General features: G+C 69.8%; 33 protein-coding genes. 18 read left to right on the top strand and 15 right to left on the bottom strand.

Translation table 11 applies throughout. The features are described 5' to 3' along the window. From MHY30_RS11535 to MHY30_RS11515, 5 genes are all read left to right on the top strand, one after another. A partial coding sequence (locus MHY30_RS11535; RefSeq protein ID WP_275438359.1) for a sugar nucleotidyltransferase occupies positions 1 to 434 on the top strand: 434 nt, incomplete at its 5' end. Between the two features lie 19 nt (positions 435 to 453). Further along, positions 454 to 2349, top strand: a complete 1896-nt coding sequence (locus MHY30_RS11530; protein ID WP_239277065.1) for a rhamnan synthesis F family protein — start codon at positions 454 to 456, stop codon at positions 2347 to 2349. Next, entirely contained in the window at positions 2346 to 4277 is a 1932-nt protein-coding gene (locus tag MHY30_RS11525; RefSeq protein WP_239277064.1) for a rhamnan synthesis F family protein, read from the top strand. The genes MHY30_RS11530 and MHY30_RS11525 overlap by 4 nt, the downstream gene beginning before the upstream one ends. Before the next feature lie 42 nt (positions 4278 to 4319). After that, entirely contained in the window at positions 4320 to 5240 is a 921-nt protein-coding gene (locus MHY30_RS11520; RefSeq protein ID WP_239277063.1) for an ABC transporter permease, read from the top strand. Positions 5241 to 5245: 5 nt separating this feature from the next. Beyond that, the gene (locus tag MHY30_RS11515) at positions 5246 to 6454 is read left to right on the top strand and encodes an ABC transporter ATP-binding protein (RefSeq protein WP_239277062.1); all 1209 of its coding nucleotides are present in this window, start codon (positions 5246 to 5248) and stop codon (positions 6452 to 6454) included. A gap of 15 nt (positions 6455 to 6469) precedes the next feature. Here MHY30_RS11515 and MHY30_RS11510 read toward each other — a convergent pair whose 3' ends face one another. From MHY30_RS11510 to MHY30_RS11470, 9 genes are read right to left on the bottom strand one after another with little or no spacing between them, the layout of a single operon-like run. Continuing rightward, entirely contained in the window at positions 6470 to 8683 is a 2214-nt protein-coding gene (locus MHY30_RS11510; protein ID WP_239277061.1) for a glycosyltransferase, read from the bottom strand. 37 nt (positions 8684 to 8720) lie between these two features. Continuing rightward, complete coding sequence (locus MHY30_RS11505; RefSeq protein ID WP_239277060.1) at positions 8721 to 9665, bottom strand: UDP-glucuronic acid decarboxylase family protein; 945 nt, start codon at positions 9663 to 9665, stop codon at positions 8721 to 8723. A gap of 41 nt (positions 9666 to 9706) precedes the next feature. Then, positions 9707 to 10588 (bottom strand): glycosyltransferase family 2 protein, encoded by an 882-nt coding sequence (locus MHY30_RS11500; protein WP_239277059.1) that lies wholly within the window; start codon positions 10586 to 10588, stop codon positions 9707 to 9709. Between the two features lie 37 nt (positions 10589 to 10625). Further along, positions 10626 to 11705: a glycosyltransferase family 1 protein gene (locus tag MHY30_RS11495; protein ID WP_239277058.1), complete on the bottom strand. Its 1080-nt coding sequence runs from the start codon at positions 11703 to 11705 to the stop codon at positions 10626 to 10628. Positions 11706 to 11749: 44 nt separating this feature from the next. After that, positions 11750 to 12997 carry a lipopolysaccharide biosynthesis protein gene (locus tag MHY30_RS11490; protein ID WP_239277057.1) on the bottom strand — a complete coding sequence of 416 codons (1248 nt, stop codon included), beginning with the start codon at positions 12995 to 12997 and terminating at the stop codon, positions 11750 to 11752. Then, the gene (locus MHY30_RS11485) at positions 12994 to 14124 is read right to left on the bottom strand and encodes a glycosyltransferase family 1 protein (protein WP_239277056.1); all 1131 of its coding nucleotides are present in this window, start codon (positions 14122 to 14124) and stop codon (positions 12994 to 12996) included. The genes MHY30_RS11490 and MHY30_RS11485 overlap by 4 nt, the downstream gene beginning before the upstream one ends. After that, positions 14124 to 15323 (bottom strand): glycosyltransferase family 2 protein, encoded by a 1200-nt coding sequence (locus MHY30_RS11480; RefSeq protein ID WP_239277055.1) that lies wholly within the window; start codon positions 15321 to 15323, stop codon positions 14124 to 14126. Before MHY30_RS11480 ends, MHY30_RS11485 begins: the two co-directional genes overlap by 1 nt. After that, a complete protein-coding gene (locus tag MHY30_RS11475; protein ID WP_239277054.1) occupies positions 15320 to 16519 on the bottom strand; it encodes a glycosyltransferase family 4 protein in 1200 nt (399 codons plus the stop codon). The genes MHY30_RS11480 and MHY30_RS11475 overlap by 4 nt, the downstream gene beginning before the upstream one ends. A gap of 2 nt (positions 16520 to 16521) precedes the next feature. Continuing rightward, entirely contained in the window at positions 16522 to 18438 is a 1917-nt protein-coding gene (locus MHY30_RS11470) for a DUF6541 family protein (RefSeq protein WP_239277053.1), read from the bottom strand. 153 nt (positions 18439 to 18591) lie between these two features. Here MHY30_RS11470 and glf point away from each other — a divergent pair, with 153 nt between their 5' ends. Genes glf through MHY30_RS11445 form a run of 5 tightly spaced genes read left to right on the top strand, consistent with a single transcriptional unit; the run spans position 18592 to position 24408 of the window. Further along, complete coding sequence (gene glf, locus MHY30_RS11465; RefSeq protein ID WP_239277052.1) at positions 18592 to 19728, top strand: UDP-galactopyranose mutase; 1137 nt, start codon at positions 18592 to 18594, stop codon at positions 19726 to 19728. Beyond that, a complete protein-coding gene (locus tag MHY30_RS11460; protein WP_239277051.1) occupies positions 19725 to 21776 on the top strand; it encodes an acyltransferase family protein in 2052 nt (683 codons plus the stop codon). Before glf ends, MHY30_RS11460 begins: the two co-directional genes overlap by 4 nt. A 16-nt stretch (positions 21777 to 21792) precedes the next feature. Continuing rightward, entirely contained in the window at positions 21793 to 22584 is a 792-nt protein-coding gene (locus tag MHY30_RS11455) for an ABC transporter permease (protein WP_239277050.1), read from the top strand. Next, a complete protein-coding gene (locus MHY30_RS11450; RefSeq protein ID WP_239277049.1) occupies positions 22584 to 23324 on the top strand; it encodes an ABC transporter ATP-binding protein in 741 nt (246 codons plus the stop codon). The genes MHY30_RS11455 and MHY30_RS11450 overlap by 1 nt, the downstream gene beginning before the upstream one ends. A 58-nt stretch (positions 23325 to 23382) precedes the next feature. Beyond that, positions 23383 to 24408, top strand: a complete 1026-nt coding sequence (locus tag MHY30_RS11445; RefSeq protein WP_239277048.1) for a glycosyltransferase domain-containing protein — start codon at positions 23383 to 23385, stop codon at positions 24406 to 24408. A 14-nt stretch (positions 24409 to 24422) separates the two neighbouring features. Here the strand turns inward: MHY30_RS11445 and MHY30_RS11440 are convergent, their stop codons facing one another. From MHY30_RS11440 to MHY30_RS11425, 4 genes are read right to left on the bottom strand one after another with little or no spacing between them, the layout of a single operon-like run. Beyond that, positions 24423 to 25388 (bottom strand): glycosyltransferase family 2 protein, encoded by a 966-nt coding sequence (locus MHY30_RS11440; RefSeq protein WP_239277066.1) that lies wholly within the window; start codon positions 25386 to 25388, stop codon positions 24423 to 24425. A gap of 2 nt (positions 25389 to 25390) precedes the next feature. After that, entirely contained in the window at positions 25391 to 27301 is a 1911-nt protein-coding gene (locus MHY30_RS11435; protein ID WP_239277047.1) for a glycosyltransferase, read from the bottom strand. A 49-nt stretch (positions 27302 to 27350) separates the two neighbouring features. Further along, positions 27351 to 28694: an O-antigen ligase family protein gene (locus tag MHY30_RS11430; protein ID WP_239277046.1), complete on the bottom strand. Its 1344-nt coding sequence runs from the start codon at positions 28692 to 28694 to the stop codon at positions 27351 to 27353. After that, on the bottom strand, positions 28691 to 30091 hold the full coding sequence (locus tag MHY30_RS11425) for an O-antigen ligase (RefSeq protein ID WP_239277045.1): 1401 nt from the start codon (positions 30089 to 30091) through the stop codon (positions 28691 to 28693). The genes MHY30_RS11430 and MHY30_RS11425 overlap by 4 nt, the downstream gene beginning before the upstream one ends. A gap of 59 nt (positions 30092 to 30150) precedes the next feature. Between MHY30_RS11425 and manA the strand changes: the two genes are divergently transcribed. From manA to MHY30_RS11405, 4 genes are all read left to right on the top strand, one after another. After that, positions 30151 to 31341, top strand: coding sequence for a mannose-6-phosphate isomerase, class I (gene manA, locus MHY30_RS11420; RefSeq protein ID WP_239277044.1), 1191 nt, complete (start codon positions 30151 to 30153; stop codon positions 31339 to 31341). Positions 31342 to 31454: 113 nt separating this feature from the next. Beyond that, positions 31455 to 31778, top strand: coding sequence for a WhiB family transcriptional regulator (locus MHY30_RS11415; protein ID WP_239277043.1), 324 nt, complete (start codon positions 31455 to 31457; stop codon positions 31776 to 31778). 92 nt (positions 31779 to 31870) lie between these two features. Next, positions 31871 to 34708, top strand: a complete 2838-nt coding sequence (locus tag MHY30_RS11410) for a glycosyltransferase (RefSeq protein WP_239277042.1) — start codon at positions 31871 to 31873, stop codon at positions 34706 to 34708. Beyond that, the gene (locus MHY30_RS11405; RefSeq protein WP_239277041.1) at positions 34705 to 36102 is read left to right on the top strand and encodes a DUF5719 family protein; all 1398 of its coding nucleotides are present in this window, start codon (positions 34705 to 34707) and stop codon (positions 36100 to 36102) included. The genes MHY30_RS11410 and MHY30_RS11405 overlap by 4 nt, the downstream gene beginning before the upstream one ends. Before the next feature lie 18 nt (positions 36103 to 36120). Here MHY30_RS11405 and MHY30_RS11400 read toward each other — a convergent pair whose 3' ends face one another. Then, complete coding sequence (locus MHY30_RS11400; RefSeq protein WP_239277040.1) at positions 36121 to 36552, bottom strand: hypothetical protein; 432 nt, start codon at positions 36550 to 36552, stop codon at positions 36121 to 36123. A 171-nt stretch (positions 36553 to 36723) separates the two neighbouring features. Here MHY30_RS11400 and MHY30_RS11395 point away from each other — a divergent pair, with 171 nt between their 5' ends. After that, complete coding sequence (locus MHY30_RS11395) at positions 36724 to 36930, top strand: DUF3499 family protein (RefSeq protein ID WP_022878762.1); 207 nt, start codon at positions 36724 to 36726, stop codon at positions 36928 to 36930. Positions 36931 to 36994: 64 nt separating this feature from the next. On the opposite strand, the gene MHY30_RS11390 is transcribed toward MHY30_RS11395, so the two are convergent. After that, positions 36995 to 37837 (bottom strand): RDD family protein, encoded by an 843-nt coding sequence (locus tag MHY30_RS11390; RefSeq protein ID WP_239277039.1) that lies wholly within the window; start codon positions 37835 to 37837, stop codon positions 36995 to 36997. Between the two features lie 16 nt (positions 37838 to 37853). Here MHY30_RS11390 and MHY30_RS11385 point away from each other — a divergent pair, with 16 nt between their 5' ends. The 3 genes from MHY30_RS11385 (at position 37854) to katG (ending at position 41636) form a co-directional block, all read left to right on the top strand. After that, on the top strand, positions 37854 to 38849 hold the full coding sequence (locus MHY30_RS11385) for a stage II sporulation protein M (protein ID WP_239277038.1): 996 nt from the start codon (positions 37854 to 37856) through the stop codon (positions 38847 to 38849). Between the two features lie 70 nt (positions 38850 to 38919). After that, the gene (locus tag MHY30_RS11380; protein WP_239277037.1) at positions 38920 to 39381 is read left to right on the top strand and encodes a Fur family transcriptional regulator; all 462 of its coding nucleotides are present in this window, start codon (positions 38920 to 38922) and stop codon (positions 39379 to 39381) included. Continuing rightward, entirely contained in the window at positions 39378 to 41636 is a 2259-nt protein-coding gene (katG, locus tag MHY30_RS11375; protein WP_239277036.1) for a catalase/peroxidase HPI, read from the top strand. The genes MHY30_RS11380 and katG overlap by 4 nt, the downstream gene beginning before the upstream one ends. The last annotated feature ends 202 nt before the right edge of the window (positions 41637 to 41838 follow it).

Raw genomic sequence — 41838 nt, 5'->3', positions numbered from 1 at the left:
ACGCCGACGGTCGCGTCATCTCCCTCGAAGAGAAGCCCGAACACCCCAAGAGCTCTTTCGCCGTCCCGGGCCTGTACTTCTACGACAACGACGTGATCGACATCGCCCGCTCCCTGAAACCCTCCCCGCGCGGCGAACTGGAGATCACCGACGTCAACCGCACCTACCTCGAACAAGGTCGCCTCCGCGTCGAAATCCTCCCGCGTGGCACCGCGTGGCTGGACACCGGAACCTTCGACTCCCTCAGCGAAGCCACCGAATTCATCCGCACCGTCGAAAAACGGCAGGGCCTGTCCATCGGCTGCCCCGAAGAAGTCGCCTGGCGCATGGGCTTCCTCACCGACGACGAACTCCGCCAACGCGCCGAGCCTCTCGTCAAGAGCGGCTACGGAAGCTACCTCCTGAGCGCCCTCGAGCATGCCGCCGCACGCTGACGGACGGGAGGCGCCTCGCATGGACGTCGAGCAGCGGGCGGTCGTCTTCGGTGCTCGCGCCACAGGCCGTGTCGAGGAGACCACCGTGCTGGCGCTTCAGGCATTGCGCGGAATCGCAGCCGTGACGGTGGTCGTACACCCCGGCCCCGTCCCCGCTCCCGTTCGCGCAGCCCTCGAGGGGCTCGTCGACCACATCGTCGAGGCGCCCGGTGAGGAGTTCTCCTCGGAGTCGTACCTCCGCGGCTGGGAGAGCGTGCAACGGTCTGCCCCCGACGTGGCCGAGGTCGTGTTCACGGGGGACTCCTGGTTCGGTCCCGTGGCCGACCTCGAACCCCTGCTCGCACGAATGGCCTCTCCTGATGTCGACGTATGGGACATCGTCCCACCGCCCCCGGAGCGCGAGTCATTCCCGGATGAGGGCTTCCCGGTCCCTCTCGATCGCCCGTGGTTGTTCACTGCGGTGAGACGAACGCTGCTCGACAGTGTCTTCTGGGAGCGCTGGTGGCAGTCGGGTACCTCGCACGACCGCGAGCGCACCCTGGTAGAGATGGCGGTGGGTGCGGGCTTCCGGCACCGACGGGCATTCGATACGACAGGTCTCCATCCGCACGATCCCGCCCTCTTCGTTCCCGAGGACCTCCTCGAATTGGGCGTCCCTTTCGTTGATCGGGCCGTGTTCACCAGCTACCCGCCGTTCCTCGATCGGTACGCCATTCTCGGCAGCGAGATCGCCGACATGATGGCCGAGCGCGGCTACCCGCTGGACGCGCTGCGAGGAAGTCTTGCCACGTGCATGCCGCCCAAGGCGCTCAACACCAATCTCGGGCTGCTCTCGGTCCTGCCGGAAGAGGCGATCGACGGGGACGGCGGCTCGAGCCTCTCGCTGGCGGCCGTTGTTCACATCAGCGACCCCGACGAAGTGGACGAGATACTGCGGCGTCTGCAGTTCCTGCCGCGAGGAGCCTCGGTCTTCGTCACGACGACGGAGGGTGTCACCGCGGCCCGCCTGGAACGGGTGCTCGAGGCCTGGGCCGCGTCCACCGGCCACACCTACGAGCTGCGGGTGACTCCTCAGAGTCCGGGACGCGACATGGCGGATTTCTTCGTCGGATGCCGTGATGTCATCCAGTCCGACCGTTATGACCTGGTCTTCAAGCTTCACCTGCGGCGAGCTCCCTGGAAGACGATGAACCGTCTGCGCTACTTCCGGCGGTACCAGTTCGACAACCTGCTGAGCAGCCCAGGCTACGTGCGGAACATCCTCGGGTTGTTCGAGCATGAACCGAGGCTCGGGGTCGTCTTCCCGCCCATGATCCACATCGGCTACTCCACTATGGGTCGGGGGTGGGCGATGCTGCAGCGGCAGGCCGAGCGCTTGTGTGCGCAGCTCGGCATCCGAGTGCCCCTGGACATGATCTCCCCTCTGGGGCCCTATGGCGGGATGTGGGTCGGTCGCCCGGCAGCGTTCCGCTCCCTGACGGCGCATCGATGGACGTTCGCCGATTACGGTTGGCGGTCCGAGCGCCGGTTCGGGCACCTCGCCCACCTGCAGGAGCGCGTGATCAGCGCCGCCGCGGGGCAGATGGGCTACTACTGCCGGACCGTGCTGAACTTCGCCCACGCCGAGATCAGCTACACCGCGCTGGAGTTCAAGGTCGACCAACTGTTCTCGACCACCCGCGGGTGGCCGGTGGAACAGATCCGGTTTCTGCATCGTGCGGGCTACACGGGTTACGGCGGAACGGTCGCGCTCGTGCGGATGTACGTGCGAACGAACCATCCCGGGCTGGCGAACGCCATCCGCCCGGCATACCGCGCGGCCCTCCGTGCCCACCGCATCCTGTCGGCAGGGCGACGAGTCGCCCGGCGTTTCAGTCCGAAGCGAGACGAGAACGAGCGGGAGGCCGCCACGTGAAGACAGCAGAGCTGATCGGTGACTGGACGCGACCGGCGAACGTTTTCCCCGCTGACGGTCGACGTCTTCTCATCTACGTCGTCTTCGATCGGCGGGGGGAGGTCGGAGATTTCGTGGTCTACGCGTTGGAGCGCCTCCGCGAGTTCTGCGACGAGATCGTCGTCGTATCCAATGGACCTCTGGCGGAAACCGGCCGCGCCCGATTGGTCGATGTGGCCGACCAGGTGCTCGAGCGCCCCAACGAGGGGTACGACATTTGGGGCTACAAGCACGGACTCGACGCCGTTGGCGACCGCGTTTCGGAGTTCGATGAGCTGCTCCTGGTCAATGACACGTGGTTCGGGCCGATCCGGCCCTTCCGCCCCATCTTCGAGCGGATGGACGGACATGCACTCCACTTCTGGGGCATGACCGATCACCTCCGCGTGGAGCCTCACCCGTTCACACAGGAGCAGGAGTATCTGCCCTACCATCTCCAGTCGTACTGGGTGGCTGTCCGCCGTGAGATGTTCGAGTCTCCAGAATGGGCGGAATACTGGCGTGACCTCCCGCACATGAGCACGTACTCGGACGCGGTCACCAAGCACGAGGGCATTTTCACGCAGCATTTCACTACTCAGGGGTTCTCAGGCGAGGTCGCGTTCCCGACGCTCACCGACAAGATCGAGAATCACGCCGTCCTCTATGCCGAGCAGCTCATCGAGGCGGGGTGTCCGACGCTCAAACGCCGGCCGTTCTTCCAGTGGCCGCCATTCCTCGACCGGGTCGCGGTCGTCGGAAAGTGGACCCTCGAAGCGGTGGAACGGAGCGGCTATCCCGTCGAGATGATCTTCGAGGACCTCGCCCGCAACGTCGAGCCGCGCGTGCTCAACGCGGATGCTGCTTTGATGCGGGTTCTCTCGCCGACCGACGATGCGTACGACCCGTCCGCGCCGCTCCGTACGGCGGTGTTCGCGCATGTCTTCTACGTCGAGATGACTGACGAGATCCTCGACCGCGCCGGGTATCTGCCAGGAGATATCGACGTGTTCATCACGACGCCGGATGGCGACCGCGCCGGGCAGATCGAGCGGATCATCGCTGAGCGGGCGCACCGCGGCCGAACCGAAGTGCGTGTGGTCGCCTCGAACAACGGGCGCGACCAGGCCGCTTTCCTCATCGGATGCCGGGATGTCTTGCTGTCGGACGATTACGACCTCATCGTGAAGATCCACTCCAAGAAGACCCCCCAGGGGGGCGCGAACGTCGGCCGCCACTTCCGTCGCCACCAATTCGGAAATCTGCTCGCCGGTCCGCACGAGGCTGCAAACGTCGTGGCGCTGTTCCAGAAGCGCCCTGGGCTCGGCCTGGCGTTCCCTCCGACCGTGCATCTCGGGCATCCGACGATGGGACATGGATGGTGGGCCAACCGCCCCGGTGTCGAGAAGTTGTGTGCGGAGCTCGGCATCCGTGTTCCCCTCGACGAAGTCTCGCCCCTCGCTCCCTTCGGCTCGATGTTCTTCGCGCGACCGGAGGCGTTGCGGCTGCTGGTGGAACGGGAGTGGACCTACGAAGAGTTCGGCGGCGCTGAGGCGTACGTCGACGGTGGGCTCGCCCACGTCCTCGAGAGGATGCCGGTGTACGCCGCCGCGGAGCTGGGGTATCACTCCATCACCATTGCAACGCCCGACTACCTCTCGAAGAGCTACACGGCCTGGGACTACAACCTCGACCAGATGTCGGCCACGATGCCCGAAGACACTCAGCATCAGATCGATTTCCTGCGCCGGGCCGGATACATCGGGTGGGGGCGGTTCCGCGACTTCGTGGACGTGTGGGTGCGTCTTCATCGTCCGGAGATCGCCGACAGCGTCGAACGCCTGTTCGCGCGAACCGAAAGGGCAAGAGGTGCCGCCTGGCGTGTTCGACGGCGCCTGCGTCGCCGCTGAATGCAGGTGTCCCGCAGGAACCCGACAGTAGAATCAGTGCTCATGCCCAATCCATCATTTTCCGCGGAGAACGCGCGTTTCGCGCGGCTCGCGGCGATGCCGATGCGGTCCGTCGGCGTCACCCCCGGTTTGGGGTTCGCGTCGCTCTGGACGACGTTGCGCGACATCTTCGCCCGCCGAGAAATGCTCGACCTTCTGGTCAAGCGTGACATCAAGGCCCGCTACAAGGACTCGGCCCTCGGGTTCGTCTGGGCGCTGATTCGACCGCTCATCCTGCTCGCGATCTATTTCGTGGTTCTGGGTCAGTTCCTGGGGGCCGCGCGAGGCATCCCCGACTTCGCGATCTTCATCTTCACGGGGTTGACCGCGATGAGCCTGTTTCAGGAGATCGCCGTCGGAGGCACCGGATCGATCATCGCCAACGGCGGCGTCGTGAAGAAGGTTTACATGCCGCGCGAGATCTTCCCGCTCGCTGCCGCCGGCTCCGCGGTCTTCAACTTCGGCATCCAGCTAGCCGTTCTGCTCGTCGCGACCCTGATCGCCGGGAAGCCGCCGTTGCACTGGGAGATCGTGTATGCGCTGCCGTCTCTCGCCATCATCCTCGTCTACGGTGTCGCGTTCGCCCTGTTCTTCTCTGCTGTCAACGTCTACCTCCGTGACGTGCAGTACTTGGTCGAGGTGGTGACGATGCTGCTGCTGTGGCTCTCGCCCGTGCTGTACGCCTGGCAGATGGCAAGTCAGATCATCGCCAACCCGGTTCTGCTCGAGGTGTACACGAACAATCCGTTGACGCTGGCGGTGCTCGGATTCCAGCGCGCGTTCTGGGTCGCGGGGGACACGCTTGCTCAGCCGGCGCATCTCGTGCTCCGGATGGCGATCGCGCTGCTTATCGGGGTCGTGCTGCTCGTGCTCAGCCATCGAGTCTTCGTGCGTCTGCAGGGCAACTTCGCCCAGGAACTGTGAGCGTCATGTCCTTCGACACCACACCTGTAACCGCACGGCCCGAGGTCGTGATCCTCGAGGACGTCTCGAAGCGTTTCGTCGTGCGCAAGGACACGTCCATCAAGGAGCGCATCGTCACCCTCGGTCGCGCCGGGCGTCGACACCGTCAGAACTTCTGGGCGCTCAGCGACGTCAGCCTCGACATCCGAGCGGGAAACACGATCGGCCTCATCGGACACAACGGCTCCGGCAAGAGCACGTTGTTGAAGGTGATCGGCGGCATCATCCAACCGACGTCGGGCACGGTGCTCCAGCGCGGGCGGGTGGCGGCTCTCATCGAGCTCGGCGCCGGGTTCCACCCGGACCTCACGGGCCGTGAGAATGTCTACCTGAACGCGTCGGTGCTGGGTCTGAGCAGGGAGGAGACGCGAGCGAGCTTCGACGCGATCTTGGACTTCTCCGGGGTCGGCGACTTCATCGACACGCAAGTGAAGTTCTATTCGTCGGGGATGTTCGTGCGTCTGGCGTTCGCCATCGCTGTGCACACCGATCCCGACATCCTGCTCGTCGATGAGGTTCTGGCCGTCGGAGACGAGCAGTTCCAGCGCAAGTGCCTGGACAAGATCAAGGAGTTCCAGCGCCAGGGACGGACCATCATCATCGTCTCGCACGCACTCGATCAGATCGAAGAGCTCTGCGATCGCGTCATCCTCATGGACAAGGGTCGTGTCGCTTTCGACGGCCTTGCCGAGGCCGCCGTAGAACGGTTCCGGGAACTTCTCGAAGCGAGCTCGGGTGCGGTCTCCGCCCGCCCCGAGCAGGTTTCTCGGGCAGCCGAGATCGCGTCCGTCGACGTGCGTGCCGCCGACGGAAGCCGGTCCAACGACTTCCAGACCGGCGAGTCCTTCCGCGTCGCTGTCACCGTGCGCGCCGCGCGGGCGTTGGATACGTGGGCTCTCGGGTTCAGTATCGACACGGCGTCCGGCGCCCTTGCATTGGCCTCGAACACGAGCATGCTCGGCTCGTCCTTGCCGTCCTTGCGCGCCGGCCAGGAGCTGACGGTCGAGATCGACGTGGACGGCGCTCGGTTCAACCCCGGCAGCTACTGGGTGAACGCCAACCTGCACGGGATCAGTGAGTCGACGTCGCATGCGCTCATGCAGGGTGCCGAGTTCACGGTTCACGGACGCTCGGATTCGCTCGGATCGGTTCCCGCCGAAGTTCGTTTCCGCTGATCCTCTGTGAGCGGCTCAGCGTGACCGCAGTGCCGTGTCGAGCAACGTCCGGGCGCGCGCGTCGAATGAATGCTGATCGCGGACACGAGCGCCCGCGGCGGCCATCTCGCCCGTTCCCGGAAAGACGGCGTCCAGGTCCCCGGACAGCAGCTCGGTGAGTTCGGCGATCGTGCCGTAGGTGCGCACTGCGCCGCCGAAGAGCTCGTCGATCCCTTCGACACGGTCGCTGATGGCCCGGCCACCCGCGGCCACGACGTCGAAGAGACGGTTGCCGATGAAGCCACGTTCCTGCATCGCCGGCCAGTGGTCGTTCAGGACGACGGCGGCGCGCTCGTACAGCCCGGGCAGCTCGGCGTTGTCGACACCGGTGGCCGCGATGCGCTCGGCGGGGATCCACCCGCGCCAATCCGGTCCGATCACGGTGACCGGGATGCCGGCGCGGATGGGCTCCACGACAGACGGACGCAGGATGCCTCGTGCGGTGCCGACGAAGAGGATGTCGCTGCCGCGCGCGGCTCCGGATGGGTGGAACCGCGTGATGTCGGTGCACTGGAGCAGAGGAGCGATGGGAACTCCGAGCTCGAGTTCGGCCCTCCGCGCCCACGGAGCGGAGGCGGCGAAGACGGCGTCGAAACCGTCGACATCGTCGCGTCCGATCTGGTCGGGGTGGCTGATGATCCACAGCAGGGACACGCCGAACGGAGATGCAGCCAACGGCTCCGGACCCCGCAATGCCACAGTGACGTCATCGAGGTGACGGGTGCCGCGCTCGCGGGCGGCGTAGGCATCGATCACGACTTCCTGTCCCAGGCGGCGCAGGGCGTCGGCGAGGGCTCGCGCGAAGTGGGTGTCGCCCCACCCCTCGGCACGAGGACCCACGGGAATGGCCGTGCGCAGTGCCCAGCGGAGGATCGGGACACGCGAACCGTCGGGCAGAATCGTCTCGCGCGATGGACGACGCACGCGTGGCGCGGGACCTTCGTCCGCGCGCTCCCAGCCGGCGCGGCGCAGCAGGGCGTCTGAGTCGGTCGCGATCGTCGGCAGCTCCGCGGGTGGCGCGGCCGAACGGGTGCGGCTGAAAAGGTCGAGCGCGACTTCGGCCGTCGTCTGCGCCGACACCGCCGCTGCGGCATCCGGCCCCCTCAGCTCTCGGACGATGTCGTCTCTGCGCGCGGCGAAAGTGGACCCACCGAGCGCCGGGACCGACAGCGCTCCTCCGTGTTCGCGGAGCGGAGCGAGGTCCTCGACGGGGTGGCCGGCAAGGAAGCGTCCTTCCGAGGTGGCTCCGGCCGCGGCGATCGTGCCGTCGCCGTCGATCCACACGGGGGCGAGCATCATCCCTCGCTCCCCGCGCTCGACCCGTTCGGCGAGCAGCGCCGCATCGACGGCTGTGAGCGTCTGATTCGGCCCCCGCACGACCAGGATCTCCGCCCTCGACGTCCGGCGGAGTTCGTCGAGCGCCTTCGGCGCGTCGTCGTCACGGCGACGACTGACACGGATGCGATCCGTCGACGCCGCAGCGATCCGGGCCAGCGTCCAATCCTCGGCACGATCGTCGAGAACGGCGATCGCCGCCCCTTGGCCGGGCTCAGCCGCGAACGCGACGGCCTCGGCGATCGACTCGTCGAAGTCCCACTCGCCCGGGCCCAGGGCCACGAGCATTTCGCGCCGGAGCTCGACGCGACCGGCGGCGGCCGCCACCTCGCCGCCGACGCGCGCCCGGTGCGCGGCCTCGGCGATCACGCGGGACAACTCGTCCCACGGCGCGGCGCAGGGGGCGGCGTCGGGCCCGAATGGCAGCGATCTCTCCTCGCGTCGATGCCACGCGTGGGCGACGGGCCCACCGGGAACGTCCCAGGCATCCGGATGCCGCTCGCCGTAGGCCACGGCATCCCAGAGCGGGCTCACCTGAAGGCCCCGCGGGTCGGCGACGACGTACGCGTAGAGCGCCGGCACTCGCCAGGCTTCGGGCAGATGATCGCCCACGGCTGTATCGACGAACAGCGGATTCAGGCGGAATCCGCGCCGGTAGCCGCCGGACACGTACCGCCAGATCGCCACGTTCGCGGTGAGGCGGCGTCCGGTCTGAGCGCGCACGTAGTCGAGATCGACGATGTCGGCGCGAGCGATCGCGCGGGCCCACCAGAGCCTGTCCAGCCGCGCGACCAGAGGACGGACGGCCGGCTGATCGCGGGCCGATCGCCACAGGGAACGCGCGGTCTGAAGCATGGTGTCTCCGGCGGGTCGCCAGGTGTCCGGTGCCGTCTCAGGCGGTGGCGAGGACTCCGCGGAAGTACTCGATCGTGCGCTCCAGGCCCGGGCGCAGCGCGACCGTCGGCTCCCAGCCGAGCTCGCGGCGGGCGAGGTCGATGTTGGGCTGACGCTGCTTGGGGTCGTCCTGGGGCAGGGGGCGGTGCTCGATCTCGGAGGAGCTGCCCGTGATCTCCAGCACCGCGTTCGCCAGCTCGAGCATGGTGAACTCACCGGGGTTGCCGACGTTGACGGGACCGGTGACTTCGTGGTCCGTGTTCATCAAGCGCACCATGCCATCGACGAGGTCGTCGACGAAGCAGAACGAGCGGGTCTGCGAGCCGTCGCCGTAGATCGTGATGGGCTCGCCGCGCAGCGCCTGCACGATGAAGTTCGACACGACCCGGCCGTCGTTGGGGTGCATGCGCGGACCGTAGGTGTTGAAGATCCGGATGACCTTGATCGACAGGTCGTGTTGGCGGCGGTAGTCGAAGAACAGCGTCTCGGCGGCGCGCTTGCCCTCGTCGTAGCAGGAACGCGTGCCGATCGGGTTGACGTTGCCCCAGTAGTCCTCGGTCTGGGGGTGCACGGCGGGGTCGCCGTAGACCTCGGAGGTCGACGCCTGCAGGATGGGCACGCGCAGACGCTTGGCGAGGCCCAGCATGTTGATGGCACCCATGACGCTGGTCTTCGTGGTCTGCACCGGGTCGTGCTGGTAGTGCACGGGCGAGGCGGGGCAGGCGAGGTTGTAGATCTGGTCGACCTCGACGTAGAGGGGGAACGTCACGTCGTGGCGCAGAAGCTCGAAACGCGGGTTGCCGAACAGGTGCTCGACGTTGCGACGCGAACCGGTGAAGAAGTTGTCGACGCAGATGACCTCATGGCCCTCGTCGAGCAGACGCTCGGAAAGGTGGGACCCGATGAAGCCGGCACCGCCGGTGATCAGAACTCTCGAAGACACTTCCGTAGCCTACCAGCGGCACCTCCGCGGCCCTGCGGTGGTCAGCGCGTCGTCGACACCATGCGTGCCTGGCCGAAAGTGCGTCCGAGCGCGCCCTCGAGGCGACCGAGGAACATGGGCCAGCCGTCGGCGAGCGTGATCGGCTTGGGGTTGCGCACACCGTAGAGCAGGCCGGCCCCGGTGAAGGCGACGCGCCACCACAGCGGGTAGCCGTGGACCGCGAACGCGCGACCCGTGCCGCGCCCGTAGGCGCGGAGCTTCCGGCGACGCTCGGTGTCGGAGAGCCCGAATCCCGTGGAGATTCCGTCGACGTGAACGTCGGCGGGGAGCCACCGGAACTCGGTGAGCAAGCGCGGCTCGTGCGCCATCGCCCGCAGCAGCAGGTCGGTGCCTTCGGCCACCTGCCACGGTGTCGCCGATCCGGGACCGAGATTCTCGTCGAAACCGCCGACCGCGTCGAAGAGCGAACGCCGCATCAGGATGCCCATCTCGATGACCGCCCACACGTTGTACTTGTCGAGCGGGGTGCCCGGGGCGGGCAGCGTGGTCTTCGGGCCGCGCTCGTCCCATGACGTGAAGCCGCCCGCGAGGAACGCCGGGTCGTCCACCGCGGCGTGCAGGGCCTGGACCGTCCCGGCCGGATAGGTGGTGTTGTCGTTCGGGAACGTCACCACCGCCTCGCCCGGCGGCAGAGCGGCCACACCGGTGTTGCGTCCGAGGGAGGCTCCGCGACCCGAGGTGGTCGCGGTCACGGGGACACCGCGGCCGGAGAACTCGGCCGCGAGGGCGGCGACATCGTCCTGCGCCCCTTGTGCGACGAGGACGACGTGATCGCCGTCCCGCAGCTGGCCCTCGAGCGAGGCCAGGAGAGCGCGGAGGGGGTCGAGGCGCCCCAGGGTCGTCACGACGAAGCCGATGTTCACCCCTCGATTGTGCCCCGGCGGCGCCCCCGCGGCGGAATCAGCTCGCCGGATGGGCCGTTCCGCCCAGACGGGCGTCGATGAGGGCGTTCCACCGCTCGGCCGTCCGAGCCCACGTGAACTCCTCCGCGTTCGCGATGCTGCGGCGGGAGAGGTCCGCCCGAAGCTCGGAGTCGCGAGCGAGCTCGGTCATCAGCGTCGCCAGGGCCGTGGCATCCGTCGCCGGAAAGTACCGCGCCGAGTCGCCGAGGATCTCGCGGTTGATCGGGATGTCGGATGCCAGGACCGGTGTGCCCAGCCGCTGCGCCTCCAGCGGAGGGAGGCCGAAGCCCTCGTGCAGCGACGGCCAGACGAACGCCGACGCGGTCACGAAAGCCTCGGCGAGCTCCTCGTCGCTGACCCGGCCGCGCCAACGCAGACGGTCCGGCGCGATGTCTTTGCTCTCGGCGTAGGGCAGGAGCTCGGGGTCGAGGTCTCCGACGTAGTGCACCTCGAGGTCGACGTCGGAGGGGACGAGCGCGAGCGCATCTATCACCGCGCGGGCGTTCTTGGCGGTGCCGTGGCGACCGAACGTCACGAACGTGGCGCGCTCGGCCGCCGCGGGCTCCGGCGCAGGGGCGGGAAGGGTGTCGGCGCCCAGGTGGACGACATCGATGGTCCGGGGCTCCACACCGAACTGCGCGGCGATCTCGCCCCGTGAGGCCCGGCTCACTGTCGCGATCCCCTGGCCCCGTCTACGCATCCCCAGTCGCACCGCCAGCTTCCACTGCACGCGGAACAGGAAGCTGAAGTCCTGCGGCCGCAGCGCAGGGGCGATGTCGTGCACCACCGTGATCTGGTTCCGATAGGTCATCGGGGCGATGTTGGCGAGGTTCAGCAGCAGGGGGCTCCCGTGGCGCCGCAGCCATCGGGGGAGATCGACCTGCTCCCAGAGCGCTCCTTTCGCGCTCCCGACGACCTCGAACGGCACACCCTCGGGGACCCGGTCCACGGCGGCGGCCGGGATGAGCAGCACGACGTCCGACCGTCTCTGCGCCAGCTGCCGCGTCAGCTCCACACCGACGCGCAGGACGCCGCCGAACGCATCGAGCAGGAACCGCCCGTTGATCGCGACCTTCATGGTGTCGTCCTTCCTGGACGTCGTGGGCCGAGCGCTGCGGGCGGTCACGACGGAACCTCGGTCGGGGCATGTCGCAGATCGCGCAGCACGCGGAAGCACCGGCGCGTCAGCAACAGCGTCGCCGCGCCCTCGGTGAAGGCATACCCCAGGGCTGCTCCCACCGGTCCCCAGGCGATGCCGAGGCCGATCATGAGCGGAATACCGAGGGCCGTGGCGATGAGGGTGGCGCGCATCACGGCGCCGGCCTGCCCCGCCGGGAAGAGAATGAGTCGGGCGACGGCGGTGCGCACCGAGAAGAAGAAGAACACCAGACCCATCACGAGCAGGATGTCGAAGGGCGCTCCGGCGGCCGCTCCGAGATACGCGCTCGTGAGCCACGGGCCGACGAGGGCGAGACCGGCCCAGCCGAGCAGCCCCGTCCCGGCGGCGAGGAGCAGCGCGATGCCCATGCGGCGTCCGCGGTGCGCGCCGTGCGCTTCGCCGATCCAACTCTGCAGCGCGTTGGCGAGCGTCATAGGGATGAACTGCCCGAGCTTGAGCATCTTGTCGGCCGTGGCGTAGCCGGCGGCGGCGGAGGCGGGCGCGGTGACGGTGACCACCGGTGCCGGCACGCTGGAGTATCCGCTCAGCCCGGCGTCGTTCAAGGCGACGGGCAGCGTGCTCCGCAGCAGGCGGGGGAGATCGCGTCGTCCCGGCCAGGGCCCGGGATGCCGCCGCAGCAGGCGGCCCGTGAAGATCGCGGTGCCGACGAGGGTCACGGCGATCCCCGCCAGCGGGTAGAGCACGACGACCCCGGTGACGAGCACCAGTCCGGCGGCGGCGACGTTGGCGATCAGTCGCGGCACCGCGTCGAAGATCACGATCGTACGAGGGTCGCCGACCCCGGCGCTGAACCACGTGAACGACAGGGCGATCAGCGCGCCCTGAGCCCCCATGAGGATGGTCAGCCACTCCGCGCCGGGGGCCGCGATGAACCAGCAGATCACGCCCAGGGCGGGGAGGGCGACGACGGCGATCAGCAGACGCACGACGATCGACTCGCGGTAGAGGCGGGCGCGTTCGTCGTCGTCCGCGGCGATGGAGATGAGCGCGGGGCCGATCGTCGCCCACCCCCATCCGATCGCGATCGCCGCGAACGTGCCGATGGACTCCCCGGCGATGGCGCTCGCCCACCCGGCGTCGCCGGCGATGCGCACCACGACGGGCAGCGCGACGATGGGGGAGAGCGCCGCGATCGCGGGCAGCAGCATGAAGCCGAGAAGACGTCGCCGCAGCGACGGAGCGGCGTTCATCGCCGCCGCCCGAACGCCAGCGTGCGATCGAGCTCCGCCGCGGTCGCTTCGGCCGCGTCGTCCCAGGTGAAGCGAGACGCCCACGCGCGCGCCGCCTCACGGGCGGCGGCATCCGGCGGGCTCGTCAACGCGGCGGCGATCGCGGCGCCGAACGCAGTGGCATCCGTCGCATCGGCGTAGCGAGCGGCGTCGCCGCCCACTTCCCGCAGCACCGGCACATCGTTCGCCAGCACCGGCACCGAGCGACGCAGCGCATCGACGACGGGGAGGCCGAAGCCCTCGACCAGAGACGGGCACACGTAGAGGTCGGCGGCCTGGAACAGCGCTTCCAGCTGCGCGTCGCTGACCCACCCGGGCAGGATCACATCGCCCTCGAGCCCCCGGCGCACGACGTCGTCCGCGAGCGGGTCGGGCAGCCGGCTACCGGCGATCACGGTCACCGGGCGCGAGGCGGGAGGGAGGGATGCCAGCGCCGCCAGCAGTCCGGAGAAGTTCTTGTGCGGCATCCGGTTGCCGACGCTGAGAACCACCGGGCGCCCCGGGGGGAGGGCGAGGGGCTCGAGGAGCGCTGCGGAGTCGTCGACGGGGCGAGGATCGGCGCTGCCGTTGTGGACGACGGCGATGCGATCCTCGTCGACGCCGAGGTTGCGCCGGATGCTGTCCGCCGCCGCATGCGAGACGGTCAGGACGCGGTCCGCGGTCTGCGCCGAGCGGCGCATCAGCCACGAGGTGACGCCGCGCTGGGCGCGTTGGGCGAGACCGCCCGGCACCTCGTCGTAGATCGCGTCGTGGACCGTGACCACGCGGGGGACACCGCGGAACACCGGTCCGAAGTTCGCCGGTGCCCACACGAGATCCGCGCCCTCGCGGCGTGCGATCAGCTCCGTGCCCGCCACCGCCCCCAGCGCCCACGTCGCCGGATCGGCTCCGACGACGCGCAGGGTCCGCACGCGCCCGGGGAAGAACGTCTCCACCCGCTCCGTCCCGGCGCGTCCCGTGAGCGCGGCGAAGCGCACCTCGGGCAGCAGAACCGCCAGGCGCGGGAGGAGCTCGCGAACGTACGTCTCGGTGCCTCCCCGCGAACCGGTGAACCCGAGAAGGTCGACGAGAATCCGGCGGGCGGCCATCAGCTCTCGATGACGGCTTCGGGGCGCTGCTCGCGCCGCGGCGTGGTGAGCACGCCGGAGAAGAAGCTCATCATCACGGTCTGGAAGCCGAGGATGATCAGCAGCGCGCTGGGAACAGCGATACGCACCGCCTGCGCCGCGTTCTGCTCGCCGAAATCGAGGCTGCCCCACAGGATCACCTGCACGATGCCGATGATCACGCCCAGTAGGAACAGGCCCAGGCCGATCAGCAGTCCCCGTTCCGCCGACCACTTCGCCACGATGCGTCGGTATCTCTCGCTGGTCGGGAGGAAGCCCTCCTGCGTGGCGTACAGCTTGGTCAGCCAGAAGAAGAGGAGGGATTGGAAACCGATGACGCTCAGCGCGCTCGCGTAGACCATCGTGGTGACGTCGAATCCGACGCCGCCGATGTTGACGCCTCCGAACGACAGGACACCGACCGCGAGGGCACCCAAGAAGAACGCCACGAGGCCGGGGTAGACGAAGAGCCAGCGGGGCGCGAAGAGCAGCAGGAAGCGCAAGTGCCGCCATCCGTCGTGCCAGCTGCGCAGGTGCGGCGGGCGGGAGCGCCCGTCCTTCTTCAGGGTCGTGGGCACCTCTTCGATGCGGTAGCGAGCGAGCGAAGCGCGCACGACCATCTCGGACGCGAATTCCATGCCCGTCGTCTGCAGGTCGAGGTCGCGGATACGCGCGCGGTTGAATCCCCGCAGACCGCAGTGGAAGTCACGGATGCCGGGCCGGAAGAACAGCTCGCCGATGAACGACAGCACCGGGTTTCCCAGGTACTTGTGCAGCGGGGGCATCGCACCCGGGGCGATGCCGCCACGGAAGCGATTGCCCATGACGAGGTCGGCGCCGGCGCGCAGGCGTTCGACGAAGGGCTCGAGGTTCTCGAAGTCGTAGCTGTCGTCCGCGTCACCCATGATGATGTACCGGCCGCGGGCGTTCTCGATGCCGTTGATGAGGGCCGCGCCGTAGCCGCGCCGCGGGGCGTTCGATACCCGGGCGCCCCAGCGCTCGGCGATCGCCTGCGAACCGTCGGTGCTGCCGTTGTCGGAGATGAGCACTTCGCCGCGGATGCCGCTGCGGTCGAGGAACCCCTGCGCCTTGCGGATGCAGACTTCGAGCGTCTCCGCCTCGTTCAGGCAGGGCATCAGGATCGTCAGTTCGACGGCGTCGTTCGGGGCGGGAGAGGTCACGGCGTGTCTTCTTTCATGGTCCGCGGGGCGGAGGGGGTCGGCAGCTTCAGCGCCGACAGGATCCCCTCCACGGTGCGTCGGATGGTGCGTGTGCCCACGGCGACGTCGTACCAGGCGCGCGCGGAGCGGCGCAGGTCGTCGCCGCCGTCGGCGACGACCCGGATGGCCCGGGCGAGGTCGGCGGGGGAGGTAGTCGGGGCGACGACGCCGTTCACGCCGGCGTCGATGAGTTCTGTCGCGGCGTTGCCCTCGTCGGCGACGAGCACGACGGGGGTTCCGTGCGCGTTGGCCTCCACCACGACGAGACCGTAGCCCTCGCGGCGAGACGGATTGATCAGCGCGAGGGCTCCGTGCATGAGGGCGTCGAGTTCGGAGTCGTCGACGAAGCCCGGGAAGTCGGTCCAGGTCGCGCCGCCCACGCGCTCCACCTCACCGCGAATGGTCGCGGTGCTCGGGCCGGACCCGAGGACGACCAGGCGCAGGTCCGGGATCGACGTACGGGCTTCGGCCACGGCGGCGGGGAGGCTCTCCACACGCTTGTCGGGGATGTGTCGTCCGGCGTACAGAACGTACGGGGGACGGGATGCCGACACGGTCGGTGCAGCCTCGACGGCGCTGTCGATCAGCCCGGGGCTCACCAGCGGCTCGCCGCGCAGACCTTCGCGGCGCAGCCGCGTCGCACTGAGCTGCGAGTGACAGGTGGCCAGGGGGGTCACCGCGATCGCGGCGCGCTGAAGGAGCCAGGCGATGGTGCCGGTCACCACGCCGGAGTACTCGACCCACTGGCGCCGGTGCCAGACCTCGAGGTAGTCCACGACGATCCGCGTCCGCGAACCCAGGAGGGCGAGGCGGGCGGCGAACACGTTGAAGATCGGAAGCCCGGAGACGATCACCGCGTCGTACGCCCGACGTCGGCGGAGGAGAGCGCCGAACAGTCCCGCGGCGTACCGCAGAGCGGCCGGGATCCGCCGCACGCCGTCGACGGAGTACAGCGACAGGCGACCGCAGACGGGGATGACGCGGAACCTGTCCTCGCCCGGCACCGCGCCGTCCCACTGCACAGCCGTGAGGTAGTCGACGTCGAGACCCGCGGCGCCCAGCTCGTCGGCGAACGCGCGATACTGCCGTTCCCCACCCCCGGTGGAGTAGGGGAACAGGCAGTCGTAGGCGACCGCGACGGTCGCTCGGCGCGCCATCGTCAGCACCCCTCGATGCGGAAGAGGCGGGCGTCGGTGCCCTGCGAGTCCACGAGTACCAGGTGCGGCCCGGGAACGAGGTTCTGAATGCCGTCGTAGGCGACCGCGCCCGCAGGGTCCATCACGTCCTGACGGCCGAAGTCGAGAACATAGTCGACTCCCAGAGCATCGACGTTCCGGCAGACGACGGGGTCGCTGTCGATATCGCGAAGGTGCGTGTTGAGGTACAGCAGCTCCGGCGATGGCGAGCCGAAGATGTGCTTCTGCGTCACGTCTCGGTCAGCGATCGCCAGGGCCAGGGACGCTCCCGTTCGCGGGCTGCCGGCGATGAGCGCGCCTTCGGGCACCTCCTCGTCGAGCCGCTCGAGCAGCGCGTACTCGTCGGACGAAAGGATGAGCGAAGCGTCGGTGTAGGCGTACGCCTCCCGCACCTGCGCGAGCGCAATACGCACGTTCGGGCCGACGGCCGCCGTGGACACCAGGGCGATTCCGGCGACGGTCGCGACGACTCCGAGCCAGCGCGGCGCCCGCCGCGCCCGAGCCCACGTTCGGATCAGATCGACGACGGCAACCGCCCCCAGGGTGGCGACCGGAATGGCGACAAGCGGCAGCAGAGCAGCCAGACGATTGGAGTCGTTGTACCAGGGGTTCGTCAGCCATTCGCGCAGCGGATGGTCGATGCGGAGCCCCGACGACACGGCGAAGAGAACGACGGCCGCGAGGAAGGGGGCGAGGACCGGCAACGACCGCGGGCGTCGGGCGACGGCGATGAACCCCGCCACGAGGAGCACCGCGACGACCACCGTCGGTGTGAAGCCGCGCGGCGCGGCGAACAGGCCCTCACCAAGCGCTTGCGACAGCTGCTGCCAGGGGAGCCACGCGGAGTGTTCTGCACCGGTGCGGAACACCCTCAGAGTGCCCGCGATGGCCGCGCCGAAACAGACGACGGCGATGGAGAGAGCGATGACGGAGGCACGGGACCGATCCGCGATGGCGCGCAAAGCAAGCGTGCTCACCACGAACGCGGCCGCGAAGATCAGCAGGCTGAGGAAGGCGTTCGGATGGCCGAGGAACGTGCCGCCGGCGAGCAGGGCGACCAGCAGGGACGACCGTACGAGGGCGGGGCTTCCGCTCTCGCGGAGCATCGTGACCACCACGGCCAGCGCCGCGGGCACCATGGCGTAGCCCACGAGGTTCGGGTACAGCACGCCCCAGTTGAAGAAGAGTGCCGGGAAGGCCCCGAACCCCGTCGACAGCGCGGCCGAGACGACATAGGCCGTACGCCGCTCCACGAAGAACGCGCCGGCGAGCGCCATCGTAGACGCCGGCCACAGGATCGACACGATGGCGAGATTCGCGCCGTTGACGGCGACCGGCACCGTGGCGCCGGTCAGCTCGGCACCGAGAGTCGTCAGCGCGTGCCAGGCGTTCGGATAGAAGCCGATATCGGACGTCGATCCGATCTGGAACGGCGAGGAACTGCCGTTGCGCAGAGCGAGGGCGATGGCGTTCAAGTGGACGATGTTGTCGAACCGCTGCGCGATGTTCTCGGGCGATCCGAAGGCGCGCGCGAACATCACGGCGCTCGCGAGGGCCGTGGCGGCGAGCGACGCGAGGGCGACCAGCCCTGTCCCGCGCGCGGGGGGTGCGCCGTCGACACCGGCATAGCGGCGCAGCACCAGCGCGATGCCCACGACGACGAGGGTCATGAGCGCGAGGGGGAGGAGATTCCACCGCAGGCCCACGAGGGGGGCGAGCGACGCCGCCGCTGCGGCCACCGTCACCGAGATCGCCGGGGCGAGAAGCAGACGCTGTGGGCTGCGGAACCCCCAGCCCGCGACCACGACGGCGGCCCCGGGCACGATCAGGGCTACGGCGACGACGAGGTACGACGGAATCACGCTGATCCAGTCACCCATGCAGTTCCGTCCCCGTCCGCGGCCTTTTCGACACGCCATGCTAACGGACCGCACCTTGTCCGCCCCTGAGGGCCGCGGTGGGGCGCCGCGTAGACTGGTCGGGCGCGGGGCCTGACCCTGCGCGTCCGTCGACACGAAAGCCGTTTGTACTCCATGGATCTTCTCATCGTCGGCTCGGGCTTCTTCGGTCTCACGATCGCGGAGCGCGCGGCTGCGTCGGGCCGGAAGGTGACCGTCATCGATCGGCGGCATCACATCGGCGGGAACGCGTATTCCGAGGCCGAGGCGGAGACGGGGATCGAGGTGCACCGGTACGGTGCTCACCTCTTCCACACGTCGAACCCGTCGGTGTGGGAGTACGTGAACCGGTTCACGGAGTTCACGTCGTACGTGCACCGGGTCTATACGACTCACAAGGGTGTGGTGTACCCGTTGCCGATCAATCTCGGCACGATCAATCAGTTCTTCCAGGCGGCGTACACGCCCGATCAGGCGCGTGCGTTGGTGCAGGAGTTGGCGGGGGAGTTCGATGCGAAGGATGCCGCCAACCTCGAAGAGCGCGCGATCGGTCTGATCGGGCGGCCGCTGTATGAGGCGTTCATCCGTGATTACACCGCGAAGCAGTGGCAGACCGATCCGAAGGATCTGCCGGCCGAGGTGATCTCGCGTCTGCCCGTGCGGTACACGTATGACAACCGTTACTTCAACGACACGTGGGAGGGTCTCCCGGTCGATGGGTACACGGCGTGGCTGGAGCGGATGGCTGACCACCCGAACATCGAGGTGAAGCTGTCCACCGATTACTTCGACGACGCGCAGCCGCTCAACAAGAAGGCGACGGTCGGGCAGGTTCCCGTCGTGTACACCGGGCCGGTCGATCGGTACTTCGACTACGCCGAGGGCGAGCTGTCGTGGCGCACGCTCGATTTCGAGCAGGAGGTGCTGCCTATCGGCGACTTCCAGGGCACGAGCGTGATGAACTACGCCGACGCGGATGTGCCGTACACGCGCATCCACGAGTTCAAGCACTTCCATCCCGAGCGCGCCGACCGGTACCCGACGGATAAGACCGTGGTGGTGCGGGAGTACTCGCGGTTCGCGACCCGCGAGGACGAGCCGTACTACCCGGTCAACACGGCCGATGACCGTTCGGGTCTGCTGGCGTACCGGGATCTCGCCAAGGGGGAGAAGGACGTGTTCTTCGGCGGACGCCTGGGCACGTACCAGTACCTCGACATGCACATGGCCATCGGCTCCGCCCTGTCCATGTGGAACAACCAGCTGGCGTGAGAGTCGCCGCCCGCTCCTCTCGCGCCGGGCTGGCACCGACCGGACGGGTGGATGCGGCCCGCTGGGAGTACCGAGCCGACATCGACGGGCTCCGCGCCGTCGCGGTCTTGCTCGTCGTCACATACCACGTCTGGATCGGGCGGGTCTCGGGCGGTGTCGATGTCTTCCTCATGCTGAGCGCGTTCTTCCTGACGCGCGGCTTCGTACGGCGCATGGACGGGTCCGCACCCGTGCGACCCGGGCGCCATCTTCTCGGCATCTTCCGTCGGCTTCTCCCCGCGGCGGCGGTGACGCTCGTCGGCGTCCTGGCCCTCGTTCGCACGGTGTACCCGCCCACAGTGTGGGCATCGGTCTGGGAGCAGACCTGGGCATCGCTGTTCTACGTGCAGAACCGCCTCCTGGCCGCGGATGCCGTGGACTATTACGCCCGCGCCGAGACACCCAGCCCCCTGCAGCACTTCTGGTCGCTGTCGGTGCAGGGGCAGGCATTCCTGCTGTGGGTGGTAATCCTCGCGGTCTGCCAGCTGATCGTGCGACGCCGGGGACTCGCTCCCGATCGCGTCGTGGGGGTCGCCTTCGGTGCTGTCTTCGTGGTGTCGTTGGCCTACTCCGTCGTCGTCACCGCGGCCGATCAGCAGGCGGCCTACTTCAGCACCGGTGCGCGACTGTGGGAGTTCGCCGCGGGCTCGTTGCTCGTCGTCCTCCTGCCGCACGTGCGCCTGGGCGAGCGGCTGCGTGCCGTCGTGGGCTGGCTGGGCCTCGGCGGGCTTCTCGTCCTCGGCCTCGTCGTCGACGTCCAGGGCGGATTCCCCGGCTTCCCGGCACTGTGGCCGGTACTGTGCGCCGCCGCGGTGGTCGTTTCGGGGTCGGGCGAGCGCCCGGTCGGACCGACGCGGCTGCTGGCATCCCGTCTTCTGGGTTCTCTCGGCCGCGACGCTTACGCCCTGTATCTCGTGCACTGGCCGCTGCTGATCACCTTGCTGGTGGTGACGGGGCGGTCCGAAGCGGGTCTCGTGGGCGGCGCCCTGGTGGTCGCCGCGTCGCTGGTCGCCGCGCGCGGCCTGACCACCCTGGTGGACGCCCCCGTGCGGGCGTGGCGGCGTCGTGACGCGTCGTCCCTCGTGCCGGTCGCGGTGATGGTGGTGTCGACGGCGGTGGTGGTCACCCCTCTCGCCGCCTGGCAGGTGTCCGCGGCCGTGGAGGAACGCGCGATCCAGGCCCGCGCGTTGCGGGATAATCCCGGCGCCGAGGTGCTCCGCGACCCGACCCTGCCCGAGCCCCCGGCCGAGGCCGCGCTCGTTCCGCTCCCGACGATGCTCGAGGAGGAGTGGATGCACCTCGACCAGGAGTGCTCGGGCGGCAGGGCGGTCGAGACGGAGATCCTGCACGGCACGTGCTCCGAGACACGCGGTACCGCCCGCGCGCAGGAGACGCTCGTGGTCATCGGCGATTCGCACGCTCAGCAGATGACGGCCGCGCTCGCCCCGGTCGCCGCGCAACGCGGCTGGGGCGTGGTGTTCCTCATCAAGGGGGGATGCTCGATGGGGCTGGACGATCCGGGCCTCGACCCGGACTCGTGTCCGCACTGGCGGGAAGAGGCCATCGCCCACGTCGAGCGCATCGCCCCCGCGGCGGTCATGACGGTCGTGACCCGCTCGGATGCCGGCGACGCCGACGAAGAGCTGCGACCCGGTGTCGACCGGTTCGTCGACCGCATGCAGTCCGCGGGCATCGACGTGATCGGTGTACGCGACAACCCGCGCTTCTCCTTCGACATGTACGCGTGCGTCGTCGAGGCCGAAGACGCTCTGGACTGCGCCGTGCCGCGTTCCGGATCGCTCGCCGACGCCGATCCCTCCAGAGCGCTGGCCGGACCCGGCATCCACCTCGTCGACCTGACCCCCTGGATCTGCCCGGATGACTTCTGCCCCGGGGTCATCGGGAACGTCGCGGTGTACCACGATGACAACCATCTCTCGCGCACGTACGCGACCACCCTCGCTCCGACGCTCGCCGAGCAGCTTCCGCCCAGGCTCGGCCGAGGGTGAGGCGTAGGATTCTCCGGTGACCCCCGCCACCGTCGGCGCCCCCGGATCGGCGCGGCGCTCCCTCCACTCGCTGTGGCTGCTGTCGTCGCGCGACCTGCGCGTGCGCTACTCCACGAGTGCCCTGGGGTATCTGTGGTCGGTGCTCGACCCGCTCGTGATGAGCGGCATCTACTGGTTCATCTTCACGCAGGTCTTCCAGCGCTCCGTCGGCGAGGACCCGTACATCGTGTTCCTCATCACGGCGCTGCTGCCGTGGGTGTGGTTCAACTCGGCGGTGACCGACTTCACGAAAGCGTTCAAGAAGGACGCGCGCCTGGTGCGCTCGACCTCGATCCCGCGCAGCATCTGGGTGACGCGCATCGTCCTGAGCAAAGGCATCGAGTTCCTCTTCTCGATCCCGGTGCTCATCCTGTTCGCCGTGTTCGCAGGCGCGCAGGTGTCGTGGGGGGTGCTGCTGTTCCCGGTCGCGGTGCTCCTCCAGAGCGTTCTCCTGGTCGGCCTCGGGCTCATCGTCGCGCCGCTGTGCGTGATGTTCGGCGACCTCGAGCGCACGACGCGGCTCATCCTGCGGGCCCTGTTCTACGCGTCGCCGATCATCTACGGCGTGGGCAATCTGCCCGGGGTCTTCGCCGACCTGGCCGCGTTCAATCCGCTCGCGGGCATCTTCACCCTGTACCGCGTCGGCTTCTTCCCCGACCAGTGGGACGCGATGACGGTCTCCATCGGGGCGGTGCTGAGCGTCGGCATCCTGGGTGTGGGGTTGTGGCTGTTCCCGCGGCTCGAGCGTCCCGTGCTGAAGGAGCTGTGATGGAGCGCCCCGCGATCGAGGTGACCGACCTCGGCGTCCGTTTCCGACGGAACCGCCGGGGAGGTCGCTCGTTCAAGGACCTGTTCGGCGGAGCGGCCCGCCGCACCCGCCCGGACGAGTTCTGGGCGCTGCGGCACGTGTCGTTCTCGGTGCGTCCGGGCGAGGCGATCGGCGTCGTGGGGCGCAACGGTCAGGGCAAGTCGACGCTTCTCAAGCTCGTCGCGGGTGTTCTGCTACCCGATGAGGGCGGGGTCCGGGTCCACGGCGGTGTCGCGCCGCTCATCGAGATCACTGGAGGGTTCGTCGGCGACCTCACGGTCCGTGAGAACGTGCGCCTCACTGCGGGACTGCACGGGATGCCGCGCGCCGAGGTCTCGCGACGATTCGACGAGATGATCGCCTTCGCCGAGATCGGTGATTTCGTCGACACCCCGTACAAGCACCTCTCCAACGGCATGAAGGTGCGCCTCGCGTTCTCGGTCGTCTCGCAGCTGGACGAACCGATCCTTCTCGTCGACGAGGTGCTCGCCGTGGGGGACCGCGCGTTCCGGGAGAAGTGCTATCGCCGCATCGACGAGCTGCTCGCCGACGGGCGCACGCTGTTCTTCGTCAGCCACAACGAGAAGGACCTGCGGCGGTTCTGCTCGCGGGGCCTGTACCTGGACGGCGGCGCGCTGAAGCTCGATGCTCCGATCGCGGACGTGCTCGACCTCTACAACGCCGACTACGCGACCGGCTGAGCATCGGATAACCCCCAGTCCGCACTTTGTTCACCCGGTATTCCGATACCGTGGCGGGATGGCACCCGACCCCGCCCGAGCCGAGAACCGCCCGTCCGACGCTCCGCGGATCTGCGTCTACACCGCGATCTTCGGGCAGTACGACGCACTGCTGGACCAACCCGTCTCGGCGCGCAGCGACGCGCGCTTCATCTGCTTCACGGACGATCCGGAGCTGACCAGCGACAGCTGGGAGGTCCGCCTCGTCGAACCCCGGTTCGCCGCGGACCCCGTCCGCAGCGCCCGGCTTCACAAGATCCTGGGCCCCCAGGCGGATGTCCCCTTCGACGTCAGCGTGTACATCGACGCCTCCGTCCGATTGCGAGAGACTCCCGAGGTTCTCGTCGCGGAGTGGCTCCCCGACGGGGTCGATCTCGCGCTTCCTCTGCACAGCTACCGCGATCATCTGATCGATGAGTTCGACGAGGTCATCCGACTGAACTACGACGATCGCGCCCGTGTGTACGAGCAACTCGCGGATTACGCCGAGAGGTCTCCGGACGTGCTGTCCGCGCGTCCGCACTGGACGGCCATCCTCCTCCGGCGGCGCACCGATGCGGTTTCGCGCGCGATGCGGGTGTGGGCCGATCATGTCCTGCGTTACTCTCGGCGCGATCAGCTGTCTGTCATGGTCGCGCTCGACGACACCGTGAACTACCGCGGGATTGACATCGACAATTTCTCGTCGCGCTTCCACGAGTGGCCCGTCACCGACAAGCGTCGGATCGCACAGGGGAAGGCTCCCTATGTGCCCGCGGGTCCCATCCTCGCTGAGCTCCAACGGGCGCGCCGACGCGTGTCCGAGCTCGAAGGCGAGGTCCACGCGCTGCAACCCGATCGTCTGCGGGAATTCGAGGAGACGGTCGCGAGCCTCAAGCTGCAGATCGAACAGGGGTACCAGGAGAGGGTGCGCCTCGAGCAGCGACTGGACGCCAAGACACGCGAGGCGGTGCTGGCTTCCGAGCGGGTGCGTCATCTCGAGGCGCACGAGGGACGCGTCAGCCGACTCGCTCGACGTTTCGGCGTGCGGAGTGTCGACGGCTGAGGTCCGTCACGCAACTACGCGACCGGCTGAGCGGGCTCCAGCGGAGGCATCGGTCGCCACGAGGCGTCGCGCGAGATCTTCCGCCCGTCCCGCAGCCCGCGGAACAGGTGGTTCGTTCCGCGGACCTTGCGCTCGACCACGACGAGGCGGATGAGTTCCTTGACGAAGGTCAGCGCCGTGCCCGTGGCGAACGGGAGCGCGCGATAGACGCCGAGCTCGCGGTAGTACTTCGCCAGGTAGGCGCGGTTGCGCATGATGTAGTACCGGTAGGCGTCGCTGGAGGCGTTCATGTGGCGGATGCCCATGTCCCACTGCTTGATCTCGCGGGTGCGGCGCAGCACGAACTCGTCGACGATGACCGACTCGGTGACGCGTGACGCGAGCCACCCGTACAGCTGGTCGTCCCAGTAGATGAAGAAGCGCGGGTCGGGGAGGCCGATCCTCGCCACGACATCGCGGTGGATGAACATGCCCTCGAAGCATCCCGAGTTCATCGGCTTGAACCCCGAGGAATCGAAACCGGCCGGTGCGAAGGGGATCGGGATCGCCATCGATTCCGCCACGCGGTACTGCCAGTAGAACTCGCTGCCGTCGTAGTCGTAGCGGCGTCCCTGGATGCTGCGGAACCGCGGAGCCCATCGGCCCATCCGGTCCAGGCCATCGGGGACGACCTCGACGTCGTCGTCCATGAGCCAGATCCACTCCGAACCCAGCTCGTAGGCCACACGCATGCCCTCGCTGAACCCCCCGGATCCGCCCGTGTTCGTCTCGAGACGGCGGTACACGAGCTCGGTGGGCAGCCGGTCGCGGAACGACTCGACGACCTCGGTGGTGTCATCCGTCGAGGCGTTGTCGACGATCACGAGGTGACCCGGCGCGGGGGACATCCGCTCGATGCTCTGCAGCAGGCGCGTGAGCAGGGGAGTGCGGTTGTAGGTGACGACGACGATGGTCGCCGTACCCGGATCGAAGGAGGCCATGCTCACGCACTCTCCTCGAACGTCTTGCGCCACTGCGCCTCGGATGCCAGGTCGGGCAGGGCTTCGCGGTACTGGCGCGAAAGGGTGGGCCACTCCTTCTGCAGACGCCGGTGCAGGCGGACGCTGTCGACCAGCATGCGGCGGAAGAGCGCACGGTTGCGGGTGTAGACGTTCTTGCCCGAGCCGTCGGCGGCGCTGACCAGCGCACTGTCGTACAGCGGGACGCGCCACCAGTGGGCGTCGCCCTTGCCGAACTCGACCTCGGGCTGGGCGATGTTCTCGGGGCGCGGCGTGTGGAACCAGTGCGACAGGAGAGTGCGGGCGGTGAACGTCCGCAGCGCCAGACCGGTGGGGCTGTCGAACTGGTTCCGCTTGAGGCGTTTGAACACCTGGCGCCCGAGTCGCGAGCGCAGCGGGACTCCGGAATCCTTGTGGATGCGGGTCTCGGGGTGCTTCTGCGCGATCATCCTCGCCTCCGGCATCGCCCGGTCCAGTGTCTGCCGCATGTGCGCGGGACCCGAGAGGACGTCGCGGAGGGCCCGGTGCCGCAATTCCACCGGGTAGTACTGCATCATCATCAGGTGCTTCAGGTCGACGCGGCGACTGTGCCGGATGAGCGTTCCGCCCAGCGGTGTGCGCGAGTGCAGCAGCGCCGCGACGATGCGATTGCGAGCGTGGAAGTACGCCTGCCAGTCGATCGAGTCGTCCTTGCCGACCCACGACACGTGCCACAGTGCGACGCCGGGCATCGAGACGGTCGGGTAGCCGGCATCCCGGGCCCGGACGCAGAACTCGGCGTCGTCCCACTTGATGAACGCGGGCAGCGAGAGGCCGATCTCGCGGAGGATGCTGGTCGGGATGAGGCACATCCACCAGCCGTTGTAATCGGCGTCCAGGCGCATGTGCAGCATCGGTGTCTGGCGGAGGTTGGCAACGCTGAAGTCGTGCGGCAGGCGCTCCTGGAAGAGGGCGCGCCACATGAAGGGGGCGTCGTCGACCACCTCGGCCCACGCGTGGAGCTTCGGGCGGTCGAGCAGGTCGAACATGTGCGCGCCGACGATCGTCGGGACGGACGCGTAGCGGCCGAAGACGACCGAGCGTCGGATGGACTCCGGCTCGATGCGCACGTCGTCGTCGAGGAGCTGGACGAAGTCGCTGTCGGGGCGCTCGAGGGTCTCGACCATGGCCCGGGCGAAACCGCCCGAACCGCCGAGATTCGGCTGGCGGATGATCTGCAGGGTGTCACCCAGGCGCTCGGCGACCGCCGGGTAGCCCTGCTGATCGGCCACGAGGTCGGTGCCCTGATCGATCAGGAACACGCGGTCGACCACGTCGAGCACGTCGGGCGCGTCGGCGAGGGCCGTCAGTGTGCTCACGCAGTAGTCGGGTTTGTTGTACGTGGTGATGCCGATGCTCGCCTTGCCGGGACGCACCGGCTCCTGCTCAGTGGTCCATTCCGCGCCCTCGAACATCGCATCGGTGCGGTCCGCGGCGACATCGAACCAGATCCAGCCGCCGTCGCTGTACTGGTCGAGGACGAGGTCGAAGGAGCTGGTCGCATCCCCGCGCACCTCGCGCGTCTCGATGCGCTGCTTGGTGCCGCCGCCGTTGGAGCGGTACACCAGGATCGTGGCATCCCCGGAGGTGCGCACGGTCAGACGGACATCGCGCACGGCGGTCCAGTGCTGCCAGTAGGCGGCGGGGAACGCGTTGAAGTACGTGCCGAACGAGACGCGGCGCCCGGCGACGATGCGTGCTCGGTGGCGGTCGAGCACGTTGCTCAGCTGCGCGACGTTGGTGACCCGCACGGGTTCTTCGTCGATCGTCGACCACGTCTCGGGGTCGACGTACAGGGGGAGCAGATCGGGATCGCGGTCCAGCGGGAGCACGGCGTTCTGGAGGGTGTACGTCACGAAGAGATCTTTCGTCGAAAGGCGCGGGCCGTGGCGGCCAGCCCGAAGTCTACCCGGCGCTCTCGGGGCCGCCCTGAGTGTCGGTGGCATCCGCGGGGAGTCCCGAGCGCGGGTCCGCGCGCCTGTCCAACCGCTCACGCCATGACCTCGACTGGCCCGCGCGGACGGCGCACAGGACGAGCAGCAGCAGGCCCGATCCCGACAGCACCGAGCTCTCGAAGAGCGAGACCGTGAGGAGGGCGACGAGCGTCAACGGCGCCCACGTGTGCACCACGGAACGCCGTTCCCCCGCGACGAGCCACGCGCGGGCCAGCGCGAGCGCGCACAGCACCAGGAAGACCAGCAGCCCCGCCCAGCCGAGCTGGAGGAGGACATCGAGGTACGCGTTGAGCGCGGACGCGTGGTCCTGGCCGAGGATGAAGTTGACCGCGCTGAACGGTGCCTCCCGTGGCGCCCACGGTCCGAACCAACCGAAGCCGGCCACCGGCCGGTAGTCGGAGAACCGCAGGATCTCGCCCCACAGGTCGGTACGGAGTGACAGGTCGGCCCGGCCGTCGAGGGCGCCGGCGATCGCGGAGCGCTGCGCCCACGCGAGAGCCAGGAGGGCGATGACCGCGCCGCCGAGCGAGAGCTGCGCGGCACGCCGCCGCCGCGGGGGAAGGGCGCGGATCAGCGCGAGAGCGACGGCGGCGACCGCGGTGGTCACCGCGACGACGATGATCGTCGGCGAACCGCTCAGCACGGCCAGCAGAGCCGCGAGGATCACCGACCCCGCCGCCGTGCCCGGGCTCACCGACCGGGTGCGCCACTCGACGAGGAACGTCAGCAGCGCGATGACCGTCACGACACCGAGGTCGTTCCGGCTGCCGAACAGTCCCTGCACCGGTCCGAGCTCGTCGATGTCGCCGCGGATGCCGAGGAACGGGATCGGGGTGTCCCACAGGATGCCGCTGAGCACTTCGAGCACGAGCGAGGCGGCGAGGAGCCAGCGCAAGACGTCTCCCAGCGCCCGCACGCTCTGGTGGGCGTCCCGCACGTGTCCGATGACGATCCCGAGGATCGACACCACGACGAGTGCAGCCCAGCCCGCGACGGTGAGGAGAGCGTCCGTGCTCCACAGGACACTGGCGCCCGCCCAGGCCGCGAACACCGCCAGAGTCGTGGGTGCCAGGTGGAGCACCTCGAACTCCTGCCTCCGGGCCACCAGGACGGCGCCACCCAGGACGGCGAGCCCGATCAGAATGGTCGCGTACGCGACGTCGCCGGCCAGTCCACGGATTGCGGACGCGCCGAAGACGGCGGCGAACGAAGCGATGGTGAACGCCCGAGCCAGGTCGGCGGAAGCCAGAAACGCCCCGACGTCGGGTCGTTCCGCGCGCCAGGCCGGGCTCACGACCCCGATCTCTGCAGCTCGCCGCGCTCGATCGACATGCTCTGCTCGGCCGGGCCGACACCGACGAGCGGGGACTGCTTGATCTTCGCCCCGAACAGCACGACGAACATCCACCCCCACAGAAGAAGAGGTGCGGACTCGGTGAGGCCCTGCACGACGAGGAGGCCGCCGATCATCGTCGGAAGCAGGGTGAGGGGGGAGTACGGTCGGTCGGCGCGCAGGTCCCAGCGCGGACGATCCACGGCGAAGAACCACGACCGCCACACGTAAGCGAGCATCGTCAGGACAAGCAGCACCACGCCGACGCCGCCGAGCTGGAGGTAGGTGTCGAGCCACATGCTGTGCGCCTGCACGACGGTCTGACCGTGGTCGACGATCCACCCGTCGATGAGGGGCTCCGACGCGATCCACGGGGTCGAGTAGCCCCAGCCGACGATCGGGTGCTGGTCGGCGCGGGTGAGGACGTCGGCCCAGATGCCCTCGCGGCCGGTCAAGTCGCTGTCGCGACCGAGTGCGCCAAAAACGGTCTCTCGTCCGAACCACAGCGCGGCCCCGGCGCCGAGACCGACGGCCGCGTAGAGCAGGTACCACCGTGTGCGTTCGCCGGGCCGGCGGGCGGTGCGCATGACCAGCACCGTGGCGAGCACGAGCACGACGAAGGCGGCGGCGACGATGCTCGTCGCGGAGCCGGCGCGGACGAACAGGAACCCCGCCGCGGCGATCCAGCCGAGCAGCAGCGGGCGTCGGGGCGCCTTCGCGGCGTAGCGGATCGCGAACACGATGATCGCGACGAGCATCGCGGCGCCGAGGAGGTTGGCGTTGCCGAAGATCCCCTGCAGACGTCCGCCGTCGAACAGGTTGTCGCGGGACCAGTACACGATGGGGTCCATCCGGCCCTCGGGCACCGCGAAACCGGGCAGCAGCGGTCCGCGGACGAAGAGCGACACGGCGAGCTCGAACAGCAGCGACAGCCCCACGACCCACTTCGCCGCCGAGGCGACGGCTCCCACGACATCGCGCCACGTCAGCACCGCCCCGATGAACAACCCCTGGAAAGTGGTGATCGCCAGGAGGAGCCAGGTGAGCACGGATGCCGCGGGCCACGCGCTCCACGCGATCGACGCGCCCGCCCAGGCGACGTAGCCGAACGCCAGCCAGGGGAGACGCCGGAGGGCCACCGGCGGGCGGAGGATCGTCCACAGCACGGCGGAGACGATCGCGGATGCCACGACGACGACGCCGGTGGCGGCGAGTCCGATCGCGTTGATCACGCCGACGCCCCCGAGGGCGAGGAACAGGACGAAAACGCACCACGCGCGCAGGAGCAGGTGTCCCGTGGTCTCCCGCGGCGGGGGAGTCGGCAGCGCCGAGACCGGGTGAGTGGTGTGCATCGCCATGGTCTGATCAGGCTACCTCTCGCCCCGTCGATACCGGGGGCCCCGGGTAGGCTGACGCCGTGCTGGTTGAGATCTCGAACACGCCTCGTGACTACGCCTGGGGGAGCGCGACGCTTCTCGCCGACCTCGAGGGTCGCACCCCCTCCGGCTCGCCCGAGGCCGAGGTGTGGTTCGGCGATCACCCGGGATCCCCCGCCCGGGTGCACGACGGGTCCGACCTCACGCTGGACGACTGGCTCTGCGCTCATGGGGGACAGGAGGGTGTTCCCGGCCGTCTCCCGTACCTCCTCAAACTGCTCGCGGCCGGAGCGCCGCTGTCGATCCAGGTGCACCCGTCGAAGGAGCAGGCCGTCGAAGGCTTCGCGCGGGAGGAGGCCGCGGGCGTTCCGCGGGATGCCGGCCACCGCAATTACAAGGACGACAACCACAAGCCCGAGGTCATCGTCGCCCTCAGTGAGACGTTCACCGCGCTCGCGGGCCTGCGCGACGTGGACGCGACCCGGCGCCTGGTCGCCACCCTCGGGGACGGCGAGGGTGTCCGCACCCTCCGAGAGAAGCTGGGGGCCGCCTCGCCCGCGGCGGCTCTGCGCGAGACCATCGCGTGGCTGCTCGGCGAGGCCGAGGGCGCGGAGATCGCGCAGATCGTCGAGGCCGCGGCATCCGCGCACTCCGAGGAGTTCGCCGCCGAGCTCGATCAGACGCGCACACTCGCCGCTGCCTACCCGGCCGACCCCGGCATCGTGGTGGCGCTGCTGATGAACCTCGTCCACCTCCGGCGCGGCGAAGCGATCTTCGTTCCCGCCGGCGTCCTGCACGCCTACGTCGCGGGTCTCGGCGTGGAGATCATGGCCGCGAGCGACAACGTGCTGCGCGGCGGTCTCACCCCCAAGCACATCGACGTCGCGGAGCTGCTCGCGCTGGTGGACTTCCGCCCCGCCGCGCCGCCGGTCCTCGAAGCCCGGGCGGCCGGGGAGGGGGCGGAGATGTTCGCCCCCGGCATCCGGGATTTCGCCCTCGCTCACGTCACTGCGGGCGGCCGGTCCGGTTCGGTGGACCTTGCGGGCCTGTCGATCGCCCTCTCGGTGTCGGGCGAGGCGACGGTCACGGGGGCCTCGGGAGCGAGCCTCACGCTCGCCCCCGGTCGGGCGGCGCTGGTCACGCCGGAGGAGTCGCCCCTGACGGTCTCGGGCGGCGAGGTGTTCGTCGCGATGCCCGGAGCAGAGCCGCGACACGCCGAGGCGACGTCGTAAAGGTTCACCTCGCCCTTGAGGGTTTACGATCCGCGACTTGACCTGACGGAATGACACGGGTGTAATTACTCGTACGCGTCAGCGTCAGGGGATCGAACGAGGGGGAGGGCGAGATGGCGACATCGCAGTACCGGTCCGGTGTCCCGGACAACTGGTTCGTCGATCCGGTCGACCTGGGTGTTCCGGGCGTCCGTCGAGACATCGACGCCGCCGAAGAGAACACTCTCGCCTGGCAGACCGATGCCCTGTGCGCCCAGACCGATCCGGAAGCGTTCTTCCCCGAAAAGGGTGGGTCCACCCGCGACGCCAAGCGCATCTGCACCTCGTGCGACGTGCGCTCGGAGTGCCTCGAATACGCGTTGCAGAACGATGAGCGGTTCGGCATCTGGGGCGGCCTCAGCGAACGCGAGCGTCGCAAGCTCAAGCGTCGCGCCTGACCCGCGGCATCCGGGTCCGGGGATCGAGGGATCCGGTGACCCGCGGCGCGGCGTCGGCATTCGTGCGACAGCCCGCCTAGGCTGACCACGCCATGCCCGCCCGTGTACACGCCGTTCTCGTGGTCCGCCCCGAAGGACGAATCCCTGCCGCCCCCCACCTCACGCGCACCCTCCAGGCGCTGGCCGCCCAGACCCGGCCGGTGGACGCGCTCACGATCGTGCTGTGCGGAAACGACCCGGAGCTCCGGCAGATCGCCGCGGCGTCGGGGGCCGAGGGCATCATCACCGCCTCGCCCGGAACGCCCTTCGCCGCCGCGACCGCGTTGGCGACGCCGCGCCTGACCGGGGATGCCGTGTGGCTGCTCGCGCAGGACACCGCCCCCGATCCCGACGCCCTTCTCCGACTGGCCGGTGCGCTGGAGTTGTCGTCCTCGCTCGCGGTGGCCGCTCCGAAGCTCGTTGCGTGGGACGCGCCGGCCGAGATCGTCTCGCTAGGGGTCAGCGTCACCCGCTACGGGCGCACCGTCGAACTGGCGGCGGGCGAACTGGACCAGGGCCAACGCGACGGGGATGCCGACGTCCTCGGCGCCGATGTGCGGGGGATGCTCGTGCGCCGGGAGTCCTGGCGCACGCTCGGCGGTCTCGATCCGGCGCTCGGCGGGGCGGACGAAGGTCTCGACCTCAGCGTGCGTGCGCGACTGGCCGGGGACCGGGTGTCGCTCGTCCCGGCCGCGCGGGTGGCCGTGGCCGGGGATGGTGTCGCCGCGATGGCGCGAGGGCGCAAACGCGCGCGGCGCCGCGCCTTCGCTCAGCGGACGGCGCAGCTGCATCGTCGTCTCGCCTACGCTCCGGCGCCCGCGGTGGTCCTGCACTGGCTGTCGTATCTTCCGCTGGCGTTCGGACGCACGATCGCGCACCTCGTCGCCAAGGTCCCGTACAAGGTCGCCCCCGAATGGGGAGCCACCCTGCTGGTCATGGCGCGCATGGGGGCGGTTGCGCGAGCGCGTCGGCGCATCCGTTCCGTCCGCGCGGTCGGATGGTCGCGCATCGCCCCGCTGCGCGTCTCGAACGCCGAGATGCGACTGCGGTGGGAGAGCGACGCCGTCGACAGCGACGCCCCCGTGCGCTCCGAGCTGCGCTTCTTCGTGGGCGGTGGAGCGTGGGCGGTCCTGGGCGCGCTCGCGGTCTCGGCGCTCCTGTTCGCCCCGTTGCTCGCCTGGCCCGTCCTCGGCGGCGGGGCGATGGCGCCGCTGCGCGCCACGGTAGCCCAGCTGTGGCAGGACGCTGCCTGGGGTGCGCGACCCCTGGGACTCGATGTCATCGGGCCCGCCGACCCCTTCTCCGCGCTGGTGGCGCTGCTCGGCTCACTGTCCCCCGCCGAACCGTCGCGCGCCTTCGTGGTCCTGTGGATCCTGGCGTTGCCCCTGGCGGTCCTGGGCGGGTGGTTCGCCGCCACGCGCGTGACGGAGTCGTCGCTCCTTCGCATCACCGCCGCGATCGCGTGGGCGCTCGCGCCGACGTTCCTCGCGGCCTTCGTCGAGGGCCGTCCCGCCCCGCTGCTCCTGCACCTGCTCCTGCCGTGGCTCTTCTTCGCCGCGAGCGTCGCCCACCGGTCGTGGGCCCCCGCCGGAGCGGCATCCATCCTGCTCGTCGCGGTGCTGGCCTGTTCTCCCTCGCTCGCACCCGCGGTCATCGTGCTGTGGTCGGCGGCTCTCGTGGTGGTCGCTCTCGCGGCGCCGCGGGGAATCGCTCGTGTCGTGTGGCTCGTCGTGCCCTCGATCGTGGTGTTCGCACCGCTCATCTGGACGCAGGTGCGCCTCGGCAACCCGTGGGGGCTCCTCGCCGACCCCGGCGTTCCCTTCGCCGGCAACGAGGCCAGCGCCGACCCCCTCGGCCGCGCACTCATCGCGGCGGGCTTCCCGACCTCCGACCCCGGGGGTTGGGCGAGTCTCACCGATGGCCCGGTGTGGTGGGTCGCTCTGCTCGCCGTGCCCCTCGCCGTGCTGGCCGTCTTGTCGGTGCTGACCCCGCGCTGGCTCACCGCCTCCGGGCTGCTCCTGATCGCTGCGACGGGCTTGGCCACCGCGTTCGCGGCTGTCGGAGTCGCGGTCTCGTTCGACAGCGCCGCGCCCGTGCCGCTGTGGCCGGGTGCCGGGCTGAGCCTGGCCTGGCTCGGCGTGGTGGGCGCGGCGGTCACCGCCCTCGACGCGGGCATCGTCGAGCGGGTGCGCCTTCTGCGGCCGATCGGAGCGGTCGTGACCCTCACGGCCCTGCTCGTCGCGGTGGCTCCCGCGCTGACGGCGCTGGCGACCGAGTCGCCGCGTGCTCTCGTCACCAACGGGCCGGTCTCGACGCTGCCGGCCTTCGTGGCCGCCGAGGGACGCGGTTCCATGGCCGTCGGCACCATCGTGCTGGACCCGCGCGCGGACGGTCTGCGCGTCGACGTCGTGTGGGGTGGGAGCGCGACTCTCGGGGGTCAGAGCACGCTCGAAGCGACCCGCACCCAGCCGCGGCCAGCCGACCAGGAGCTGGCCGCCCTCGCCGCCGACCTCGTCACGCCCTCGTCCGAGGACGCCGTGGCCGGTCTCGCGGCGCGCGGCATAGGTTTCGTGCTTCTCGAACCCGGACCCGCGGGAGAGGACGAGGTCATCCGCGGCGCGCGGCTGACGGCGGCGACCTCTCTCGATCAGCGTGACGCTCTCGACGGCGTGGGCGCGACGGCGCGCGGCGACCTGTGGCGCGTCACGTCCGATGTGCAGCCTCGTGCCGCGCTCGACGACCACCGCCTGCGCCTCCAGCAGCTCGTCGCCGCGGGGTCTCTCGCTGTGCTTCTGATCGCTGGGCTGCTGGCCGTTCCCACCGCCGCGTCGCGCCGCGTCGCCCGCCGGACGCCCCGCATGGTCGGACCCGTTCGGGGAGGTACCCGATGAGTGATCGTCGCCTGGCCCGATGGGCCACCACGAGTGCACGCGTCGTCGCCGGAAGCGCCGTGGCCACCGCGGTCGTGGTCGGGGCGGTGGCCGGTATCGCGGCACCGTGGCCCTCGTTCACGGCCGACCCCGTGCGTCTGCAGGTGACCCCCGCTCCCTCCGACACCGTCGTCGCGTGCGACGGTCCCGTCTTCGCGCTCGGCCGCGCGGCCGAGTCGGCCGCGGGGCTCACCGTCGGGGCGGCGCAGGACGTCGTGTCGGGACCGGATGCCGCGGACGCCGAGGTGTCGAGCGTGAGCGGCGCCACCGGCGACGGGTCGGGGGATGCCACGGTCTTCCGGGCGCCGCCGCGTGATCGCGTCGCAACCCCCTTCGCCGCCGCGGGGTCCGCCACAGCGGCGTCACCGGACCTCACCGGGTTCAGCGCCTCGGCGTGCCGTCCGCCCCTGGCGGAGTCCTGGCTCGTGGCCGGCGCGACGACGACCGGCGCGAACGACCTCGTCGTGCTGAGCAATCCCGGCGACGTACCCGCGACGGTGCAGCTGTCGGTGTACGGCGCGCAGGGGGTTTCGACACCCCCGTCCGGAACGGGTCTCGTCGTGCCTGCGGGCGCGCAGCGCGTGGTCCCGCTGGCGGGTCTGCTGCTCGGCGAGGAGAGCCCGGTCGTGCGCGTCGTCGCCACCGGTGCCCCCGTGCGCGCGTCGCTGCAGACGAGTCTGACCCGCGTGCTCCTGCCCGGCGGGAGCGACCAGGCCGCGCCGCTCGCCCAAGCGGCGACGACCCTGGTGATCCCCGGTGTCTCGGTGCTCACGACGGGCGAGGGGAACGCCGGCACGGTCCTGCGCCTGCTCTCGCCGGGCGCCGACGCGTCGGCGACGGTGACGGTCACTCCCGTCGGCGGGGCGGGTGTGACGGGGAATCCGCGCACGCTGGAACTGCCGGCGGAGACGCCCACCTCTCTCGACCTCTCGGGCCTGGCCCCGGGACCGTTCACCGTGTCGGTCGAGGCGACGCAGCCCGTGGTCGGCGGGGTGTGGTCGACGACGGGGTTCGGCGAGGGGGCCGACTTCGCCTGGTACTCCCCGTCGCCGGAGTTCGCGGCATCCGGTCTCGTCGCCGTCGCGCGCGGAGCCGGTGCCTCGATCGTCCTCGCGGCGGATGCCGCGCGAGGCGCGGCGTCGGTCACCCTGACGCCGCAGGACGGGGGAGCCCCGGTGACGGTGGCGGTCCCCGCCGGTGGATCCGTCGCGGTGCCCGTGAACGCCGGAGTGTACGAGCTCGCTCCGGATGCCCCCGTTCACGCGGCGGTGTCGTACTCGGCGCCGGGAGCGCTCGCCGCGTATCCCCTGTGGCCCGCGGATGCCGCGGCCGGGGCCGTGACGATCCTGCCCTGACCCCCGCGGCGCGAGCGCTCAGAAGAAGCGGAAGCGCTCGGGACCGAGATCCCACGGGTCGCGGTCGAGGTACTCGGCGGCCGCGCGGAAGACGGCACCCTCGATCATCATGCGACGATGCAGATCGTCGTCGATATGCGGATGGCCGAGGCGTTCGATGGGAATGCGGTAGAGGATGATCCGCTTCTGCTCGCGCAGCACCTGCCAGCGAGGAATCGCCCCGGTCGCCGCCGGCGGCATGATGCCGACCTCGAAAGACACGTCCCGGAGATCGCTCCACGCCGATCGCAGGAACTCGGCCGCCGTGCTCACCGCGATGTCGAACCGCTCGATGCGCGTGTCCAGCGGCGGGAGCGGCGGGCGGACGACGGGGCTGCGGTTCTGGCGACCGTGGCGACCGTGGCGTGAGGGGCGCGCGACCGGCCGGGTCTCACGGGATCGACGACGCATGGGCCCATCCTACGTTCGTCGGGGTGCCGCGATGCGTTCCGGCGGACGCCGGGCGGGCGCGGCCATCGGCGCGTGGCATCCGCTCGACCGGTGTTCGCGTGCCGACCCACCCCGTTCGGCCGCGGCGCGGCGTCGCCGACCGCGGGCTGAGCCCGCCTAGGCTGACCCGCGATGCGTGACAGACTCTGCTCGAAGGTGGGATGCGCCCGCGAGGCGATGAGCACCCTCACCTACGACTACGGCGACCAGATGGCGGCTCTCGGCCCCCTCGGACGCGCCGGCGACCCGCACGCGCACGACCTGTGCGCCCTCCACGCGGATCGGTTGTCGGTTCCGCGCGGATGGGTCGTCGTGCGACACGAGACCCTGCGCGCCTGAGAAGCGCCGTCCCGCTCGAGCCTGCGAGGCGTCGGGCTGGCGCGGACGCAACGAGGCGTGTGACTCACGTGTGATCGGTGAGCGAGGCCGCCCGTTCGTTCTCGAGCAGGAGCGCGCGGTACTCCCGGTCGCGGCGCACCGACGCCGCGGCTCGGACGAGCGTCTCGGCGTCCACGTCCGGAAGGGGGGAGACGTAGGGCCGCACGGCCTCAGCGAGCCCCGCGGCCACGCGGGCCCGCGCCGCGGGTTCCAGAGCCTCGGCCCCGCGCACGAACTGGGCCATGCGCGCGGCCAGCCGGTCGGGGAGGCGCGAGACGTCGGCGACCGCCGCCCATCCCTCCAGCCCCGGGGGGATGCCGGGCGCCGCCGCCGGGAGCGGTCGGGTCCGCGTGCGCTCGCATGCCGTCCCGGCGAGCAGATCGCCGAGCCGCTGCGCCCGGGGCGTGAACATGCCCACGATCGCGGCGATGCCCCCGAGCGTGAACCACAGCTCCAGCACGCCGACCAGGGCGCGGATGAAGGCCTGACGGAAACCGGCGGCACCGCCGTCGACGCGGACGATGCGGCCCCCGACCGCGAGGCGGCCGAGGCTGCGCCCGCGCGAGAGCGTCTCGACGGTGGTGGGGACGACGACCATCACCGCCACGATCAGCACGATCGCCCCGATGCGAAGCGTGCTGTCGGGGATGGTTCCGCTGCCCACGAGGGCCGTCAGGGTGAGTGACCCGATCACGAGAAGTGCGACCCCGGCGGCCATGTCGATGAGGCAGCTCACCGCCCGGAGGAAGAAGCCGAGCGGCTGCACATCGAGCGCGACGGCCTCGCCGGTGAGGGTCTCGTCCGCCGCGGCGTGGACGCGGGAAGCCCGGGCTGCGGGGGGCGGAGGGGATGCCGCGGGAGAAGCCATGCGTACAGTTGACCATATGGACCTCGACGCCCTCACGGCCGCCCGCCGGCACGAATGGGCGCGGCTGGACGAGCTCGGCCGTTCACGACGCCTGACCGGACCGGAGGTCGACGAACTCGTCACCCGGTACCGCGCGGCATCCGCCGACCTGGCCGACATCAAGACCTCGGCGGGCCGCACCCCGCAGGGCGACTACGTGTCGATCCTTCTTGCCCGCACCCGCCTCCGACTCACGGGTGTCCGAGAGAACGTGCTGCGACAGGCCCCGCGATTCTTCCTGCGGCAGCTTCCCGCCGCCCTGTACCGGGTGCGCTGGACGACGCTGGCCGTTGCGGTGGGCTTCGTCGTCGTGGCGGCGCTGGTCGCCCTCTGGATCTCGTCGGACCCGCGCGCTGTCGCGGCCCTCGGGTCGCAGAGCGAACTGCAGAACTACGCCGACGAGCAGTTCGTGCAGTACTACCGCGAGAACCCGAACGCGATCTTCGCCGGCACGGTGTGGACCAACAACGCGTGGATCGCGGCCCAGTGCGTGCTGTTCGGTGTGACCGGCGTGTGGCCGCTCATGGTGCTGATGCAGAACGCCATCGGGGTGGGATCGTCGGCGGCCATCATGATCGCCTTCGACCGTTCCGACGTCTTCTTCCAGTTCATCCTCCCGCACGGCCTTCTCGAACTGACCGCGATCTTCGTCGCCGGGGCCGCCGGCCTCCACATCTTCTGGGCGTGGGTCGCCCCGGGGCCGAGAACGCGATCCGCAGCGCTCGCCGCGGAGGGCCGCGCGCTGGCGACCGTCGCGGTGGGACTGGTGTTCGCGCTGGGACTGTCCGGGCTCGTCGAGGGCTTCGTGACGCCATCGATGCTGCCGTGGCAGGTGAAGATCGCGATCGGCGCCGCGGCACTGGGCGTCTTCCTCGCGTACATGCTGCTGCTGGGGCGGCGCGCCGCGCGCGCGGGAGAGACCGGCGACGTCACCGAGTACGAGGCCGGTACGCCGACGCTGACATCGGGCTGAGGCATCCACCATTCCTCACCACCTCCGGCGCGTTGTTTTTGATTAATTCAAAAATAGCTAGGATGGAAGCATGCTCGACGATCGGACGGATGCCACCGCGGACGCGCTCCTGCGCGGCGCGGGGTTGCGGGTCACCGCGACCCGCGTGGCAGTGCTGGGGGCCTTGCGCTCTCGGCCGCACGCCACCGCCGACGACGTCTTCGAGACCATCCGGGGCGCTCTGCCCGGCACCAGCATGCAGTCGGTGTACAACGCCCTCGGCGACTTCGCCGACGTCGGACTGGCGCGACGCATCGAGCCGGCCGGTCATCCCGGCATGTTCGAACTCCGGGTGGGAGACAACCACCACCACGTCGTCTGCACCGGTTGCGGCCGCGTCGACGACGTGGACTGCGTCGTGGGGGCCGCTCCGTGCCTCCACGCGCCGGAAGGAAGCGGTTTCCTCATCGAAACCGCCGAGGTGACGTTCTGGGGGATCTGTCCCGAGTGTCGAGCGAAGTCCGAAGCCGACAAACCGAGAGGATCCCGATGAGCGACACTCTGAACGGATGCCCCGTCTTCCACGACGGCCCCGCGCCCGACGACAACCGTCTGCCGGTGGGCGAAGCCCCCGCCGACAGCGAACCCGCCGGCGCTCTGCCGCACCCGACCCAGGGGTCGGCCAACCGCGTGTGGTGGCCCGAGTCCCTGAACGTCAAGATCCTCGCGAAGAACAACGCGCAGCGCGACCCGCTCGACGAGGGCTTCGACTACCGTGTAGCGTTCGAGGCGCTCGACCTGGATGCCGTCAAGAAGGACATCCAGCAGGTCATGACGACGTCGCAGGACTGGTGGCCGGCCGACTTCGGCCACTACGGCCCCCTCATGATCCGCATGGCGTGGCACAGCGCCGGCACGTACCGCGTGACCGACGGTCGTGGCGGCTCCGGCGCGGGAATGCAGCGCTTCGCCCCGCTGAACAGCTGGCCCGACAACGTCAACCTCGACAAGGCCCGTCGTCTGCTGTGGCCGATCAAGAAGAAGTACGGCCAGTCGATCTCGTGGGCTGACCTCATGATCCTCGCCGGCAACGTGGCGCTGGAAGACATGGGCTTCCCGACCTTCGGCTTCGCCGGTGGCCGCACCGACGTGTGGGAGCCGGACGACGACGTGTACTGGGGTCCTGAGACCACGTGGCTCGGTGACGAGCGCTACACGGGCAACCGCGAGCTCGAGCGCCCGCTCGCCGCCGTGCAGATGGGCCTCATCTACGTCAACCCCGAGGGCCCCAACGGCAACCCCGACCCGCAGCTGTCGGCGCACGACATCCGCGAGACGTTCGGCCGCATGGCCATGAACGACGAGGAGACCGTCGCGCTCATCGCCGGTGGACACACCTTCGGGAAGACCCACGGCGCCGCGAGCGACGCGAACGTCGGGGCGAACCCCGAAGCCGCCGACATCGAGGACCAGGGTCTCGGCTGGAAGAACAGCCACAGCACCGGCAAGGGCGACGACACCATCACGAGTGGTCTCGAGGTCACCTGGACCTATCACCCCACCCGCTGGGACAACGAGTTCTTCCACATCCTGTTCGCCTACGAGTGGGAGCTCTTCCAGAGCCCCGCGGGTGCGCACCAGTGGCGCCCCAAGAACGGCGCGGGAGCCGACATGGTGCCGCTCGCCCACTCCGAAGGCCGTCGCGAGCCCCGCATGCTCACGAGCGACCTCGCCCTGCGCGTCGACCCCGCGTACGAGAAGATCTCGCGTCGCTTCCTCGAAGACCCCGCGGCCTTCCAGGATGCATTCGCTCGCGCCTGGTTCAAGCTGACCCACCGCGACATGGGCCCGCGCGAGCGCTACCTCGGACCCGAGGTTCCCGACGAGGTCCTCGTGTGGCAGGACCCGGTGCCGGCAGTCGACCACCCGCTGATCGACGCGGCCGACGCGGCGGCGCTCAAGCAGCAGATCCTCGACAGCGGCCTGTCGGTGCAGCAGCTGGTCACCACGACCTGGGCCGCGGCGTCGACCTTCCGCGGCAGTGACAAGCGCGGCGGCGTCAACGGCGCGCGCATCCGCCTCGAGCCGCAGAAGAACTGGACGGTCAACAACCCCGAGCAGCTGGCATCCGTCCTCTCGGTGCTCGAGAACGTCAAGGCCGAATTCGACGCGCAGGCCGACGGCGGCAAGAAGGTCTCGATCGCCGATCTGCTCGTCCTCGCCGGCAACGCGGGAGTCGAGCAGGCCGCCCTCGCCGGCGGCGTCGAGATCGAGGTTCCCTTCACCCCGGGTCGTACGGACGCGTCGCAGGAGCAGACCGAGATCGAGTCGTTCCGGTGGCTCGAGCCCATCGCCGACGGCTTCCGCAACTACGCCTCGCGCGAGACGCGGCTGCCGGCGGAGTTCCTGCTGCTGGACAAGGCGAACCTGCTCACGCTCACCGCGCCCGAGATGACGGTGCTCGTCGGCGGACTGCGCGCGATCGGCGCGAACTGGGACGGTTCGGACTGGGGCGTCTTCACCGACACGCCGGGCGCGCTGACCAACGACGTCTTCGCCAACCTGCTCGACCTCGGCACGACGTGGAAGCCGCTCGACTCGGGCAAGCACGCGTTCGAGGGCACGAAGGACGGCTCCGGCGAGAAGGTCGGCATCGGGACGCGCGTGGATCTCGTGTTCGCGTCGAACTCCGAACTGCGCGCCATCGCCGAGGTCTACGCCTCCGATGACGCGAAGGAGAAGTTCGTCCGCGACTTCGTCGCCGCGTGGCGCAAGGTCACCGAGCTCGACCGGTTCGACCTGGTCTGACTCACGGCATCCGGAAGGCCCGTCCCCTTGGTGGGGCGGGCCTTCTGCCGTTGTGCCGGGCGGCGCGGGCGCGCGGGCCGGGCGGGGGTGCCGGGCCGGCGCCGCCCCCCCCCCCCCCCCCCCCCCCCCCCCCCCCCCCCCCCCCCCCCGCCGCGGGGCCCCCCCCACCCCCCCCCCCCCCCCCCCCCCCCACGACCAGATC

This window comes from Microbacterium sp. ACRRU (genome assembly GCF_022346945.1).
Taxonomy (GTDB): Bacteria; Actinomycetota; Actinomycetes; order Actinomycetales; family Microbacteriaceae; genus Microbacterium; species Microbacterium mcarthurae.
The sequence above is the reverse complement of the archived record's forward strand: the minus strand, read 5'-3'. Positions and strand labels throughout refer to the sequence as shown.

What these genes read in the sequence shown, in the direction of transcription:
- MHY30_RS11530 (WP_239277065.1), top strand. Translation starts at nt 454, where the DNA reads ATGGACGTCGAGCAGCGGGCGGTCGTCTTCGGTGCTCGCGCCACAGGC.
- MHY30_RS11520 (WP_239277063.1), top strand. Translation starts at nt 4,320, where the DNA reads ATGCCCAATCCATCATTTTCCGCGGAGAACGCGCGTTTCGCGCGGCTC.
- MHY30_RS11515 (WP_239277062.1), top strand. Translation starts at nt 5,246, where the DNA reads ATGTCCTTCGACACCACACCTGTAACCGCACGGCCCGAGGTCGTGATC.
- MHY30_RS11510 (WP_239277061.1), bottom strand. Translation starts at nt 8,683, where the DNA reads ATGCTTCAGACCGCGCGTTCCCTGTGGCGATCGGCCCGCGATCAGCCG.
- MHY30_RS11495 (WP_239277058.1), bottom strand. Translation starts at nt 11,705, where the DNA reads ATGAAGGTCGCGATCAACGGGCGGTTCCTGCTCGATGCGTTCGGCGGC.
- MHY30_RS11490 (WP_239277057.1), bottom strand. Translation starts at nt 12,997, where the DNA reads ATGAACGCCGCTCCGTCGCTGCGGCGACGTCTTCTCGGCTTCATGCTG.
- MHY30_RS11485 (WP_239277056.1), bottom strand. Translation starts at nt 14,124, where the DNA reads ATGGCCGCCCGCCGGATTCTCGTCGACCTTCTCGGGTTCACCGGTTCG.
- MHY30_RS11475 (WP_239277054.1), bottom strand. Translation starts at nt 16,519, where the DNA reads ATGGCGCGCCGAGCGACCGTCGCGGTCGCCTACGACTGCCTGTTCCCC.
- MHY30_RS11470 (WP_239277053.1), bottom strand. Translation starts at nt 18,438, where the DNA reads ATGGGTGACTGGATCAGCGTGATTCCGTCGTACCTCGTCGTCGCCGTA.
- glf (WP_239277052.1), top strand. Translation starts at nt 18,592, where the DNA reads ATGGATCTTCTCATCGTCGGCTCGGGCTTCTTCGGTCTCACGATCGCG.
- MHY30_RS11450 (WP_239277049.1), top strand. Translation starts at nt 22,584, where the DNA reads ATGGAGCGCCCCGCGATCGAGGTGACCGACCTCGGCGTCCGTTTCCGA.
- MHY30_RS11445 (WP_239277048.1), top strand. Translation starts at nt 23,383, where the DNA reads ATGGCACCCGACCCCGCCCGAGCCGAGAACCGCCCGTCCGACGCTCCG.
- MHY30_RS11440 (WP_239277066.1), bottom strand. Translation starts at nt 25,388, where the DNA reads ATGGCCTCCTTCGATCCGGGTACGGCGACCATCGTCGTCGTCACCTAC.
- MHY30_RS11425 (WP_239277045.1), bottom strand. Translation starts at nt 30,091, where the DNA reads ATGGCGATGCACACCACTCACCCGGTCTCGGCGCTGCCGACTCCCCCG.
- MHY30_RS11415 (WP_239277043.1), top strand. Translation starts at nt 31,455, where the DNA reads ATGGCGACATCGCAGTACCGGTCCGGTGTCCCGGACAACTGGTTCGTC.
- MHY30_RS11410 (WP_239277042.1), top strand. Translation starts at nt 31,871, where the DNA reads ATGCCCGCCCGTGTACACGCCGTTCTCGTGGTCCGCCCCGAAGGACGA.
- MHY30_RS11405 (WP_239277041.1), top strand. Translation starts at nt 34,705, where the DNA reads ATGAGTGATCGTCGCCTGGCCCGATGGGCCACCACGAGTGCACGCGTC.
- MHY30_RS11400 (WP_239277040.1), bottom strand. Translation starts at nt 36,552, where the DNA reads ATGCGTCGTCGATCCCGTGAGACCCGGCCGGTCGCGCGCCCCTCACGC.
- MHY30_RS11395 (WP_022878762.1), top strand. Translation starts at nt 36,724, where the DNA reads ATGCGTGACAGACTCTGCTCGAAGGTGGGATGCGCCCGCGAGGCGATG.
- MHY30_RS11390 (WP_239277039.1), bottom strand. Translation starts at nt 37,837, where the DNA reads ATGGCTTCTCCCGCGGCATCCCCTCCGCCCCCCGCAGCCCGGGCTTCC.
- MHY30_RS11385 (WP_239277038.1), top strand. Translation starts at nt 37,854, where the DNA reads ATGGACCTCGACGCCCTCACGGCCGCCCGCCGGCACGAATGGGCGCGG.
- MHY30_RS11380 (WP_239277037.1), top strand. Translation starts at nt 38,920, where the DNA reads ATGCTCGACGATCGGACGGATGCCACCGCGGACGCGCTCCTGCGCGGC.
- katG (WP_239277036.1), top strand. Translation starts at nt 39,378, where the DNA reads ATGAGCGACACTCTGAACGGATGCCCCGTCTTCCACGACGGCCCCGCG.